Here is a 53721-nt window from a genome sequence, read left to right on the forward strand (position 1 = left end):
CCCCTCTCGCGCTCTCCCCTCCCAAAAACTTTTAACGGTGACGGGCTGTTATCGGGAAGAGTCTTTGGAAAGGGGGTCCGGGGGGAGAACCTTTCTGCAAGAAAGGTTTCCCCCCGGCTTCTTTCCTGCCTAACGCAAGCCCGCGCGCAACTGGTCGACGCTCCAGCCGGCAGCCTTGAGGTCCTGCGCGGCCAGGGGGCTGACCTCGCCGGTGATGATGAATTTCCGGCTTTTCACCTTGAGGGCGGCGGCCGTATCCCCGAACGCCCGGGATATGCCGGCGACGCTGGGGGCCCAGGCCAGATAGTCCAGGGGATAGGCCACCAGCAGGCCGCCGTTTTTGGTGACGGCGGCGAGAAACTTGCCGGCCCTGACGAAATGGTCGAGCTTGTCGGCCGTGGCGTTGATGTTGGCGTACAGCTCGGCCATGCGGGTGCGAAACCAGGCCAGATCGTCGCTGTCGGTCAGGATGCACTGGTTGATGAACAGATTGCGGTCGCCGACGCCGGTCATCTTGTCCAGGGCCAGCACCAGCCGCGTCTGCTCGATGGGCGTGAAGTGGGGATTTTCCACGAACAGGTTGGCCGTGTCGCTGGTCGCGCCCATGGCCTTGAGCCGTTCCCGGTTGGCGGTAAAAAGGTCCTGGGGCGGAACGCTCACGTCCACCGCGCTTTGGGGCGCGCCGGTATTGCCCAGCATGATCAGGGCCGCGCCGCCGGGGATGGCGGCCGAACCCGTAAACGACCCGAAGAACTGCGCCCCGGCCAAGCGCTTGAGGCTTTCGTGCAAAATGGGGTTGCGGGAATAGGGATCGACGCCGTACGCCTTGGAGCAGTCGCGCATGGCCTTGTTGTAGCCGAGCAGTTCGCCCACGGTGCCCTTGTCGTCGGTGGGCCGCTTCTCCTTGCTGGAAGCCTCCGCCCGCGTGAAGTTTTTGCCCACGCCGGAAAGCGTTTCGCCGGGTTTGGTGATCAGGTTGAAGACGCCCTTGACCGCGTTGACGCCGGACATGCCGAGGGACTTGCCGATTGCCGCACCTTTGTTGACGTCGTCCATGGCCGCCGCGGCCTGCAATTCGTGCAACCGGGTATAGAGCAACGATGTGGATTCCACCCGCAGATCGCCCTTTTTCGTATGCACGGTATAGACGTTCATGTAGCCGTCGTTTTTCACCTTGTCGTCGATGGTGTAATTGGGGCCGGAAAGAATCTTCGACGGCAACAGCTTCTTGGCGGAAAGCGTCGGGGGCGTTTCCGTCCGCGCATCGGCGGAGGTTCGGGCGGCGCAAACGGGCCCTGCCATCAGGCAGAACACCGCCGCCGCCGCAACATACAGGGCGCGACGACCGGTCATGGTTCTCTCCTTGAGATGAAATGGGGCGCGTGCCCCTCACTACGGTCCCCTACCCTCAAGCGGGACGAATGTCATGGCCGGCTTTACATGCCCCCGACCTTGGATTAGAGCCCGCACAACCGTATAGGGAGGTGTGCCTTGGATATCGTCTCCGATCCGGAAATCCTGCGCGCGCGCTGCCGGGACTGGCTGCGCCGGGACGTGGCCACGGGGCTCGTGCCCACCATGGGCTATCTGCACGCCGGCCATGAAAGCCTCATCCGGCTGGCCAGGGAAAAAGCCGACAAGGTCGTGGTCAGCGTCTTCGTCAATCCGACCCAGTTCGGCCCCGGCGAGGACTTGCAAGCCTACCCCCGGGACCTGGAACACGACGCGGCCGTGGCCGAGGCGGCCGGCGCGGATGTGCTCTTTACGCCCAGGCCCGAGGCCATGTACGCCCCCGGGGCGGCCACCTGGGTGGAGGTGCCGGAACTGGCCCGCCATCTGTGCGGGGCCTCGCGGCCGATCCACTTCCGGGGCGTGTGCACCGTGGTCTCCAAGCTGTTCCTGCTCGCCTTCCCGACCTTCGCCTTCTTCGGCCAGAAGGACTGGCAGCAGTTGGCCATCATCCGGCGCATGACGGCGGACCTGGGCTTTCCCGTCACCATCGTCGGCGCGCCCATCGTGCGCGAAGCCGACGGTCTGGCGCTCTCCTCGCGCAACGTCTACCTGACCCCGGCCGAACGCGCCGAGGCCCCATACATCCATAAAGGCCTCGCCCTGGCCGCGGACCTGGTCGCCGCCGGCGAACGTGACACGGCGGCCATCACTGGCAAGGTCCTGGAATATTGGGCTTCCCATATGCCTTCGGGAACGGTGGAATACCTGGAGTGCGTGCACCCCGACCGGGTGACGCCGCTTGCGCGCCTGGACGGCCCCGGACTGATCGCCACGGCGGTGCGCTTTTCCCGGGCCCGGCTGATCGACAACCGGCTGCTCGATGCCGCCGTGGCCCCACGGTCCTGAATATCCAGGCTTTGCGCACGGTTCTTCCTTCATGCCGGGTGGTTCCGTCCAGCGAATGCCGCGCCAGCGTCACGGCAATGTCGTGGCAATGCCGCTTGCACTTTTTTTTCAGCCAAGCTATATAGTTATATTTCAATTACACTTTATGCATTTTGACACTACGCCCGCCAGCCATAACGCGCGGCAGGCACAGGGAGGACACCGCATATGATCAACGCCAAGGGCCGGTATCTTTTCAGTTCCGAATCCGTGACCGAAGGGCACCCGGACAAAGTCGCGGACCAGATTTCCGACAGCATCCTGGATGCCATCCTGGCCCAGGACCCGAATGCGCACGTGGCCTGCGAAACGCTGGTCACCACCGGCCTGGCTTTCATTGCCGGGGAAATCACCACCAAGGCCTATGCCGACTTCCCCGCCATCGTGCGCGAGACGGTCAAGGAGATCGGCTACAACAGCTCGACCATGGGCTTTGACTGGGAAACCTGCGCCGTGGTCTCCTCCGTGGACAAGCAGTCGGCGGACATCGCCCAGGGCGTGTCCCGGGAAAAGCCCGAGGAGCAAGGCGCCGGCGACCAGGGCATGATGTTCGGATTTGCCTGCACCGAGACCGAAACCCTCATGCCCGCCCCCATCTACTGGGCCCACAAGCTTTCGCGCCGCCTCACCTACGTGCGCAAGAACAAGATCCTCGACTTCCTGCGTCCCGACGGCAAGACCCAGGTGGCTGTGGAGTACATCGACGAAAAGCCCGCGCGCATCGATAACGTGGTTGTGGCCTGCCAGCACGACGAGAACATCTCGTACCAGGATCTGGCCGACGCCGTGCGCCAGGAAGTCATCTTCCACACCCTGCCCGAGCAGATGGTGGACAAAAACACCAAGATCTACATCAACACCACCGGCCGGTTCGTCATCGGCGGCCCCATGGGCGACTGCGGCCTGACCGGGCGCAAGATCATCCAGGACACCTACGGCGGCATGGGCAACCACGGCGGCGGCGCCTTCTCGGGCAAGGACCCGTCCAAGGTGGACCGCTCCGGCGCCTACATGGCCCGGTACGTGGCCAAAAACGTGGTGGCCAGCGGCGCGGCCGAACGCTGCGAAGTCCAGATCGCCTACTGCATCGGCGTGGCCGAGCCGTTGTCGGTGCTCGTGACCTCGCTTGGCACCAGCGAGATTCCCGACGAGGAGCTCACCCGGGCCGTGCGCGAGGTCTTTGACCTGCGCCCCTACTTCATCTCCAAGCGCCTGGACCTCAAGCGGCCCATCTACAAGCCGACCTCCTGCTATGGCCATTTCGGCCGGGAGCGGCCCGAGTTCACCTGGGAACGCACCGACGCCGCGGCCGACATCAAGACGGCCCTAAAGCTGTAACAGTCACCAATCGGGGCGGTGCCACCGCGCCGCCCCGATCGATCCGTACACCATGCTGCACCGCCTGTCCGAAGCCATCGATCGGTTCGTGGCCGACAAGGAAGCGGCGCATCGGCGCGCGTTCGTGGAAACGTGCCGCCGCTGGGAGCGGATCGTCGGCCCGGAAACGGCGGAGCTGGTGCGCCCGCTGGGCCATCGCCGCCGGGAACTCCGGCTCGGTGCGACCGATCCGGTGGCCATGCAGGAAATGGTGTTCGCGGCCCCGGAAATTTTATCCCTGGTCAATGCCGCCTTGGGGCACGAAGCCTTTGACAAGGTGCGGTTCGACCTGCTAGGTAGCCAAATTTCCTTGGATGCGTTACGGGGAGTCCCCCCGCGTTTCTCCACGCCCCTGCCGACACGGCCGGAAGGCCTGGGCAGACTTTTGGGGACTTTTGATCCGGAAAGCCCCGTTGGGCGATGTTATGCCAAGTATGTTGCGTATTTCGAGGCCGGGCCGAAGCCGTCCGGCAAGACCCGTCATGGTGGCCGTACCAAGGCTGGCGGGACGGCATAAGACGGCGCGATACACTTTTTGTGGAGGCGAATGATGAGCGAAGGATTGCAGCTTGATCTGAAGAAGCCGCTGGACAAGATGACCGCCAAGGAACTGCGCGAGCTGGTCGTGAAGCAGATTCCTCAGATTACGGGTGCTTCCGGCCTTGGCAAGGAAGAGCTCCTGGTCCAGATCAAGGAAGTACTGGGTATTGGCGGCGAGGAAGGGGAAAAGGCTTCTCCGTACAAGACGAAGATTTTGTCCATGAAGGCCAAAATGCGGGAGCTGCGGAGCAAGCGGGCCGAGGTTTCCGGCGATGACTCGCGTCGTCAGAAGGAAATTCTGCGCCGCCAGGTCAACAAGCTGAAAAAGCGGACCCGTCGTCTGGCCAAGGCTTCTTAATCGGCGCACCCCAAAAAATGCTTGACGGGCGCACTGCGTTGCAGTAGATAGGTTCGCTCTTGAGCTTGCTGGGGGATCGTCTAGCGGCAGGACTATGGACTCTGACTCCATCAACCTAGGTTCGAATCCTAGTCCCCCAGCCAAAAACCATAATTGTGTCCCCATCGTCTAGCCTGGTCCAGGACATCGGCCTTTCACGCCGGTAACAGGGGTTCAAATCCCCTTGGGGACGCCAAGCATTTCAGCGGTTTACGTAATCCACGTAAGCCGCTTTTTCTTTGGTCCACATCTAGTCCACATCCCACCCTTTGTTGCTGCGTCAAATCGGCCGACGTCTTGTGATGCAAAGGGGGGCGTAAAGCCCCCCTTTGCTCGTCAGCGTAAGCCGCTGTCTATTCAATGTCATCTGCCTCCGGCTTGTTTTCTCCGTTGTCCAGCCAGGTGTGATTGGCCTTGTTGCGATTTGCGTTGACGCCGTATCCGAACAGGAGAACGCCGTCGTTCTTGGTGTAGGCGAAGTTGTCGCTACCATTTGACGCTTCTTCAAGCACGGACTTGAAAGATTCGATTTTGCATTTGTCGTTCAAGGACATGGACATGATGGACCTCCACGGTTATGGGTTCAAGAAAAGGATCGTCCTTAGGCTTCGGCGGCCTGCTTGATTGGTGTGACCTTGCCGGGGCCACGGTTGCCCATGACCGCCTCCATGGCCTCCTGGGTCTGCTTGAGGCCGAGGCTCTGGAGATAGCGCGTCGTGGTCTGGGGCGATTTGTGCCGCAGCACCGACTGGATGACAGAAACCGGCTGACCCTCGCGGTACATGATGCTGGCGGTCAGGTGGCGGATCGCGTGGAAGCCAAACTCACGGACGCCGGCCTTCTTGCACAGCCGCTCCATAAGGTGCTGTCGGTTGGTGAAGGGAAGTCCCAGGTACTGCTTGCAAAACGGCGTCTCGTCGAGGTTGACGAAGACGTACTCGGACTTGATCGGGCGGTGTTCCCACCACGCCAGCAAGATCTGCTTGAGCCGGCCAACCATGGGGACAGGATCGGCCTCCAGGTCGCCTCCGGCACGCTTTCTCGTCCAGAGGACCACGGTGTTTCCGGTGAAATCGATGTCCGTCCATTTGAGCCGGAAGATTTCACCCCGCCGGGCGGCCAGGAAAAGGAAAGTCAGGAGCATGACACGGTCCTGGCCCTCAGTGACACCGTAGACCGCCCAAAAGTCATCTTCCGGCGGCACATACCGAGGCTGGCGCTGCTCCGGGAACCGATCCACGACCTGGAAAGGGCATGGGCCGTCCGGGAAGCCGGGCATGTACTTCTTGCCCCAGCCCCAGGCCGTGACCAAGACCTTGCGTTCCTTGTTGGCGGCGTAGCCGGAGCGATTCCGGTTTTGATCGCTCAGAAACTTCAGGGCGTCGGCCACCTGGATGTCCGCGACTTCGGTGTCTCGACCAAACCGTTTGATGGTCCGTGTCATCACGGCCAACTTCTCGACGTACGTCTGGCGGCTCTGGCGTTCCTTGACGAAGTCCAGGAATGAGTTTGATAAGTTAAGCAATGTCGGCGAGTCCGTGACGATCGTCTCCGGCGTCTTGAGCTTCTTCCGCATGGCCTCTTCCCAACGCTCGGCGGCGCGGCGGCTCTTTTCGCTGCCGTCCGGGAGCTGCTTCTCCTTGTGCTTCCCGTTGACGGTCACGGCTGCTCGCCACCGGGGCGGGTTGAACTTCTTGATCAGTGCGGGCATGGAGAGCCTCCTTCACGCGGTTTTCAAAAAACCGGATTTTTCCCGGGGCGATCTGGACACCACCCCAGCGAGTGTAGTATTTGCGGACGGTATTAGTGCATACGCCAAGGATGCGGGCGAGCTCCTGTGGCGTGAGCGGGTTTCCAAGATTTTCAGCGAGTAGCATAGCGAGCCTCCGGGGAATTGTATCGACCTTGTCCCGCTTTTGGTTTGCCACACCCGAGAAAAATAGCAATTGTACATTGAAATATTTTTCTTTGTCGTATTTTTACTACGCTTATTTGCCTCGTTTCTTGCTCGATCATCCTCCTTCGTTTTTTTTGAGTGTAGAGTTACTGAATCAACGATGGTGACGGAAAAAGGGGGCGGAGCCCCCCTTGGCTTACAAGGTATTCATGAGCACCTGTTCCACCTCCTCGTCCTGGATGCCGAGATATCGGCGGGTGACGGATGGGCTGGAATGGTTCAGCCGCTTGGCCAGAACCTCCCAGGAGACGCCGAATTCACGACGCTGGTGGTAGGTCCAAGTCTTGCGCAGGGTATGCGCGCCAAAGTTGCCTTTGAGGTTGATGGTGGCGGCCCAGGCCTTCACCTTCTTGGTGACGGACAGGGTTGTCAGGGGCGAGTTCGAAGTCTTGCGGCTTTTAAACAGGAAGTGCCTGTCCTCGGGCTGGGCGATGGCGAGGTACTCCTCCAGGGCCGCCAGAATCTCCTTGTTTGCGATGAGCACGTTTGGCTTGCCGGTCTTCTTCTCCTGGATGGAGATGCGGTCACCGAGCTTCAGTCCGCGCATTTCAGAGACATGGAGAGCCAGCAGGTCCTGGACCCGCAAGCCGGAGTTGACGCCCATGACAAACAGGAGCTTGTCCCTCGGGCTGTCGACCAGAAGTCTCTTGATGCTTCGCACATGGCGCAAGTCGGTAATGGGCTGCACCTTCATGGATCAACCTCCTGGAAAGCATGATTTTCTTGGGGGAAGGATCAAACCGATCTTTGAAAATGGCACGGGGGCTCAGGCCGGTGGCTCAACCCCATGTATCTCCTTGAAGCTAAAAGCTTTTTGGGGAAATCCTGGGCCAATGCCGCTTCTTGGGGAGAAAGCGGCTTTGGGAATCCGCATCATTTGCACCGGGCTAGCCGGCAGCGGGTCTAGGTCACCAAAGAGATAAGGGGCCAAGCCTTGCGGCTGGACCCCTCGGTTGTGGGTTATCCTCGGGTGAGGACAATGCGGTCTTCCTCGATCTGGATTTGAAAGAGGTCGCCTTCGCGTACCTCCTGGCCAGCGATAATGATACCGCGCAGGTTCAACGTCAGCCTCCCCTTGGGATTGATCTTGGGGAGATTACTGCCACGCAGGAAGAGGCCTTCAATGTCGTAGAAGGTCTTGTCCTCGGCCATGAGTCGAAGCAAGTGCTTGCGCAAGGTCTGCTTGTGCAGGATGCCCAGCCGCTCCATCATGGAGTCTGCCGAGAGGTTTTCGGAGATGCATTGACGCAGCAGGCCGGGTTGATACCGAGATTCGATTCTTGTGGATTCAGTCTCGGTAGTTTCGGGCTTCTTTGCCATGGTGAACTCCTTTTGTGGTTGTTTTGCATTAAATATCTGTAATTATAGCGTAATTATGTCAAAATGCGCATTGATTGAGCGTTTTTCATGCAAAATCAGCAGGTTGGACCATGTGTCAGCGAACTTGTTCTCCCAGAAAAAGCGGCTTTGGGCCGAGGATGCGATTTCCGGGGCTTTTGGGTCTGGGGGACAGAAAACCCCGGGGAAGCCCCCAAAACCCCAGGAATGGGAAAGTATAGGGGGCTCCGGGGGCTTGGGAGTGGCGTCCCCAAATGGGATCAGGGAAGAGGGCACCCCCAAAGGGAGCCTGGCCCTCGCTATCATTTTGGAAATGGTGACCGCTGCCCTGTACAGGAGAAGACCCCCCCCATAGGACCAGTCGAATTAATCGTCGCCCGGCAGCATGATGGTCATGACCGGTTCGCCGTGATCACCAGGACCGACGACGGCGATGATCCGAACACCCTCGTGGCGACCGGGTGCCATCAGGAAAAGAACGTCAAGTTCGAGGTAATCCGTAGCGGATTTGCCGAGGATGGCCGTTCGCAGGACCATGAAGAGATCGTGGAGCCGCCCGGAACTGCTTTGCCCCTCGCCTTCCAGGCCAGCCGGCGGTTGGATGTAAGAATGGAAAAGGTTGTCGGTAACGACGGTGTGGAATTTGAATCCGGCTTCCTTCGCCTGGGTGGTCACGTCGATTAAAACGCCGTCTTCAATGGCCTGGGCACGGCTGTAGGAATAGATCAGATTGAATTCGTCCATGTTGGCATCCTCCAGTATTTAAAGGGTAAATACGGGGAGAATACCCTGGCTTGGCCGAAGTGGTCACGGTCCCTGACGCCGGCGTGCTACGAAAAAAGAAAAAGGGATTGCTCCAGCCGAAGCCGGAGAATCCCTGTGGAAACAGTCCCAGCCACATTGCCGAGGCCCCAGTAGGAGCGACGGCTATGAGGCCTTCCGATAGGCCAGGACTGTTGCCAGTTCCGACCCCCGTTTGCCACTGGACAGGCGGTTTTCCCGCATCCAGCGACGCCGGAGTGACGCATTTGAGGTGTACTTTTCCGTTGAAAGCACTAAAGATGATATATTGTCCGCGATTGCGGAGGTTTTTGAACTATTTTTTGACTATATAATTTGGTCAACAAGTTCGTAATTTGTTTTTGTTTGCAAGCTTTTAGCACTTCGAAGCGTCACTCCGGTGTATCCCTTACGGATACGCAGCCATCTCGATGTCTCAGGCCCTCACGCCTTTGCTTCCTCTTATTGGAGCAGGACAAAGAGACTTCCCTTGGTTATATCGACAGTCACGTCAGCGCCGTCCCGCACCTAATCGCCGCATACGTCAGAGGCGCGCACGATCCCCTTTCGGTGGCGTCCCTTGAGGCTTGTGAGCCACGGACTTCAAACGGCCGGGTTCTCGTCCGACGTATGGGCCAGCGGTCTAATCCGGTGGAAAACGGGCCAGTGCTTCGGCATCAGCAACTCCCCCGCCCGGATCGCTCCGTGACGAGTACGCACTTCTCCGGCATCCGCGTTCGATGAGGACGACGCAGTGTGATATTCACGGAGAAGGTGAGGTTTTTTTAGCCTTGGTTTTGCTTGGGTAGCAAATCCATCCGAACAATATCGGAACTGGACTGTCGAGACTTCAAGGCACACACGACCAACTTATGGACTGGTATTGCCAATGTTACAAAATAACTTGTCACGAATTTGTTGAAAATATAGCAAAATATTGTCGTTCATAAATATCTATCGGAAAGTTTGAATATGCATAGCATCGAATAGGTCGTTTTTCGACTGTCATGTAAGTAGAGATATGGTTTGAATAATGTTTGTGCATCGAAAGTTGCCCCGAACCTGCGGCGTGCTGAACCTACACTCCCGGGGGCCAGGATGCGATCGGCCCTGGGAGGGGTGGAAAAACGGAAAAACGGAAAAAGTTTGAGGAGCAAATTTTTGGACGGTGTCCTTCCCATGATACTCTTCCTCGGCCTGCCCCTGTGTCATCAATGACGATCAAGGAGCCGTCAACCTGGGACATCATCGTGTGGGGCGGCCTCCCCAAAAATCACCTCTGAAAATTCTTTCCGATTTTCCGTTTTTCCGGGGCCACCACGGCGGCGACCCCGGAGGCGCGACAATTAGTGTAAAGAATTCCATCCACCAGCAGGTCCAAACGGGGGTGAAGCCGGCGCGGCGGACTGCTTCAGACCGAGGCCAGACCAGATAATGTCGCCGATCTTGGCCTTGCGGAAACCGCGCTGAAGGAGCAGGTCGGCGAAGCGTTTTTTGCCCAAGACGAGCTCCCCTTCAGCCTCGCAGAAGTCACGGTAGGCCTTATAGAGGTCCTTGGCCTTGACCTTCTCGCCCAGGCCGAGGACGCACTTCTCGTCGAGGAATTCGGCGAGCATGTCCATTTCGCCCCGGTACTCGGACACGGCCGCCATGACCTCGGCCGGCGGATTAAGTCCTTGGCGCTGCCACTCGCGGCTGCCCTCCAACATCCAGTTTAAGATGCCGGGCGCTTCAGCCTTGAGCTTGCTGGGCAGGTCAGAGTCCTGCTGCTCGGGAGGGATCGTCACTGCGAAAGGTACGAGCTTGATGCGACGCCAGATGCCGTGGTCACCACCCTTGATGATCGGCTTGTGGTTGGAGGCCAGCCAGAGCGTGAACTGCGGGTAGAACTGGAAAAACTCCTTAAAGAGGAACCGGGCCACAATCGGCTCGCCGCCCGTCACCTGCTTGATGACCGCTTCGGCCAAGGGCTGACCGTACTCGGACTCCACGGCCGTCACGAAACGAGCGCCGACCAGCCGGGCAATATCGTTGCGGACGTTTTGCCCCTTGGTTGCCGTGAAGGTGGTGAAGTCCGCCTGCATGGCATATTCCCCAAGCACAAAGCGCAAAATCTCGAGGAAGACGCTTTTCCCGTTCGCCCCTGTTCCATAAAGCAGAATCAGACTTTGCTCGCTGACTTCACCGACCAGCGTATACCCGGCGAAGCGCTGGAGGAAGCCGATCAAGGCCTGATTCCCTGCCATGATCGTGACGAGAAATGCCAGCCACAGAGGGCAGGTCGCCGTCGGATCGTACGCGACACCGGCCACCTTGGTCAGCATGTCTTCCCGGGCATGCGAACGAAATGTCTGCTGCTTCAGGTCCATGGTCCCATTCGGCAAATTCAGTAGCCAGGGGTCGGCATCGAACATCTCCGGCACGGCAGCCAACGCGGGATGGGATTTGGCCAGAGCCAACATGTTTCCAAGGCTCGCACGGGATTCGCTGCTCAGAGTATGTTCGATGATGTAACCAGCTGTCTTGGGTGGCAGGAGCTGCTTGGCCTGATCGGCTAAATCCCGCAGGGTGGCAATCGCTTTCTGGTAGATGCTGCCCACCTTGTCTTCCTGCCAGCGCACGTCGTCAAAAAGAAACCAGAGCTGCCAGACCCAGACATACCGGGTATCAGCAGCGTTTGCTTTCGCGAAGACATCCATGTTGCCGGCGTCAGTCATGTTGAAGCCGGCTCCCTGCGCGATATTAGTCTTGATGAAGCCCAAGGTGATGGGGCTCGATCCATTCTGGAGGTGGGAACAGTTGGCGCAGTAGGCCGCAGCATTCAGGCTTCCGTGGATATTGGCACATGTCCGAGGGCCGCCAGCCTGTGCATGACGGATTTTTCCGTCAGTTTCAATGGCCGAGTAGCCAGGGTAGGACGAACTCAAGGCGTGGGCCTGCTGTTCCCCGTTGACGCAGCGTACAACAATGGAAAGTGCGGCGAACCACTCCGGCTCCGGCAGGGTCGCGGCATCGTCACGGCAATGACGAAGCCAAGGGCACCCGTCGATGATGGGCTGGAGCTCAACCGGTGGATACTGGACAAGTTCCTGGCAGCCAGAAGGCCCCGCAGCCGGAGTTGGGGGCATCGGCAGAACCGAAGTCGGGATTGGTGGTGTGGCAGGTGGGCAGCATGTGTCGAGATAGTCGAAGCTGTACCGCAAGCTGGCGTCATAGTGCACGACCGTCACCATGACAGGCTGACCGGACTTATGGTTAAAGGTGTGGGGCGGACGCAGGACGCGGGCAAGGTCCGAGGTGGTGTCGACCTTAAAGCCCTGCTGATGGAAAACGTGGGCTACGGCCTGCTGGAAGCGCCGGACCAAATCTTGTCCATGCTGTCGTTCGTCGTCCGTGGTGAAAACCAGGGGTGCGTCGAGCCACCAATGCGCATGGTAGCCGCCGCCGCTGTCCATGATAACCGTGGGAATGACGGGAAGCCCTTTCAGGATGCCGAGAGCCTGTTCCTTCGTAGGAAGATTCTCGGCCTTCTCCTTGTGGACGCCTTCCTGGCAGTCAATTTCGATCCAGACCCCGCAAATGGCCGCCGTGTTCGCCCCGGTGCCGCGCTTTCCAGGTTCGGGTTTCGTCTTCTGGAGAGCCATGCCCACGTAGACGTCGGTCTGCTGCTGCAACTCGCCAATCTTATGGGCCATGCCGGTGATGTCCGTGGCATGGAACGGGAAAATGCCTTGTGCCTTGGTCCAGAGGACGAACCAGCCATCCGGCGGATGGTCACCAATTTGAAGCGAGTAGTACCCGTAAACGGCCTCGTTGCGAGGCACTGCCTGACCGTTCATAAAAACTCCCGTGGCTCGCGGCGTGCGCGAACCTTCCATGTCTGCGGCTCCGGGATGCGCGTTAAGGGCGCAAGCGGAGACCAAATCCTGCGTGAAAAAGCCCTAGCCGACCGGGATGGCCTGCTTTTTGGGACTACTATGGAGGGTCAGGAACTGAGACAGATGGGAGTGGTGAAGATCAATGCAGGGTCAGTTACGGTGACAGTCTTCGTCCGGTTTTTAGCTTGGCCTACCTCCTTGGAAGTAATTTCATTTGAAACTAACTCACCCCCAACTGGAAGGCAAGGTCCTTGGGGCGGATTTTTTCGCTAGCCTGGTTTGCGGGCCGTCTCCTGCCGGTGGCTGTGAGCGGTCGGGAAAGCAGCCTGGTGTGGCGAAAAGGGCGGCGTCAGTCTTCACCCTGGCCATCGTGGCCGCGATTGTCGCCCCCGGCTCGACGTTGAGGGCGGTGCCCTTTTTCGATGTTCGTGACGGCATGGGGGCTAGGCTCGCTCATTCGCTCTGCTAGTGCCTGACTCGCCATCCCCTCTGCCGCGCCATGCGCGCGTCCAAAGCAGGGCCGCCGGATAAAAAAGGGCACCCTCCCGCAGTGGGAAAGTGCCCTTGGTTTGCCGCATCTTACGCGGAGGTTTCGGACGAGCAAGCCTCATAGAGGCGCATCAGGCGTTCAAGTTCAGTTTCAAGGTCCCAGCAACGGCGGCAGCCGTCATGGCCCTGCGGGGAGCAGCGAGGTTCACAGTCAGCTTTTATTTCATCAAGCGCCGCCTGCGTTTCGGCGGCCAGTTCGAGGAGCGTTTTCATTTTTTCTACCTAAGGTCTTATTGAGTCTCTGGGAGCCGGTTTGGTAAGCGTCGCTGGCGAGACCCCGCTCCCCACGTTTCGGCCTTTGGGCTATAACGTCACGTTGATGTTCAGCGCTTCATAGAGGTCGTAGAAGGACTCGACGTTGTGAAGGCAATGATGCCCTTCGCCGATCTTGGTCTCCATGCTGAGCGTAATCACCGAACCAGCCGGCATCATGCTAGCTGCAATGAAGCTGTGCAATGCCTCAGCCATGGCGTGCTTAAGCGCCGGTGCAAAAACAAGGTTACCGGTTTTCTTTGTGTTCATACCAACCTCCTGGTTGGGGTTAATAAATTGAGGTTTTCCCCGGTTACGATGGCGGGATGACTGATCCATCACATCTGCAGGTTGATATCCATCTCGGAGTGGAGTTCACTGAAGGCCTCATCGTTGTCTACGTCGTAATGGCCCTCATAGATCGGTGCCTCCATGCGGATGGTGAGAACTGAATTGACCGGGAGCTTCTTCTCGGCGATGTACAGATGCACGACTTCTGCCAAGGCAAATCCAAGGCCGAGGTCGAAGTCGAGTTCCAACACGTTTCCACGGTTTCCAATGTTGTTCGCAGTGTCCATAGTCAACCTCCCCTGTTAGGGTGTTAGAGTTTTTATACCGTTGCCTCTGCCAGTCGCGGGCTGGAGCGGCCGTCTCCGTCTCGCGAATACGTTCTAGCGATTGCTTTCGAGCCTGGCAACAACAAAGCAGTGTCATAACGGCATGTTAGGCTGTGTACTGTTGCTTGTTACATGTCTCGATCAAGCTATGCTTCACTGATACAGTCATCATACTTTTAGGGCTGCTGACAGTGCCGCGCCTAACATTACAAGCTTGTAATGTTCTCGGGACCCGTCGAAAATGTGGACGAAGTAGTTGTCGCGGTCAGGGCTATCAGGGAGAGGCAAGAAGGAACCCCGGGACAACGTCAGTCGTGGTAGGGTGGTTCAGATTGCCACGCACGCATTTCAGCGTTATTTAGTATGAAATCAGTGCGTTACAGTCGAAGCCGGCGATCGGCGAAGGTGACAAAATAAGTATGCCGGGGCGATCTCGAGCAACGTCAGGACTGGCGTGTCTCGGCCGTCAATTTTTCCAAAGCGGCATCGAGCTTGGTGCGAAAGCTCCGGGCCAGTTCTTGCCCGATTTCCGAGCAGAGCCGAGCCATCTCACCTCCCTCGTCCACGGAGGCACTGCCCATGACCGTGAACAAGTTCTCTATGGGGCGGAAGGCGTTCACAATCGCATCCTTCAACTCGAGTAACTGGTCATCTCTGAGGCTCATTGGGGCGACCCCCTGGTGGCATTGAGGAATTTGCCAGAAGGTTACCCTGGGCCAAGGGGTTGGTCACGGGGGTAAAAAGCGGTTTTTGGACCGGGAATGAAGAAGCTCCGCCCTTAGGATGGTGGAAGAAGGCTGGTTGAAGGCCCTACCGCGCAAATTTTGGCGGGGTGTCTTGAGGCCCTTTGTGTTCGGATTATGGTTGTAACCGGCGGCTACGTGGCCCACTGCGCCGACAACACCTCGGCCTGCTGAAGGACCGTCTGGATAGCAGCGTCCTGGAGGTCTGGCGGATAACCATACTTTCGAAGAATCCGCTTCACCAGCACGCGCATTCGGGCTCGGGCGCTCTCCCTATGTGCCCAATCAACGGTGATGCTCCCTTTCAGGCTGGCCAAGAGCTCGTGCGCGATTACGCGCAAGGAGGCGTCCCCCATGACCTCAACGGCGCTTTGGTTCTCGGCCAGAGCATCATAGAAGGCAATCTCGTCCTCGGATAGCCCGTTTTCTTCCCCCCGTCGCCGTGCCTCACGGATATCCTTGGCGAGGTTGATCAATTCCTGGATGACCTCGATGGTGCTGACGGCGTTAGTGTGATAGCGGGCAATGGCCTGTTCGAGGCGTTCCGAGAACTTCTTAATCTCCACTACGTTTGTTCGGGTGCGGGACCGGATTTCATCGTTAAGGAGCTTTTTGAGCGCTTCTAAGGCAAGATTTTTCTTTTCCATCTGTCGCACTTCGGCCAGGAACTCGTCTGACAGGATGGATATGTCCGGGGTCTCCAAGCCGGCTGCGGCGAGGATGTCCACGATCTCGGTGGAAGCCACGGCTCGGTCAATGAGTTGTTGCACGGCGAACTCACGTTCAGCCGAGTTTTTTCCTCTTCCGGTGCCGGTTTTAGTCAACACCGCACGGATGGTCTGGAAAAATGCCACTTCGTCCCGGATGGACCGCGCGTCATCACTGGCTGCCGCCAGGGCAAACGCTTTGGAGAGGGCCAGCACCGCATCCTGGAAGCGCCTGTGAGCCTGTTTCTTGGCCTCAATTGAGGCCTCCTTCGCGGCGGCCTTGTGCTGCTGCTCTAAAATCCAATCAAGAACTTCGGCCATAACCCGGAGGCGTTCATGGGCGGTACCGATGAGGCCCTGGCGGTAGTCGAAACCGTGGAACATCGATGTCACAATTTCAAATTTTTCCATCATGATGGCGACGGCTTCTGCCTCGTCAATGCCTGCCTGCCTCCTGTCAGAATCGGAATATTGCCCCAGGGCGTTTTTCAGGTTCTGGCCGATGCCGATGTAGTCGACAATGAGCCCAGCCGGCTTGTCCCGGAAGACCCGGTTGACGCGGGCGATGGCTTGCATGAGGCCATGGCCCCTCATGGGCTTGTCGACATACATGGTGTGCATGGACGGAGCGTCGAAGCCGGTCAACCACATGTCGCGCACGAGCACCAGCTTCAGTGGGTCATTCGGGTCTTTGGTTCGCTTGGCCAGCAGTTCTCGTCGGGCCTTGTTGCCGATATGCGGCTGCCATGGGACCGGATCGGAGGCGGAACCGGTCATGACCACCTTGATCACGCCGACCATGTCATCGTCGTTATGCCAAGACGGCCGCAGGTCCACGATTTCTTTATAGAGGGCAACACAGATGCGGCGGCTCATGCAGACCACCATGGCCTTGCCATCCATGGCCGCCACCCGGTCCTCGAAATGCCGGACAAGGTCCTGGGCAACTAGTTTGAGGCGATTTTCAGACCCCACTAGGGCTTCGACCGTGGACCATTTCCGTTTCAAGGCCTCTTGTTCCGTAGCGGCATCATCTTCGGTGAGGTCTTCGATTTCGGCGTCGATCCTGGGTTTTTCTTCCGGGGGGAGCTCGATGCGGGCCAGACGGCTCTCATAGTAGAGCGGCACTGTGGCCCCGTCCTCGACGGCACGGCTGATATCGTAGATGTCGATGTAATGGCCGAAGACCGCCGGGGTGTTCACGTCGTCCTGTTCAATTGGCGTCCCGGTGAAGCCGATGAAGGAGGCGTTGGGCAGGGCGTCCCGGAGGTATTTGGCGAAGCCATAAGCGATCTCGCCCGTCTTCTGGGTGATATGGGCCTTGAACCCGTATTGGCTGCGGTGGGCTTCGTCTGCGATGACCACCACGTTATGCCGGTTTGTGAGCAAGGGATATTCGGACTCGCCTTTCTCCGGCGAAAATTTCTGGATGGTCGTGAAGATTACGCCGCCAGCTGCCCGGTTAAGCGTCCTCTGTAAGTCCTCCCTACTAGTGGCCTGGATTGGCGTTTGCCTGATGAGGTCCCGGCACTGGGAGAAGGTGTTGAAAAGCTGGTCGTCCAGGTCATTGCGGTCGGTGATGACGACGATGGTGGGGTTTTCGAGTTCGGGGTGGCGCACGAGTTGCCCGGCATAGAAGGCCATAAGCAGGCTTTTCCCCGATCCCTGGGTGTGCCAGATGACACCGACTTTGTGATCCCCTTCAGGGGCGGCGGCCTCGACGGTTTTGGTCACGGCGTGGCGTACGGCATGGTACTGGTGGTAGCCGGCGATGATCTTGGCAATGCCTGATCCAGTGTCTCCGAAGACCGTGAAATCGCGGAGCAGGTCCAAGAACCGGCCTTTTTCGAAAACCCCCTCGATTAGGACGCTGAGTTCTGGCAAGCCCTTCTGTGCGACATCCTGGCCATCCGTGGTGCGCCAGGGCATGAACCGTTCCTGATTGGCCGTGAGCGACCCGATGCGGGCTTCGAGGCCATCGGAAGTGACGAGGACGCTGTTGGCGCGGAAAAGGGATGGGAGTTGGCTCTTGTAGGTCTGGAGTTGGTTAAATGCGCTTTCCAGGGTGGCGTCTTCAGTGCCGGGATTCTTGAGTTCGATGACACCGAGGGGGAGCCCATTCACAAAAACCACCATGTCTGGGCGGCGGTTGACCTTTCTTTCAATCACCGTGAATTGATTGACAGCCAGCCAGTCGTTGTTGTCAGGGTTGTCAAAGTCGATCAACCGGACCTTGTCGCCACGAATCGTACCGTCCTCGGCATAGAATTCAACATCCACACCTTCGACAAGCATTCGGTGGAGACGACGGTTTTCCTCCACAAGGGAGGGGAATTCCGTGGAGAGCAGCGCCCTAATAGCGTCGTGGCGCGCTTCTGCTGGAATGTTCGGATTAAGCTTGCCGACAGTCCGCGCCAGCCGCTTCATGAGCACGACATCGGAATAAGCTTCCCGTTCTGGTGATGAGCTGTCAGGGCTGATCTTATTGTCGGAGGTTATTGTGTAGCCGAGATTTCCAAACAATGCGAGCAACGCCTCTTCAACCATTGCTTCAGAAATAAAGACCATCAGGTTTCCTCCTCGTCTTTCATATCGGCGAGGGTCACATTGCGGCAGGCTTTCAAGGCCTCTTTGTATGCCTGGCGGTCTATACCGAAAAGCAGTTGGGAGGGTGGAATTTTCAAGGGTATCTCATCACCTCCTGGCAACAAAACGGTAACACTAAGCCAACTTTCATCGTCGACCTCGGCCCTGTCTAGTCCAGTAAGGCTGTCAATGAGATCGTTGGAGGCTACGAAACGTTCATATGGCTCCAGGGTCTGGGCTGGGTCTGGCTCACGTTCCAGGTAGGCTTCATGCAGGAAGGTGACGATCGCATCTGCAGCAAGCATGGCTGAACGGCGGTGGTGCATCGATAATCTGTGGATGAAGCCGTTTTTGCCGTGGCTGACTGTTCCGGCGGCATCTCGTAAGGTCCCAAGTGCTGTGGTTAGCTTATGATGCTGGGAAATGAGTTTTTTAAAACCTTCGTCACGTACCTCGCTTAGTCCAAGTACGCGAACAGCTGCGCTAACCCAGGAACCAAACGAGGGATGCTCATCTTTAGGTTTGAGGGGGTGACGTGGATCATCAAGATTGTTGATGATGACTTGGCAGGCGCATTCCACGATACCTTTGGCGGCATCTATGCAAGCATCGTTGTTGTCGGCGAACTCTCGCTCCAGAGTCTCAAACGTTTGCTGGAGTGTAGACGCATGGGACCAATGTGCGCAAAAATCTCGTATGCCTGGACACCAATCTGGAGTCATGAAGCCTCTCCAACGATTTTCTCGACGTCCTTTACTCGGATTTCGCCGGACATGAGTTTGGGGAGGAGGAAGTCGCGGGTCTGGGTAAGTGTCTCATTCTCTGCTTTGTTGGACTCGACCCTCATGAGCAGGGGGTCAACCAATCTTGAAAATTCTAAAAAAATCTGTGATGTCGACAGGATGAGTCCGGTTGATGCAACGATCTCCGGTCGAACCGCCGGATATGCCCCCCCGTCGGCCAAAAGCGTTAGTCTTTGAATGTTATCCGGTGATGTCACCGCACAGTATACGATGGACTTTTGCTGTTGGTTGTCCGGTCTGAGGACAGCAAATCCCGTACTGCCGGTAAGATCCGATCCGTTGATAAAGGAGTATGAGCCATTCCCCGGACGAACAGTGCCGACAATAGTGTCTCCTGGGCGAAGGATTCTTCGAGCACGACTTGGCGCATCGCACCATTCATACATGACTATATTTTCTATTGTGCCCCATTTTGTATTTGCCAAGTCAACGTAATTAATACGATCAGGGGCATTGCGTTCTGACCATGATTCTGGGTTGAGTGTTGAGATGTCGGCGAGAGTCCCCTTTCTCCACCCCGTCGGTTTCCCTTCGTCATCCAGTAGCGCCGGGAACAAATCCCAAATATCCTGAGCGAAGTAAGGGGCGCGACCTTCGATCTTGGCCTGCGTCGGGCCGAAATCCACAAACCAGTCTTTGAAGATCACCCGGGCTATGGCTTCAAGGGTTTCGTTCATGCGGCGGTTGAGGTCGATTTTGTCGTCAAGTGCGCCGAGGATGGAGGCTATGGCTCGTTGCTCCGCTAATGGCGGAATGTTGAGTTCCCGCACATAAACCGCTGACCTTGTGGTCGAGGGGATCGGTGATCCGTCATCAATTTTGCCAAGTTGGTAATAAATGATAGCGTAATATGCCCAGCGCATATCGAGTTCGCCCTTGAGCAGGATGTAATAAGCTGTATCAATTACAGAAAATGGGGCTTTTGAAAAGTTAACTCCTCGATAAGCACCTTTCCTGCCAAGTATAATTCCTGGGCCCGGTGCTAATGGCGTTGTCGTCCAGCCAACAGGGCCGTTTGCTCCATAGACTCTGACAGACCCCTCGGAGCTGGAGTATCCACGAAGGCCTTTGCCGTACTCCAGCGAGATTTCCTTCCCCCAGGTGCTCCTACGCCAATCACCCATTGACGCCGACCTCCGCCAGCTTCTCCAGGATCGTAGCAGTCAACAAATCCGATTCTGCGAACTGCTTCTGCAGTTTTTCTCTCAAGGCAGCAAGCCGTTCCTCGAATGGCGCATCATCGTCCTCCGTCGCCTCAGCACCGACGTAGCGGCTCGGAGTCAGAATATAGCCGTGCCCCCTGATCTCTTCCAAGGAAGCTGCCTTGCAAAAGCCAGGGACATCCCCGTATTCCCCTGCCTCCTTCTCCCCGCGCCATGCATGGTAGGTGCCGGCGATCTTCCCAATGTCATCATCCGAGAACTCTCGCCGGGTCCGGTCCACCATATAACCGAGCTTGCGGGTGTCGATGAAGAGCACCTCCCTCCGGCGATCACGTAACTTCGCATTCTTTGTAAAGCCATTTGACTTATCCCGCGCAAGAAACCACAGGCAGGCCGGAATTTGTGTCGAGTAGAAAAGCTGCCCTGGTAGGGCTATCATGCAGTCCACCACATCGGCTTCGAGCATGGCCTTACGGATGTCGCCCTCGCCGGACTGGTTCGAGGACATGGACCCGTTGGCCAGCACAACTCCGGCTGTTCCATGGGGGGCGAGGTGATGGATGATATGTTGCAACCAAGCAAAGTTGGCGTTGCTGGTAGGAGGGATGCCAAACTTCCAACGTGCATCCTCTCGTAACCGCTCACCGCCCCAGTCGGAAATGTTGAAGGGCGGATTGGCCAGGATGAAGTCGGCCCGGAGGTCCTTGAGCTCATCCTTGTGGAAGCTACCCTCGCTGTTCCAGCGGATATCAGCATCGATGCAGCGGACAGCTAGGTTCATCTTGCACAGCCGCCAAGTAGTGTAGTTCGACTCCTGACCATAGATTGCGATATCGCCGAATCGGCCTCCGTGCTCGGCCACGAACTTTTCGGACTGGACGAACATACCGCCAGAACCACAGCAGGGATCATAAACGCGTCCCTTGTAAGGCTCCAGCATCTCGACAAGCACCCGCACCACGGAACGGGGCGTGTAGAACTCCCCGCCGCGCTTGCCTTCCGATCCGGCGAACTGGCTGAGAAAATATTCATAGACCCGGCCCAGGACGTCCGCCGCCTGCCCGTCCTTGGTCCCCAGACCTATGCCTGAGATAAGGTCAATCAACTCTCCGAGCATGACCTTGTTGAGGGCGGGACGGGCATAATCCTTCGGTAGCACGCCTTTTAGACTTTCGTTTTTTGTCTCGATAGCCATCATGGCGTCGTCTACATCCTTGCCTATAGTGGGCTGCTTGGCGTTGGCCCTGAGATGCGACCAGCGGGCTTCCTTGGGCACCCAGAAGATGTTTTCGGCCAGGTATTCGTCCGGGTCTTCGGCGCAGACCGGATCATCAGCCATCAGGGCCGCGTGCTTGGCCTCGAAGCTATCCGAGATGTGCTTGAGAAAGATAAGCCCGAGAGCAACGTGTTTGTAGTCGGAGGGCTCCATGTTGCCGCGAAGTTTGTCGGCGGCCTTGAAAAGTTCGGCCTCAAGCCCAACGTTTGCCCCGTTCCCTTTACCATTGCCGTTGGCCGAAGCAACGGTCTTTCTGCTCCGCTCCTTGGACTTGGCCGTCTCACGTGGGGGGGTGTCCACCAATCTGGTTTGTGCCGCATCGGTTTTCAGCGCCCCATTTGCTAGGGAGACAGAACCTCCCCGGCCACGACCTTTGGTGATGTGGCCAGATGCTAGGAGTTCGTCGCGAACTTTCTCATAGGTCCTCTCGGACCAGCGGAGCTCCTCACGAAGTCGTATATTGCCGGCTCTCCCGCCAAGGGCGGTAAGCACTCGGGTAAATTTGTCATGCTGTTCTTGCGAGGCCATGTTCCTTGCCTTTATTATTGCGTCAGATGAGATGCGGCATCCATGCCCGTGGCGGAAACCGCCGCATGCACAGCCCCGCGGGCGGAGGATGTTTTCCGGGAAACGTGCCGGGACGGTACTGGCCGATCGTCGCGTTCGTCAATCGTAATGGCAGGCCGTGCAGGCTGGTAGCATCGGAGGGCGGGGTGTCGTTTCGCCGGTCAAAAGCTGGTCCACACGCTTGTCCACATCACGCCATGAAAGTGGTGAGTTTCTTGAGCGTCCTGAACGAAAAAAATCGAAGAATATGAAGATGTTTGAAAAAGTGTTTGAGTCTGCTCTGCCACTTTCACGCCGGTAACAGGGGTTCAAATCCCCTTGGGGACGCCAAACGATTCTAAGAGGTTAGGTTAAGACTGACCTGCTCCATACCCGCCGGGGTCAAGCGGCGGGGTCAAAATGCCTCTGAAGTGCCAGCTTCGGGGGCATTTTTCTTTGGGTCATGGGTCGGTTTGAACTCGATGACCTTGCCCGCTCCCTTTCGGGAGAAGACGTCCTCAACAGCGTCACGTAGCTTGCCCGGGTCGAGCCCCAGGCACTTGAGGTAGATTTCCGTGGTGCCCGCGTTCTCGTGACGAAGCATGGCCTGGATCGTCGCCACGGAGTAGCCGGCATGGTAAAGCATGATGGCGGCCAAATGGCGAATGGCATGGAAACCAAACGGCTCGACTTTGGCCTTATCGCATAACTTCCCAAGCCAGTGTTGCCGGCTCTTGAACGGTTTTCCGACATGCTGGTTCTCGAAGCCATGACCGAGATGTTCCCCCTCTACGAGGAAGACATGCCCCCCGGGCTCTTTCCTGTCTTGCCAGCGACTCCGCAGGGCCTCGCGTAACTCCATGGTCATCGGAAGCCAATCATCACGCCAGGAACCTGTGCGGGTCTTTCTGGTCCGCAGCCGAACGCGGTTTCCGGTGAAGTCTACGTCTGTCCACCGCAGCCGGAAGAGTTCGCCTCGCCTGGCCGCCAGATGCAGGGCCGCCAAAAGCAATGCCCTGTCTTGCCCATCTACAAGCGCCAGTACCTTGTCAAAGTCCTCTTCGGCCGGGACATAGCGCGGTTGGCGATTTTCCGGGTAGGGGTCCACCATCCGAAACGGATTGTCACCTTGGGGAAAACCTTGTTTGCGAAACCTTTTCTTGGCCCAATCCCAGGCCCACGACAGGTTCTTCCTGTCTTTATTGGCCGCGTTCCCGCTCCTCTCCTCTGCCTGAGTGTCGAGGTATGTTTCCGCGAAATCCACATCCACGGACTCAAGTAAGACATCCGGTCCAGCGGCTTTTACAAAACGCTTGAAGACGCTTTTTTTCTCGTCATGCGTCTTTTCAGAATCACGCGTTTTCGAGCACATAAGAGCCTCTGTCGAGAACCTAAGTGTCGTCCAGGAGTCCAAACGGATCATCTGCTCGGCGGCCTTGGCTGCTTCCGCTTGTTCCTTCTCCAACTGTTCCTTTGTTTCCATTTCCCAGGCTGCCGCCGCCCGTTCGCTCGCTTTCGAGTCGTCCTCGAACCACTTTTTTCGGGAGACGCCGGCTACCATTACGGCCCCACGCCAACGACGCTTGCCGTTTTTCATGCTGCAACTCGGCATGAATCCTCTCCTTTATGCACTTTTCAAAGAACCGCAGACGTCCGGGTAAGACCTCGACGCCGCCCCACATCGGGGCGTACTTTTTCATGGACCTGGGGTCAACGCCAAGGAATGCGGCCAAATCCTCCGGCAGAACTGGTCGGCCAAAAGCCTCCACCAGCTCATCCAGGGTCATCGGGTTGATGCGCATAACCTTATTCCTTCCTTACCGGATCGATTTCGAGAGCGATACACTCGTCGCCCATGCCTTGCGCGGTGAGGCCTTTGACGCTTCCGAGGATGGCACGGGGCGCGGGACGCCGCTGGTGCCGGTCTGCTTTGACACCACACAAATAACATCCCGGGTGAACCGGTCAAATCCCAAGGCCGGCGACCCTTGCCATTCTCTGGCGCGCGGAGCTCATCCGCCGGCTATCGCCTTCCCGGCCAGGCTGTCCGGAACGCAATGTGCCAGCGTCGAAAACCTTTGCCCCTCGCTCGGGGCAATCAATCCCACGGCCGTTGCTGTTTCCCTGCGCGGACGCAACGGCGGCGCCACGGCGGAACTGTCAGGAGACTGCTGCCCATCCATGAGGGCCAGCAAAGGCGGCGGAGATAAGCCCCATGTCCTGACGCATAAGGCCGTACGTCGACTCATGCCCGTGGAGTGCGAGAGGCTTATGGGCCTGGAGGACGGCTACACGGCCTGGGGCATCGACGACGATGGCCGACGTATCGAATTGGCTGACGGTCCCCGCTACAAGATTATCGGCAATGGCGTCGGGAAGCCCCATACTGTGTGGTTTGGTACCCGTGCCGCCGCTGATCTTCGGGAGAGTGGCCGCGCGAACAGCGCGGATATGGCCGTTTGCGAGGTCGCGTCATGACCAGCGCAGACGTCCGCACAGCTTTGCGCACCCGCTTCACTTCTCCCGAATGGGCGCTTTTCTTTGAGGTTGGAGACGGGACAGGTGCAAACCAGCGGCGGTGGGCCGACGCCGTGGCTATGAACCTGTGGCCGTCACGGGGCCTGGGCCTGCATGGGTTCGAGATCAAGGTCAGCCGGTCGGACTGGCGCGCGGAGATGAAGAACCCCGCCAAGGCGGAGGCGGTCTCCCAGTATTGCGATTACTGGTGGATTGTGGCCCCAGCCGGGATTGTCCCAAGGGAAGAGTTGCCCGACACGTGGGGACTCTTTGAGGTTGGCCAAACGGGAAAGCTCAAACAGGTGGTCTCCGCTCCCCAGCGGGAGGCCAAGCCTGTGGGCCGGCCGTTTATGGCCGCGCTCCTGCGCCGCGCCGGACAGGTGGACGAAGAGGGCATCCGCAAGGCCGTGATGATTGAGACTGCCAAGATCAGGGACCAGCATAAGAAAGAGGTTGATCGGCAGGTAGAACGGCAAGTTGAGCGATACAGCCGCGTGGTTGAGCGGGCGAACGAAATTAAGGACTTGTGCGGCATCGACCTCCTGCATTGGACGCCAACGGAAGAAATTTCGTCCGCCATAAAATTCGTTTTAACGGCTGGAGCCGCCAATTCCTATGGCGGAATCGACCGCATCAGGAACAGCTTACGCCGTGCTCTGGAACAGATGGATCAAGCTGTTGAAGAAGCGCAGGGCCAGAGGGAAGCTGTTGAAACCATGGGGGTGGCGGGTTGACCAGCCGCATCTACCAGGGCGATTCCCTGGAGGTCCTCCGCATGTTGCCGGCAGAGTCCGTGCACTGCGTGGTCACGTCGCCCCCGTATTGGGGCCTGCGGGACTACGGCGTGGATGGGCAACTCGGGCTGGAGGAGTGCGTGGACTGCGGCTGGCACGGCACGCCGGCCGCCTTCCGGTCGGTCCTGGCCACCCAGGGAGTCGGGCCCTGCGGGTCCTGTTTCGTTTGCCATATGGTCGCCGTGTTCTCCGAGGTGCGGCGGGTCTTGAGGTCGGACGGCACCCTCTGGCTCAACATGGGCGACGGCTACGCCGGCTCTTGGGGGGCCCAGGGCCGGCAGGGGAAGTCAGGCATCCTGGCCGGCCGCAACGCCTGTGCCGCTCGGCAGATAGCCGCGGCCGCCAAGCGCACGACTGGAACCGGCCAGGGCAAGACGCCCGGCCTCAAGCCGAAGGACATGATCGCCCAACCCTGGCGTCTTGCCCTGGCCCTGCAGGCCTCCGGCTGGTGGCTTCGGTCGGACATTATTTGGCACAAACTAAATCCGATGCCCGAGGCGGTCAAAGACAGGCCAACGTCTGCGCATGAGCATATTTTTCTATTCTCAAAATCTCAAAAATACCACTACGACGCCGACGCGGTAAAATATGACTGTACAAGGACAGCGCACGCTGGGCGGACTGACGGTAAAATTGGTCCGATGTATGAAGATGGAATAGGAAAAGGATTTAACAACAGGGCGGGAACGTGGCGAAACACCTATGTTGCGACAAAGGCTAACCTTAGGAACGTCTGGCCTGTCGTCGCAAGCGGCTTTAAAGAAGCCCATTTCGCCACTTTTCCCCCGGCCTTGGTCGAACCCTGCATCAAGGCCGGCTGTCCGCACGGCGGCACGGTCCTTGATCCGTTCTTCGGCTCGGGCACGGTTGGCCTGGTCGCCCGCCGTCTCGGCCGTCAGTTCGTCGGCATCGAGCTCTCACCGGAATACTGCCGCATGGCGGCCGCACGCATCGAACGGGAAACAGGCCTTTTCGGTCCGGTGGAGATTGTCCCTACACCGTGCGCAGGGCTCCAGATCACGACCCAGGAAGGAGCCGCATCATGACCTACGACCAATCTGCCCACATCACCGATCTGCAGACGCGAAACACGGAACTTGTCTCTAGGGTCCGCATCCTCGAACGCGCCCTAAGCGACAGGGGCCCGGGCCTCTCCGCTATTCTCCATGCCTACCACAAGGCCATCGCCAAGCACCCTGCCTTCCCAGCCAGTCCGGACGCCATCGGTGCGATCCTGGCCGAGGAACTGCTTGAGGTCTCCACGGCCGGGATGTTGGCCCTACAGGCCATCAACGACCACAGGGACGATGGGCGCAGCCTGGACGACGTCCGGCGCGAAATGGCCCATGTGGGGGTTGTGGTGCTGCGCGGCCTCGGGTGGCTGGCAGGGAGGATGGGATCATGATGGCCTGGACCCATGACGCACTCGCGGAGGACCTTGGATTATCCCTCGGCGTCCTGCCGTACCTCAATGTCGTACTTGGCTCTGCCTGGCTGTCGGCTCGGGATGAAAAAACGCCTCGCGCCGACGTGCTTGGCATCAAGCCGTCTTACACCCGGTTTTGCGTGGCCATCTACGAAATCAAGGTCACACGGCCTGACTTCCTTTCCGACATCCGGTCCGAAAAGTGGCGGTCCTACCTGCCTCATTGCCATCGCTTCTACTTCGCCACGCTCCCCGGCGTTTGCTCCAAAGACGACATCCCGGCCGAGGCCGGATGGATGGTCCGCACTGACAAGACCTGGACGACGCGCAAGGCGGCCAAGCCCCGGCCGATAGAAGTCCCGGTCGAGACCTTGCAGGCCCTTATTTTCGCGCGCCAGCGGCCGGGGTGCCGTGGGCGACGTCTGGAGGATGTGAAGCAGGTCCTCAAGGGAAACGACCATGATTGGTTTACCGGGCGTAGCAAGGCCTCTCGGGTCTTTGGGAAAGACGTCGCTAAACTGGTGTCCATGGTCGCTGCCTTGGGCGGCCCCAGACACGGTGGGTGGAAGAAGGGCTTCGAGCGCGCCATTGAACGTCTGAAAAAGCAAGGATGGGCCGCGTGACCATTCCCCGCTGCTCCGTCTGCGGCAAGCCCTGGACGGCCCACCTTAGCGTCGAGGGGACGTGCCGGCTCCATCTGGCCGCCGTTGACGCGCTCGTCAAAATCCTGGCCGTCTGTGACGCCTGGGGCGACGGCGGGCGCATGCACGAGGCCATCGTGCGGATCGGGGAGCGGGGATTGGACCGCGCCAGGATCCTGCAGGATGGGGAGTGGAGGTTGCCGTAAACATGAACACCGACATTCGCCTTTCCACAGAGTTTTGGGACCACCCTAAGACGGTCAAGCTTGAACGCAGACTTGGCCTTCAGGGACCAAAATCACTTCAGATCCTTTGGATGTGGACGGCCAAAAACCACCCCGACGGACGACTTGAAGGCGAAGATGTCGAGGGTATCGAGATCGCCGCGAAGTGGCCCGGTAACGAATCAACGTTCGTTGAAACGTTAGTTTCGTTGCGCTGGCTGGATCAGGACGGAGATACTTTTTGCCTACACGACTGGCGCGAACATAACGCCTGGGCCGCCGAAGCGGACAGCCGGAGCGACAAATCCAGGCTTTCGCGGATGGCGAAGACTCATCCAGATCTATACGCACGCCTCATTAAGGAAGGGAAACAAGGGGTTTCAAGGGATGAATACGAGTCGTTAACGACCGTTGAACGACCGTTGAACGGTCGTAAACGAACGCTTCAAGCCCAAGGCCCTTCTCCTTCTCCTGCCCCAATGGCTGAAGAAATAAAAAAGCCCCCCTACCCCCCGGAGGGGGGAGAAGCGGGAGTCGCTTTGCCTTCTTCCCGGGAGGATGACCCGGACGCCCAGCCAAACGCCAACGTTTCCGACCTCAACGAGTGCCTCATCGAATTTCAAGAAATTGCGGCCGTTTTCCAGGAGGCTGGCGGCTACGTGGACACCGTCCCCGCCTATAACGTGTTCCTGCCGATGCGATTCCGGTTTCCTCGGGACCGCGTCGTGGACGATATCACCGCTCGTGGCCAGTCCGACGCCTGGAAGCGCATGGACGTGCCCATGAACCTCTCGACGTACCTGGGCAAAAAGAAGTGGCTCGATCCAATCCCGAAGCCGAGGGAAAGAACCAGGGCCAGCCCCGCATCGACCAATCTCACCCCACGGCAGCAACAGACGGAAATGTTCAAGGGCATGGCCCGGGCACTGAAACAGGCGGATGGAGCAGAAAATGGCGAAAATTACGGTGGAAGACGTGTCGAAGGCGCTTTGCCGGCTGGCGCTGCATTACCGCGATCCTGATGTGAACCCGGAAACGCTACCGTTGCTTGCCGAGGACTACATCGAGGATCTTGGCGGGATGGAACAGGATATTTTCAAGCTGGCCGTTCCCGAGGCGCGCCGGTCTTGCCGTTTCTTCCCGAAGTCCTGCGACATCCTGGAAGCGTCGAAGCGGGTTGTGCCGACATATCGGGAACTTCCGGCCCTGCCAGCGCCATCGTTGAGTCCTGATGCCCAAGCCGAGAAAAATCGTGTCTGGGCCCGGAGGATCAAGGAGCTTTGCGCCGAGAAACGGTCACCGTGCATGGGGGTATCATGACCTCCCCTCTCCCCTGCTCTGTTTGCCCGTCCATCCCATGTGCGACCGGAGGCCAATGCAATGGCTCCGTGTATTGGGATGGCAAACGGAAGAAGGCTACGCCGCTGGTTGAGGTCGAGGACTGTAAATGGCGTGAAAAGTGCCGTAATTGGTACAGGAGGCAAAGATAATGGCCGGATCGTTGAACCGCGTTATGCTTATTGGGAGGCTTGGCCAGGACCCTAAATTGAGTTATACGCAGTCAGGACAAGCCGTGTGTTCTGCTTCGCTTGCGACTGACGAGGGATACAAAGACAAAGATGGCAACAAAGTCGAAAAAACGGAATGGCATAGGCTTCAATCCTGGGGGAGAACAGCCGAGTTGATGGCTAACAGCCTTAAGAAGGGGTCGCTCATTTACGTCGAGGGGAAGTTGCAGACAAGAAAATGGCAAGCCCAAGACGGAACAGATCGCTACACGACGGAAGTCGTCATACGCAACATGCAGTTTCTGGAATCTCGCGGCGCCGGTGGCGTGCCAGCCCCAAGGGACCAGGATGCGCCATCCGGCCGGCAGGCGTCGGGAGGCGGGAGGCAGGAGGAAGGTACGGGGCCGGCGTTCCCGAGCGAGGCCTCGGGAATGGACGACGTTCCGTTTTAGCAATAAAATCAACAAGTAAACCACAACCCGGCCTGACAGGGCCGGCAGGAGGACAAAATGGAAATAAACGAAGCGTTGCAGTCCGCGATTGAGATCGTTCGCGCCCAGGCGAGCGCCCGGCCTATGACCGAAGACGAAATCACCTCGATGATCAAGAACGTGGCCGCCGGCATCCAGGCTGCAGCCGCTGGCCACACGACGGGGAACGGTGACGGATACGAAGGCATGCTGCCGCCTGCCGTCGACCCCAAGAAGGCGATCACCGAAAGCGGCGTGGTCTGCCTGGAATGCGGCAAGAAATTCAAGATCCTCACCAAGAAGCATCTCGCCTCCCATGGCCTGACGCCCGAGTCCTACCGCGAGAAGTACGGCTACAAGAAGGGCACGGCCCTGGCCTGCAAGTCGCTGGTGCGGGAGCGGCGCAAGAAGATGAAGGGCATGAAGCTGTGGGAACGGCGCGGGAAGAAGGCCGAAGGCGAGAAGGCGTAGCCGATGCTCCAGGAGCGAATGTCCGCTCGGAGCTGACGCAGCAGTTCACCACCATGTCGGTCACGGTTGCGGCGCCCTCGATCACCGAGACCGTGGGCGCGCTGTCCGTGGCCGGACTGGCCAGGGGTGTGAACAACGTGGCGCTGTCGCCGGCACAACTCCGGACGTTCTTCCAGGAAACACCATTGGGCGGCCGGTTGATCCAGGAATGGGTGGACCGGAGCTTTGCCTGCAGCGTCCAGGGGCAGATTCGGCAGGCCATCAACGTGGGCGTGCTCCGGGGCGAGGGTTATCCCGGGCTGGTGCGGCGGGTCGAAGATGGCTTCGGGATGGCGCGGCAGGATGCGGTGACGTTGTGCAGGACGTTTGTGAGTTCGGCCAACAACCAAGCCCGGGACATGGTCTACCGGCAAAACGCCGACGTGGTCCGGGGCTGGAAGTGGATGACCGCAGGCGACAACCGCGTTTGCCCCATCTGTCTGGCTCTCCATGGCCGCGAGTTTAAGCTGGGGGAAGGCCCGGACACCCCGATTCACCCCCGTTGTCGCTGCATCCGCCTGCCGAAGACTATCACCTGGCGCGAGCTCGGCATTCCCATGGACGAGATGAAGCAGGAGCTTGACCGCTGGGTCATCCGGGGTCGGCGGGACTATGACGGCGAAATTCTGGTCAGGGGCGTGCATGAGGGTGGCAAGGACAAGACCTTGCGCGTGGGCCGCTATGCCACGGCCGACGACTGGTTTTCCGACCTCTCCGACACGGAGAAAGGGTCAACCAGCCTGGGCCCGGGGCGAGTGAAACTGCTTGAGGACGGCCGGATCAAGATGCAGGATCTTGTGGGGCCGGATTATCAGCCCAGAACTTTGAAGCAACTGGAGGCGCTTGCCAATGCCCACTCATGACGACCTCACCCGCAAACGTCTCGCCATCGCCGCGTTCCACAACGCCACGGCCGACCATCTGGAACGCCAAGCTGTGGGACTCTTCCGTCAGTCCGGCGCGTCCCGGGCGGCAGCGAACTATGCGGCGGTCATGCCGGCGGAAGAAGTCGAGAAGGTGTTTCCGCTGGTCATGGCCGCCATCGAGGAGACGAAGCGAGGGCAGCGGCTGGCGGGGATGGAGGTGGAGGGGAAGGTGTGTTGAGGGCTATTCAGCCTGGGGCGAACCAATGCTTCAGAACAAGGCCAATGCCGCCAAAGGCATTAAGGCTTGCCGCATAATAAAGCGCGCCGCTGACAATGCCTGCCAGCGCAAGAACCCACAAAAGTGCTTTCACTTCTCCATCCTCCTCATCCCCTCACAAATCCCCAACCCCGGAGCCGGCTCCATCCCCGCCGGCATATACTGCCGATATTGGTCCTTCGGCAAATCCTTCGGGCACTGGACGTTGTCGGTCGAAATGCCGGCCGCTGTCGCTTCTGGAATCGCCCCGGGCGGCATACTCGGGGTGACGACCACGTAGCCCATGTAGGCCCCGGAGGGGCCGTAGACGCTGGCGGATTGGGCGAAAGCCCACCCGCCCAACAGCGCCACCAGCAGCAACGCGCCCAGGATCGGCAGCAAGCACCCGACCGTCGTGCGGTTGTAGACCCGGTTGTACGCCGCTTTCTTCGGGTTCGTCAGCCAACCCCACCCACGCGGGGCCTTGAGGCCAAGGGAATGCCGAATGAACCGGGCCGGCGACGTGCGGGCAGCAATGCGCTTGCGAAGGGAGGGGGTGCGGAAGTCGAATTTCATGGTTATGACTTTTTGTCTTTTTTGTATGTTATCCTTATCGAATATTTAAAGTGGTTTGGGCATGAATCATAAGCATTACGCCCCTCATGCCCCATACATTGGCGCGTTTGGTCAACAAGCTCGGCTTTTTTAGAATCGGCCATAATGGAAATAATTTCTTCGATATTAAGGCCGCCATCATGGCACTTTTCATTGCAACATGGTATAATAGGTTGAATATCATGCACGCCAGTAAGTTTTTTTATGTCGCTTTCCCCCGGCTTTTGCACATAAACAAACCATGTTTGTTTATACTCAACTTCAACATTTTCGATGTCTGGATGGGCATTAGCAAAGGACGTCATTCTTCCTACTAATGGTGTCTTCATAGAGATCCTTTGGTAAAATACCTGCTAGGATAATTTACAACCTCAACTGTTCAGGCTCGATCCCAAACGCCTCGGCCAACCGCTGCCGCGTTGCATACCGAAGCCCGCCCTTACGCCGCTCCATCTGGCCATAAGCCGACTGCGTGATGCCCAGGCGCTTGGCCGCCTCTTCCTGAGTCAGGCCGAGGTGTTCGCGCCAGGCCCGGACAATCCCCTTGTCCTCGACAACGGCCAGTTCCACGACCTCGTGAGGGAGGATGACCTTCTCGTCGGGCTTCTCGCAGGCGGCCATGTACTGGTCATAGGGAACGAGCACATACATGGGGCTCCCGTCCGGGCCCATTATGATTTGATGCTCAGTAGGTGTGCTCATCACGCTTCTTTACCTCTTCGATCTGCACGATCACCGGAGCCTTGTTGGTGTCCACGGTGAATACCACCCGGTAGCGCCCCACGCGCAAGCGGTAATCGCTCCGGTTCGTCAGGGCCTTCACATTATGGCAATCCGGCCACATGGCCAGCCCTTTCACCGCCACGTTTACGGCTTGCTGATCGGGCTTCGCTAGCTTCTTGAATTGGCGGGCGGCCCGCATGGTCCATGTCACCGTTGCCATGGGTGTAAAGTATATAAAAGCATGTTTAGAGTCAAATAAAAAATTCTAAAAACTACTTACAATCCTTCTTGCCACCGCCCGCCGGTATCGGCCCAAGGAATGTCGTCCCGAGGAAAGACACCCCGGCAAATGTCCGCAACTCCCCTCTTGGCCTCCCCGCCTTGACCGGCTTCCACCGCTCGACCTCGCCCAGCGGTACGAAGTGCGTTTTGCCGACCTTGACCGCGTGAATGTAGTCCCGGGCAATCTGCTGCTGCACCGCCTGCCGGGTCAGGTCGAGAATCACGGCCACCCGGGTCACGGGGAGCATGCCGCCTTGGGGGCCTTCCGGCCAAGAAGCCAGGTAGTCCCGGCAGGTCCGGGCGTCGGCCAGCGTGGCGCACTCGTTGGCCTGCCATTCGGCGACCTTGTAGGCGGCCGGGCGTCCGTCTGGGCCGGGGGCGTCCGGCGCGATGCCGGAGCCCCCGAGAATCTTGGTGATAAGGTCGTGCATGCTAAAGGAACCCGTTTTGCTTCGCGTATTCAGAAAGGCTTTCGGCGGTCGGGAGGCATCCGAGAAACTCCCCGAGTTTGACCATGTTCCAACCGAAATATTCCGGGGGAGTATTCCCCGCCATAACCCAAGCCCAGGCGCCCAAACCATCGGCGCAAGCCAAAGCCTTGTCATGCTCGATATTGCCAGTTTTTTTAAACACTGGAGAGTCGGACAAAAGGATTGTCGGTGTGTAGAAAATTGACTTTTCCATTTCCATAACAAAATCCTTACAGCTTAAACTCGTTCATTTCTCTATGCCATCGGTCCGATTCGCTCTTATTCCCGATAAGCGCCGACTGGACTCGACACAAGGCGTCGATTGTGTCCACATGGTGCATTTCTACGCTTTGCAGGAACCGGACAACCTCTTCCGTCTTGCTATCATCTCCGCCCAGGGCGGCTATTGCCTTATACGCCCTGGCGTATTGCTTGCCAATGGCCTGCTTACTGTCGGCGTTGTGTGTGTGCATGGCCTATTTCTCCCTGGCCAGGGAGAGGTCGCCCCCTCCCCGGCCTTTTGGGTCGCTACGCGGCCTTGATCCGGCGCATTTCCTCGGCCAGGGTCCACAGGGCCTTGTTCAGCTTGCGGTCACCGTCCACCGAGTTCACGGCCGCCGCCCGGCGCGGTTTGCCATCGGCCCCTCGCACCTTAACGCCGCCCTTGAGAATGTTTTCCTGGGCCCGGTTGAGCACGTTCCACAGGTCGTTGCCCTTGTCGTCCCAGCGGCGCGGGCGCAGCAGGCTTTCCGGTTCCACGCGGGCTGTCGCCGCTTCCTCGGTCGGCCAGCGGAGTTCCCGGGCCGCTGTGGCGAAAGCCGCCTGCTCGCCCGGGGTCAGGGCCAGGGCGCGCATTTCGCGGGCAGCGTCCAGGGCGGCCGGCGCGTGTTCGATCACCTCGAAAGCGGCGTCGATCACGTCGTCCGGTCGGCCCGAGTGGCGAATGGAGACGGGCGGGCACAGATGGTCGCCAACCACCATGCCGTTGGTGCAAACCAGGCGGAAAATCCCCAGGTCAACCTTGAACGCGCTCCCCCGGTCGTGGCTGTTGGTCACGACGATTTCCGGGATGAGCGTCCCCAGGTCGTCCGGGGTCAGGCTACGCTCGAGCATGTCGCGGTGCCGGAACCGGAGCAGGTGCTTCGTGAAACCCTGCTTGCCCTCGATGCGGGTCCGGGACTGCATTGCGCGCACGGGCTCGAAGCCTTCCTGGCGCAACATCTCCACCACGGCCGAGGTCGGAACAAACACGTACCGCTCGGATACTTCGTCCCATGGGGTTTCCGCGAAAATCGCCGGGGCCATCCGCTCAAGTTGTTCGTTGCTCAGAGGGTAGGTCATTTCGTTCACCTCTTGCCTTTCGGCGGTTGCGGGCCTACCCTCTTCTTTGCTCGAGATCGGGGTAAGCCCTGGTTTCACTTTCAGCCCCTACCGGTTGCCGCCGGTGGGGGCTTTTGCTTTCCTTGGTCTGTTCATCATTGCAATGATTGCGTAATCCCCCCAAGCCGGCACACGCTCCCTAACTCGGCGCTCCGGGGCGGGCACCCCAGTCATGCGCCTCGCCTTGGCAATAGTCACAAACCCGTGCCCCTTGATCCAAAACCCGCCTTTGCCATGTAGAACCGGCATCCCGGTTGCCTTTTCTAGCGCGTCCATCAACACCCTGGTCGAATCGCGCATTCTCTTTCTCCTTTGCTTGTCCGGCGGGCCATTCCCGCCCCGTTGGTAATACAATATCAATGTAAAAACTTTTGTCAATAGTTTTTTATTACCCACCAAAGAAAATTTCATTTCCGCCCCTTCCTTCCCTCGCTTTTTCGCATCCCCATGATGGCCCATGCGCGGCCCGGCCCCTAGCATTGGACAAGAAATCGCCAAGCCCGAGCAAATTTTCTCACGCAGGGGGCGGCGCGTGTCCATGGCGGCTCATAGCGTGGGTCGCATCTGCAAAGCAGCCGCGCGGCGTGATGCCCGCGACTTGATCCGGGAGGGATCGAAAAATGGCGTTAAAACTCGTGCTGGATACCCTGGACGGCCTCGAAGAGGGCCAAAAGGCGCTTTACGTCGAGAAAGACGGGAAGTTTCACCTCGACGTGGACGGCCTGGAGGACACCTCCGGCCTCAAGTCGGCCCTGCAAAAGGAGCGCGACCGCGCCCGCGACTTCGAGAAGAAGCTGGCAGGGCTCAAAGACCTGGACCCCGAGGAATACGCCCGGCTGAAGAAGGAAGCCGAAGAACGGGCCACCAAGCAGATGGAGGAAAAGGGCGAGTTCGACAAACTCCGCGAGAAGTGGCGCGCCGACCAGGAAAAGAAAGAGGCCGAGTTCAAGGGCAAGCTGGCCGAAAAGGACGCCCTGCTTCGCAAGCTCCATCTTGACCGCGAGGTTCGTGACGCTGCTCTCAAGTCCGGCGTCCTGTCTGACGAGATCGAGGACGTCATGGTCGTCACTGCTCCTCGTTTCCGCATGGAAGAAGACGGGGGAATCACCGTACTGGGAAAGGACGGCCAGCCATCCCCCGACGATCTGAGCACCTTCTTTGCCAAGACCTATAAGGAAGAGCGCCCGAAGCGCTATGCGCCCACCGGCGCTTCCGGGGGCGGCGCGCAGCCGCCCAAGGGCCCCGGGGCCACAAACACCGAAAACATGTCGAGCGTGGACAAGATCGCCGCCGGCCTCAAGGCGGCCGGGATGGCGTAGCCCGCTCGCGCTAAGGAGATCGCCACATGGCCACCCAGACGCTTGCCGAAGCGAAAAAGCTCATCAACAACCAGATCGTGGTGGGCGTGGTCGAGGACATCATCTCGATCAACCCGTGGTTTTCCCTGCTCCCCTTCACCGGCTACGACGGGCAGGCCATCATCGTGAACCGCGAGGATGCCCTCGGGGATGCCGGGTTTTACGCCGTTGGCGCGGACATCACCAACAAGGCCGCCGCGACGTTCAACCAGGCCGTTTTTTCCGCCACCAAGATCATTGGTGACGCCGAGATGGACGGCCTCGTCCAAGCGCAGTCGCAGTCGGCCGGCGTCAACCAGGTCGCCCTCGAAATCAGCTCCAAGGGCAAAAGCATCGGCCGTCTGTTTCAGACCGGCATGGCCACCGGCACCGGCGTTTCCCCGGCCATGAACTCCCTGCATTCCATGTGCGACTCCGAGCAGTACACCACGGCCAGCACTGGCCAAGCCATCGCTTTCGCCCTGCTGGACGAGCTCCTTGACCTCGTGAAGTCCAAGGACGGCCAAGTGGACTGGATCATGATGGCCCCGCGCACCATGCGCAGTTACAAGACCCTGCTCCGCTCCTTGGGGGGCACCGCCGCTGACTGGGTCGTGACGCTGCCGGACGGCCGCACCACCATCGGCTACGAAGGCATTCCGATCTTCAAGAACGAGTACCTGTCCGTCGCGGAGACCGCCAACGGCGCGGCCCTGACCGGCGGCGCGCTGACCTCCGTGTGGGCCGGGAACTTCGACGACGGCACCCAGAAGATCGGCGTGTCTGGCATCCATCCGAACGGCGTTCCCGCCGGCATCCAGGTCGAGCCCATCGGCGCGCAGGAGACGAAGGACTCCAAGATCTTCCGCGTGAAGCAGTACGCCAACTTCGCCAGCTTCAACCGGCGCGGCCTTGCCCGCCTCACCTCGATCAACGACTAGACCGCCTGGGCCGCTTCGGCGGCCCCTTCCCGGGGGAATTATGAAAGTCACGATGAACGGCCGCAAGTCCAACGCCGACGTCGGCACCACCGTGAGCCATTTTGGCCACACGTTCGTCGTCCAGGAAGACAAGACCCTGGTCGCCGAGATTGACGAAAAGATGGCCGAAATCGAAGTGGCGTCCGGCCGCTTGTCCAAAGTTGAGGGAGCCGAGCCCACGTCCAAGGTCTTGACCGACATGAAGTTGGACGAGCTCCGGGCCTACGCCAAGGAGCGCGGCATCACCATCGGAGCCGACAACACCACCAAGGACGCCATCCTGGCCGTGATCCAGGCCGCCGAGGCCAAGGCATAACCCATGGCTCTGGTTGTCGAGACAGGCGCAGGGGTGACGGGGGCGCAGACGTTGGCCGACACGGCCTACGCCGACGCCTATTTCACGCTCCGCGCAATATCGGACTGGACGGGAGAGGATGCCGCCAAAGAGGCCGCCCTGGTTCGCGCCATGGGCTACCTCTGGGGGCTCTCCTGGCTTGGTGCGCCTGTCAAATACAACCAGCCGCTTTGCTGGCCCCGGGTTGGCGTTCCGATCAACCAGGGATGCACCCGCAGCTATTACCAAGATGGCTTTCTCATGGGTCAGACCTACACCGGTTACTGGCCTTCCAACGAAATCCCCGACGCCATCCTCCAGGCCCAATGCGAGGCCGCCCTGCGCTACCTCGCCGGCACGGACATGCTGCCGGACCTGGCCCGGGGCGGGCAGATCGTCATGAAGCGCGTGGACATCATCACCACACAGTACGCCAGTGGCGCACCGGCCGGGACGCGGTTTCAGGCGGTCGAGGCGTTGCTGCGGCCATTCCTAAAGTCGAGCGCCAGCGTGGATCTGGTGAGGGGATGAACATGACCACATACAAACCGGTCGCCCTCAAGTCCTACCACGGCTTCGAGAACAAATTCCGAAGCGGGAGCAGGGTGTGGCTTGTCTCCATTCTGATCGACCGGACCAAGACGCTCAAACCTTTCGATCTCCCGCTTGTGGCGCTTTTCGTCGGCCAGCACGTTTGGAACCCGATCGAGTCGGCCGTTGATCTTGCCGCGCACATGAAGCGGGTCATGGCCGCCGACATGAATTGCCCCATCATCCTCGACGCCGAGGGCTTTGTCATGGATGGCTGGCACCGGATCACCCGGGCACTTGTCGAGGGACGCGCCACCATCAAGGCCGTGCGGTTCGATGAGACGCCGCCGTGCGACTTCGTGGAGTCGGAGTAGGCCATGGACTACGCAGCCGAAGCCGCCGCCATCCTCCCCGACTTCGCCGAAAACGGCCAAGCCATCACCATCCGCCGGCCCGTGGTCGAGCGCTACAACCCTGTGAGCGGCGAGAACGAAACGCCGTCCGCTGCCCTGGCCGCTTCGGTCACGGCCGCCGACACGTCCATTCCCTTGGCGAACCTGTCCGGCACATGGGCCGTCACCAACGGCGTCGTCACCCTCGGCGATGAAACCATCTTTTATGCGGCCCTGGATGGAACGACGCTGACCGGATGTACCCGCGGCTATCGTGGCACCATGCCAGCCGACGCCGAATCAGGGGCGGCGGCCTCGCTCGTCGCCCAGGACTTCCCGGGCTACGCCATGGCCAGCGGCTACCGCGCCGCCCTTGTGGATGGCACGCGCATTAAGTCCGGCGACCAGCAATTCACCGTCGCCGCGTCCGGCCTCGGCGTCTCGCCGGGCACCACGGACAAACTGCTCGATGCCGCCGGCGTCGAATGGAGCATCGTGACCAGCCAGGCCGTGGCCCCGGGCGGCGTGCCCCTGCTCTACCGTGTCCAGGGGAGGCAGTAGCCATGGGCATGGGCTTTGACAACGTTTCCCGGAACGCGGCCGAGTTTTCCACCTGGCTGAACGCCGTAGGCGAGGAATACGAGCAGAATTTCGACAAGCTGGTCCGCAAGGTCCTGTTCGACCTCTGGCGCATGGTGGCCGAGGGCACGCCGGTAGATACCGGCCGGGCCCGCGCTTCCTGGGCTCTCGATACCGACTGGAGCGCGTGGCAACTGCCCGAGGGGGATTACCGGGAAGCTATCCAGGCGAACATTGGCGCGGCCATCTCCAAGCTTCCGCAGTCGGACCTGTACGTCCTCTACAACAACCTCGAATACATCGAGGCGCTTGAAGAAGGCCATTCGCAGCAGGCCCCCAGCGGATTCGTGGCCCTGGCCCTGGCCGCGATCACGGACAAGCTGCGCGAGGCCGCCAAGGCATTGGGGTTTGACGGATGAGGTTCTTTTCCTGGTTGCTTCCCTTGCTGGTCGTCCTCGCGGCAATGCGCTGGGGGTTTTGTGTTGGCGTCGATGTCGTTTTTTGGAAAATCTTTGATGAACAATTGACCTTTTTCCGAATCACTCGCCATGCTCTGGTCTTTTTATTTTTGATTTTTACAGCCGTTGCATGGCTCAAGGGGAAAGAATGACCCCTGACGCCATCTCCCAGGCCATTGAGGTCTACTTCGACGCCAACTGGACGGCCACGCCATTCACCTTCGGCAACTTGGACCCGGCGAACACCGTCCGGCCGTGGGTGTGCCTGTACGTTCTTCCTGGTCCGACAAGCGAGATGGAGCAGGGCGAAGACGGCGTCGACAAACGCGTTGGTGTGGTCAAGGTCCAGATTTTTACCCCGGCCGCCAAGGGTACACGGGCTGGGGATCGGATCGGCGGTCAGGTCGAAGCGCTTTTCCGAAAAAAGAACATCGGTGGTGTCATTTTTGAGAGGCCCTACACCAACACCAACGACGTGCGGGGCGCGGACCAGCAACACACAACCACCTGCCCATTCTGGGCGTTGGTCGGGGAGTGAGGCGATGGCGATGCCCCCGGGGTTCATCCGGCCAGGGCCCTTGCAGTACGGCCCAGGCAGAAAGGTTTCCGTGCCGATCATCGTGGATACGGAACACCCCGACTTCGCACTGCTTTTGGCGGAAACAATCCTGCAACTGATTATCGACCGCGAAAACGGAAAATAGAGGAGGCTCCCATGGCCTACGATTTTAACGACATCAACCTGTCCAGACGCGTCCGCTGTTTCGTGACGAAGGAGACGGTGCCGGGGACGCCGGAGTTTCCGGTTGCCGCCGATTTCGTCTGCCCGGCCGGCGATCCGAGTATCAACCAGTCCCCGAAGACGACCGACTCCCAGGAAATGGCCGATACCCTGGACAAGCTGGACAAGCTCCCGGGAGGTTATGATCCGGCCGAATGGACGCTCCCCATGTACTTGCGCTTGGGAGGCGTCGGCGTCCTGCCCCAGGGGCATGCCCTCCTCCGGGCCCTCCAGGGAAAGTTCGTTACCGGCCTGACCGCGACGGTCAACGGGGACATCACCGATGCCGTCACGAGCATCCCCTACGAGGCGGCGGACGGCACGTTCCCGCCGGTCGGCGTGATCCGCATCGGCACCGAAACCATCCGCTACACCGGCAACACCGGAGTCGCGTTCACCGGCTGCACCCGAGCCTACAACTCGACCGTGGCCGCCGCGGCTGTGGATGGCGCCGCAATCACCCTGCTCACCCAGGTCTACCAGCAAGACCCCTCTGCGGAAAAGTTCACGTACTGGCAGATGACCGACTGGTTCCTCCAGTTCGTGGCCGGGGCGACCATCAACGCCTGTACGGTGGATATCAAAAACGAAGACGGCGTGCTGTTCTCGTTCAAGGGCCAGGGAACACGCATGGGGTTTGCCGCCATCGGGCAGCTTGCCGTAGCCGCCGCCGAGGGCGCAACCGCCATCAAGGTCGAGCTCCCGGATGGCCGGGCATTCGCCAAGGCCTACTCCAGGGGCGCAAGGATACAGAACAAGACCAAGGGGGCCACGAACGGCACCAGCGGTTTTACCATCACCGACATCGACACCAGCACCAACACCATCACCATCAGCCCGGGCGTGCCGGCCGGCGGCTGGGAAGTCGGGGATTCCATCATGGGGTTCCTGCCCCCGGCCACGCCCATTGGCGACATCGTGCTCAACCGCGACACCAAGGTGCTGATCGACGGCGTGAAAGGAAACATCCGCACCACGTCGCTCTCCATCGGCGTTCCCAAGGACTATAAGACCGACGAGCTCGGAACCGTCTACCCCGAAACGGTCGTCCCCGGAACCCGCGACATCAACATGGACTTCAACTCCTACTTCCGGACCGCCGACACCCTGCGTTTCGGGGAGGCCTTCGACGGGGACGAGTTGGCCCTCGAAATCCAATTCGGTTCGGCCCCCGGTTATCGGGCCAGTCTCTACATGGCCCGCGCGCCCATCGAGTCTCCGTCCCTGAGCCGTGACAGCGCGACCATGGCCATCAAGGCCAAGATCTCGGCTCTCGGCTCCAGGACTACGGACAGTATCGGCGAAAATTCCCTGGTCATCGGCCTGGAATAACCTTTTGCGAGTCGGATAGGGCGCGCGCCCGACAAGCGGAATCCCCGGCCGCTTCCGACTCGCAAAATACGGGGGAAGGGGATCAAGAATCATGGCCATCATCTTCTCGCTGGAGAAAAATCCCGAACGTTTCATCCGCGTCCCGGAAGCGCCGGGCGCGATCTTTCACGTCCGCCCCATGGCGTCCGATGAGGAACTGGCGTTCGACAAGACCTACATTTCCTACGACCGCCAGACGAAGCGCAACATCATCGCGGACCCCATCAAGCATCTCGAAGATAAGTGCGTGCGCGTCGTCCTGGGCTGGGAAAAGCTGCCCGGGCGCAATGGCTACATCCCCTATTCCACCGAAAACATGGTGGCTCTTTGCCACACCACCGCCGGTGCGGCCCTCATGTTTTCCGTGCTGGCCGATGCCGGCGCGGCCGACGCCGTCGAAGCCGAGGTGGCCGAAAAAAACTCGTAGACTGGTGCAGGGCCCACGAGCCGGGGGCGTCGATCGTCTCGCGCGAAGAGTGTGAAAAGCTCTTTGCCGAGGCGAACGAGGCCCCGCCCTGCGATACCTGCCTGCGGCAGTGTGACGTCGAGTTGCACGTTGACAATGTGCTTGCCTGGGAGGTGTGGTCTGCGCTTGACGAGTTTGATCGGCCCGTCGCTGCGGGGATGATGGCAGTGCCATTGCACATACCATCCCTCTCCATGGTCGAGTTGACAACGGCGATGGGAGGATGCCGAAGGGACTACGAGAAGGTCAAGCGGATCGAACGTGCGATGTTCCCGGCGATCCAGAAGCAGTTCGAGCAGAAGAGGAAGAAATAACGGGGGCCGGCGGGAGTCGGCCCTTTGTATTTGGTCCAGCACAGAGGGCGTTTTTGCCGTGGCACCCCCGCATAAGCGGGGAACATAATTGGCTTAAATTTTGGCGCTGTGTGTACAAACGGGACATCCCCGCAATTGCGGGGAACGAGAGGTCATTTTCCTGCGCGGGCCTGTAGCGTCTCGTTAATCAGTTTTTGCAATTCGCGCAACCGCTCCGACGTCATGCGCGGAATCTGTTGCTCGATCACGACGCCGTTGCCAACCGGAAACGGCTCGACACTGTTGCGGTTGCGCATGTCGCGTACGGCCTCAGAGCTGCGGCCAATCTGCCGGCCGACGCGGGCGTCGGTGTCTGTGCCGAGCAGCGCGATTTCGTGCTGCGTCCACTCGCTGTATGCCTCGCGCTCGGCCGGGGTGATGTGGCCGATTGAGGCGGCCGGGACGCACCAGTGCCCACGCACGTCTTTGAAGGCTCCCGGGATTTTTCCTGTCTCGCACAAGCGACGCACGCGCATGGCTGTCGTGCCGGCCTGCGTGGCGGCGGCACGGGGAGAGAAGGTAACGTCAGGCATTGATGCGCCTCCAGGTTTCCTCCCGAAAATTACGCCCCTGGCCAGTCGGGAGGCTCCAGCCGGCCAGAGTGGATCCATGCTCGTCGTCCGCTGTAAATGCGAACGCGTCGAGGAGCGTTTCGCGCAACCAGAATTGTGGCCGGTTGTCGGGATAGTATCTGCCGCCCCAATCCCGGCGCAAATGCGCGTCGAGGGGGTAGGCGCGCAGGGCTGCCACGGGGGTATCGTGTTCCTCGATCCGTGGCGCGAGGGGCACGGCCAGGGCGCAGGATTTGCGGCCGAAAAACGGAATCCAGCGAGGCCGGCGCATGGCGTTGGCTAGGTCCTCGAGGCCGGGCGTGGCCGGGCCCGTGGGCCAGACGGCCACTACAAACGGCGCGTTTTGCACGTATCCGCGGCGCGACGTGATGGGATAGGGGCGCATACTCGGTGGGCGACGGCGATTTTGCCGCGTGTAGGCCGCCAGCTCGTCCGCGCGGGTGAAAAGCGGTGTCAAATCCTTGCCCTCGGCCGGAATCTGGATGGTGTGGTAGTCGAGCATGGGCGGCGCGGCCGGGTTAACGGCCATGACGCACAGGCCCATGGCGTCGGCCATGGCCGCCAGATCCTGCCGGCGGTCGCGACCAATGCCCAGGCAACAGCCGAACAGGCCGACGAGCTGGGAGGTGCGTGGGATTTTGGCGCTCGGCCGGATTTCGCCGCAGGCCTCGCGCCCCATGGCGGCCAGGGGCGCGAACAGTTGGAACGTCAGAAACTGCATGGCGCGCCTCCGTCAGTTGGCGAGGTCGAGGGCACCGTCGTCGTTGATTTCGTAGGCCACGTCGCCGCCGTGGTCGCGCACGGCCTGGGCCAAGCGCGCCGTGCAGGGGCGCACGTACATGATGCCGATGGTTTCGCCGCCGATGCGGGCGCGGGGCGTCTCGACATTGGCCTCGCCGTCGATCCATTGTCGAGCATCCGCGATGGCGGCCTGCATGCTGTTGCCGGTCCCGTAAACGTTGTAGCCGCTCTGGTACACTGCGTACATGGTCGCTTTCTCCGGGGTTTGTGCGTGGGTCACTCATGGCCTTACCCTCTCTTGAGCAGCGCATGCACTGCGATCAGTCCGTCTAGGGCCTCGTAGACGCACCGATATGCCGTGCGCATGTGTTCGTCCGCGATGGCGAACATGGCCCTGTGCGGCCCCATGACCCCGTCGAAGAAGGTTGCCACGCCGGAACGGCGGTGCTCCCGGAAGACCCGGAAGGCTTCGGCCTTGATGGTGTCCAGTTCCTTGCCAAGCCGTTCAAAGGCGTCTGCCGCCCGAAAGGAAAGCCGGCGCCACATGTCGGGCGTCTCGGGCAGGCTGGGGTAGAACCAAGCGTACTCTTGAATCGTGCCGGCCTTGGGCGATTCGGGAAGCGCCTTAGGCGCTTCGGCCGCAGGAAGTGCCAGCTTCATCTCCATGGCCAGGATGTAGCTCACCACGTCCGGGTACGTCGCCTCGGGAATCTCCTCGTACTTGGCCACCTGAAACTTGTTCTTCACCCGGCTCCAGGCTTCCTTGAACGCCTTGGGGCGCAACTCCGAGGGGTAGTGCGAAACCTTGGCCGCGATCAGGTTTTGGATCGAGAGGCGGGAAGAGGTGGAGAGGGTGGAGGGGGGGGTGGGCTCTCCGAGAGCGGGCCGGCGGCTGAAGTAGTTCTCCTCCAGGAGTTCGAACACGTCCCAGGCCTTGTCCGTATCCAACATCTTGGCGTGGCGAGCAGCACCCCGGGCTGTCCAAAGGGTGAGTTCGCCGCCGGTCTTAGGAAGAATAGATGCGTCAGAATTCCTGACGCATTCGCGCAATTTCCTAAGTTCCTGGCCTGTTACCTTAAAGAAGTGCTTCCCATCCAAAAAGCGTTCGCGGTTTGCCCGGAAGTTCTCGCGGAGGCAGCCTTGGGTTGTCCCGTAAACGCCGGAGAGCAACGCCGTTGTCAGAACGGGAACGTCCTTATAGAGAATGGGGGTCAGGGATTCGACGGGGATCACGGGATTGCCCGCGACGACGGGTTCGGATAAAATAGCCTGAGCCATGGTGCACCTCCGCGTAAGGTGTGCTGGGGTTAGGCCCTGGTTGGGTGGTGGTACACCCGGCCGGGGCCGCTTTTGTTACTGGATTTCTTTGGAACGCTCCAATTTCTCCTTGACAGCCTCAATTATCCAGTCCTGAAGGGTCTTCCCCTCCTTTGCCGCCTGGGCTTTCGCTTCCCGATGAACATCATCAGGGAAAACCTTTATGTTGATAGCTTTCACCCTTTGCGCCCTCCTTTCTAGCTTTCTAAGCTTTCCTAGATAACTTGTCAAGCCCGGCCCGCGAAAATTTCCCCAAGTCAAGAAAAAACTTTCCGCCAGGGCTTGCCCTGCCCCGCTGGCGGTTGGTATCGGTTTGGCGAAGAATGGAAGGAGGTTGGCTAATGGCGTTGGTGAAATGCCCTGAATGCGGGCACGAAATTTCGGATAAGGCGGAAGCGTGTCCGCATTGCGGGTATGAAGTTGTTCAGGAATCGTGGGCCATACGAAAAAGCATATGCGCCAACGTGTCCTGGTATGTCTTTGTTGGTGAAATTCTTGTAGGGGCGTCCATTCTTCTGTGGCTTTCAAAAGAATCTAGTGGCAACACACAAAGCATCATTATCGTGCTTACCCTGTTTACTAAAACTTTCGGCTGGATTTTCAAAGTAACATCGCTGATTGGGATTCTGTTTGCTGTTGCCTCCCTCGCGAGGAAAGAGCCCAAAAAAGTATTGGCCTGGGTTTGCGTCGTGTTGCACGGGGCTGGATTGATAGGATAACTGTAGAGTAGGTCATCCCGCCCGCTCACAATTCCACGCCGTGGCAAGAAAAAGCCCCCGCACAGGCAAGGCAGTACATAAACAAGGCGCGGGGATACTGAGGAATTGGCGCGGGCCGACAGCTATAACCCGGCCCGCGCCAATTTCTCCCGGTGTCAAGAAAAAAGAAGGCCCCAGCCGAAGCCGGGGCCGAAATGTCGGGGCAAGTGCGAGTCAGCAGCCGCCGGGGCGCTTGGGCTTGTCCCCATGATTCCCGTAGTACAGCCCGACCAAGAACACGCCGAGGGCGACCAGGGCCGCCAGAATCCAAACGAGGTTGCCGTTCATTTGAGCCTCCGGGTGAGGTACATGCAGCCAGCCAAGCAGGCCGCCCCGATGAAGACCCCCAAGACTTTCTCCTGAAATACGCCCACGGCCATGGCGGCTACGCTGAATTTTTCGAGCCAATCGGCCGCGCGCTTAACCATACCCTTCACTTGCCCACTCGTCGGCTGAAGTCAACCCCACTCCACAAAAAAGCCTTCCGGTTCGCCGGAGAGCTTAGGATCGTGACGGGCCGGGAGCTACTTGGCGAACTTCAGCAACGCGGCCAAGTTCGGGCTGAACATGGCGATGGCGACCAGGGCGAGGAGGATGAGCAGCCGAATCTGCATCTCCAGGCGGCGGATATCACCACGGACACGGGCGAAATCCTCGCGGGTTTCACCCCGCAGTTTTTCCACGTCCGCCTTGGTTGCGGCTTCACCCCTGGAGGATTCCACGATATTGAGGATCGCCCGGGTGGCCTCCTCGCCCAGGGCCTTTTCCAGCTTCTTGGTATCGTCGAAAAGGAGCGTCATAGGGTTCCCTTGGGGCAGAGGGTCGAGGATGTCAAGAGCCCAACCCATTCTCGATTTTGGCGGCTTGCTGCTTTGCCAAGTTGACACGGGCCTTCGGGAGGCGCTTTCGCATGTCGGCAACGCGGGGGCCTTGGGAAATATCGAGGCAATCTTTACCGAGGGTCTTTCCATCCGCCGTCATTTCGGAACAGTATCTATCTACAAACTCCAAATAACTTTCACACACCTTTACTTCTATATCGTATCTCTTTGCCTTTTTTGAAAGAACCGCACAACGCCAGAAATAATGCGGAGCCGGGGTTGTTTTAGAAGTGCAAGACTCTTTTAGTACTGCAATGCAACATCTGTACATAATTTCAAAGTCGTGTTTGTGGGTTTCGGCATATTCGTAAACAGGTATCCCGTCTACCGTTGGAATCCTTGGGATAGTTTTTTGTTTACTACCGCTCAAGCTGTCCCATACTTCGTCGAATGTAAGGTTGTCCACTTTTTTAAAATATTCTTGAATCGTAATTGATGGAAGGTCACCTTTCTTCAGCCGTTCATATGTCTCTAGAGCGTTTGACAATGATACAGCATAATCCCTTTCCGTTTGGAAACAGGCACAAATTTTAAACAGTGCATCTATACAGAACTCACACCTCCTCAATCTTTCGTTCATGCACTCCGACGTCTCTATTATTCTATCGCTTTCATTTATTAATTTAGCCAAACGCCTAAGTTCGGAATTTTGCATTGAACAATGAGAATACGGATTATTTTGAAGGAAAGTAAATTCATTTTTTAAACATTCAACCCTATTGTTATGCCAAGTTATCGCATAATTTTCCTGATTTGCACCCGTCACAGCAAGTTTTTTAATAAAATCAACAATCCACATTACTAGCTCACTTTACTATTTTACTTTACCACCAGATATCCTACCGTTAGCAACACTTTGCATGGCTGCCGAGAATCTTCCCCGATCAGGGATACCTGATCCGTACCAGTTCATTGCAGCAAGCTTGAATTGCCAAAATGCAAGACAAAACCAGTTGTTTGACTTTTTACCTTGCTCCATAGTCTCGCAAATACCTTTTGACCTTGTGTTTGCGTCAGCTAGCAACTCAAGGAACTTGTTGTGACTAACTCCAACTTCAACAGCATCGGAAATTTTTTCAACGGACGCATCAAACTGCTCCCAACTTCCGGCCCACGCCAATTGTCCCCACGCCAGGATGACGACGAGAAAAGTCAAGATAATTTTCACGATTTTCCCCTTTCTCGCGCCCGATACCAGGAATCCTTTCTGGATGGCAATAAAAACCAGCGTACTCCTTTTCGCAGGCCCCATTTTCGCACCTTCATGATGGCCCATGCGTGGGCTGGCCGCCATGGTCTCCCAAAGCAGGAGCGACCATGGGCCTTCGTATCGACGTCGACGCCTCCAGGGGCATTTCCTCCGTCAAGGATTTTCGTAAAAGCCTTGAGGCCACCGGTGTTGCCGCGCAACTCACCGAACGCGAGATCAAGTCCCTTGAGGATCGTTTCGAGCGGAAGCTAGGGGCGGACAATGCCGCCGCAGCCTTAAATAAGACCAAGCGCCAAATCGAAGAGATCGGGAAAGCCGCGGGGCTGACCCAGCGCGAAATCATGGCGCTTGGGCAAAAGGCCGGAGTGTCTGCGGTCGAGTTTGCCAAGCTCGGGAATGGGCTCGATCAGGTCAAAAGCTCCGCCTCGACAGCAACGTCCGCAATCTCCAGCCTCGAAAGCATCGTCCTGAAGCTCGGGGCCGCCTTTGCTGCCTACAAGGTCGCGGACTACATCAAAGGTTCGGTCATGCTCGCCGCGCGCTACGAGACGCTCGGCGTGGTCATGGAGACCGTCGGAGCAAATGCCGGGTACACGGCCGGCGAGATGAACGCGACGGCCGCCGCGCTCCAGAAAACCGGCATCTCTATGGTGGAGTCGCGCCAGCAAGCGACCAAACTCGTCCAGGCGCACCTTGATCTTTCCAAGGCAACCGATCTTGCCCGCCTGGCCCAGGATGCCGCCGGCATTGCTGGGGAAAACTCCTCCGCCACCTTCGCCCGTCTTGTGGACGCCATCCAGACAGCACAGCCGGAGATGCTGCGCACGGTCGGGCTCAACGTCAATTTCGAGTCATCCTACAAAAAGTTGGCCGATCAGCTCGGCACGACGGCCAACGCTCTGACGGAAAACGAGAAAATACAGGCGCGGTTCAATGCGGTCATGGAACGTGGCCCTGACATCGCCAACGTTTATTCGAGGTCGATGGATACTGCGGGGAAAGCCCTGCTCTCTTTCGAACGGTACTCTCAAAACTTACAAGTTACACTTGGCGAGGCCTTTGGCCCTGCCCTTCAGCAGTTCGTGGACCAAGCCACAATTTCCATGAAGGCATTCCAGGACGAAATCAGCCGGCCGGAAGCTCAATACGCCTTGGGCGCAATGGCTTCCGGCGCTGCGAACCTGGGGACAAATCTCATGCGTAGCGCCGTGCCAGCGCTCCAGGCGGCCATCACGGCCATCAACGACTTTGTCACCGCCTGGCAGAAAATCCCCGCTCCGCTCCAGGGTGCCATTTTGGGTGGCGGTGTCGGTGCCATGGTTTCGCGTGGCAACCCATGGGCCATCGGGGCCGGAGCGCTCTATGGAATGAGCGTTTTTGGCGATGCTGAAAATGAAAAGTCCGTCCAGGAAGGGCTTGCCAGGGCTCAAAACCTTGCCTCCAGCGGGACAAACCAGATTCGGATGAGGGTGGCCGTCGTCGGCCCGGATGGGAAACCCCTTGGCCAGACCGTCAAGAAGCAGATCGAGGAAGCCGGCTACTCCGCCTCGGATAGTTCCAAGCTTTTGAGTGGGTCTGGAACGGCGGAGTACCAACTTGGCGAAACGTGGAAGAAGAATCTGGGGGTCGCCAACCAACTCCAACGGAAAATAGATTCAGGGCGGTTGTCCCAGGAAGACCTTACGCGGGCCATCAACGACCAGCGTGAGGCATGGGGCAGGATCGGAGACGCGCAGGAATCCTACGAAAAGAAAATGAACCGCGGCTCCAAGGCCGCAAAGAATGCGGGGCTGGCCGCTGAACGTTTTGGCTCCCAGGCCGCCGCCGCCCTGGAGCAAGCCCAAAATCAACAGGAGATTCTTCTTTCCCAGCTTGATGGGGACTCTTTGGGTGCGAAGCTGTCCGCCATAGACAAGAAGTATGACGCTTCTGTCGCCTCCATCCGGCGCTCTACGATCGGGGCGAAGGGCGACGTGTCAGACATTAATGAAGCGCTTTCAGTGATCGGCCAGAACAGGTCTCTTGAAAAACAGATCGTCAAAATTGACGCCTGGGCCAAATCCATGCAGAGCGCCGCCAGCATACTAACCGAGCTTGGCCAGCTTTCTGGTGATCCTGGCGCTATTTATGGCGGCATCATGACGTCAGCCCAAGCATGGGAGGCGGATCAGAAGAAGCGGATCGGTGCCATCGCGGACCTAGATGAGCGCGCCAATCCTCCCGCCAACTTAACAGGGACAGACCCGGCATGGAGTGACCGGGGCGCGACGAACGCCTATTTGTGCGTTGATGAATATACAAACACGCAGACTGAAAACGATTACCTCATTGACAATACCTTCGATGTTTCGCGGTGTGATTCGATAGTTATATTTGGAGTTGAAGGCTACACACTAACAATCGACCAAATAGTTTCCGAAACAATAATTAAGACCTCAACGCATCAGATTCTACAGCCTACATACACCATGTCCGAGTATTGTTTTGGTGAGCGGGTGTTCAAGGGCGACGTCTTCGAGACACTCCTTTTGCGCGGTGCGACACAGGCGAGAATCCGCATTGATGCAGGCGAAGGAAAAGCAAAAGTAGGGAATATCATAGCCGGCCTTTCGGCCCCTCTTGGGAAAACCCAGTGGGGCGCAAAGATTAATGGCCTAAGCTACTCCAAAAAAACCACGGACAGCTTCGGACGTACGTCTTTACTCAAAGGCTCAAACGCCAGCACCGTAAAGTTTACAGCGGACATATCGTTAAATGATGTTGACTTCGTCAAGAAACGGCTTGCAGACATTGATGGCATTGCGGCTTTGTTTGTTATCCACAACGAAAACGGCATCGAGCCGCAGTCGCTGACCGTTTATGGATGGGCTGGAGAGTTTGAGATCCCCATAGAGGGCTTGAGCCAGTGCACAGTTTCGTTTGATGTTACCGGATTAATATAGGAGGAACCATGCCTATTCCTAAAATTTCCGTCAGAATAGACGCTCCTGGTCGAATGTTGACCGATTTTGATGACGCGATGAGCACGTCGCTCGGGAATCTTGATACCATGACCGGCCAAGTTAACGACACTGTCGATGGTATCAACGCAATTCTTCCTGACCTCGAGAGCGTCCCTACTGTGCTTTCTGAAGTTGAAGCTGTCGCCGCAACCGTCGCAAGCAATACTAGCTTGGCAAGCTCTGCCGCAGCCACGGTCACGACCAAGGCTGCCGAGGCCGCCGCGTCGGCGGTTCTGGCCGGCGAGGCCCAGGCCGGCTCGGAGGCGGCGAGGGATGTGGCTGGCGGTTATGCCGCCGCAGCCGCAGGATATGCCGCCGGCCTTAACATGCCGACGGTCACAACAAGCAACGCAGGGCAGATACCCGCCGTAAAATTGGATGGCTCTGGCTATGAGCTTAAAGACCCCTCTGAAATAGGTGACGGCTCCGGCCCTTGGTCCGCCGCCATCCCCGCAACCTACTTGTCCAATGCCTCCCTTACGGCGTCTATCGACCTCACAGAAAAATTGTCTCCCGGCGTCCGCGTCCAGGCCGATTGCGGCGCGGATGGGCTCCAATATGGCACTACCGCATCGTCATCCTACTCTGATCCGACGACCACCGTCACGCTGGAGATGGACGACGGAGACGCGCTGACCAGTAATCTTGTCAGCATCATGCACGGCAATGACGACAAAAAGAGCCTTGTCAACCATGCCGACCAGCACGCTACGGGGGGGCGTGATCCGATCATCACCGTTATCGCCTCCACCCCGGCCCACTATGCGCGCTCGGCCCTGGCCACGGTCGCCAGCACCACCGATGCCGAGGGTCGTAGGACATGGTGTAGCCCGGATCGTGTCACGCTAAATGTCAACGATTCTGGCTACTACATTGCCGGATTACAGGCGAAAGACCTTAACGATGCGGCGAATTATGACTCGGATTCGCAGATCTTGGCGGACCCGACAAAACGTGCGGGCAAGGATCTCAATGTTTATGCGTGCCAAGACACTGGGGGTATCAGGCTACTTTTTTCGGCAAATTCCACCTATCCAACCGGATACACGGCGAGTAATTCCCGAAAAATCGGTGGTTTCCACTGTCTTTGTGTCGCCGCTGGCGTTATCAGCGGGCACCCTGGATCAGGGTATTTGGCCGGGGACATAGTCCCACCATCTATCTGGGATTTACAGTGGAGGCCTCGGTGCGCACCGGAGGGAATGCGGTATGTCGCCGGCGTCTGGCAGGATATCTATATGCCGTCAGTTATCGGAGGAGCATTGCGTCCCGCTTATGGCGGCACGATGGCCGATGGCGCAAGCGCACCAGTGTTCGACTGGTACGATTTCACCGAATGGTTGGCGCGTGAGGGCAAACGCCTGGCCATGCCGCACAGGTACCGTAACCAGTGCTGGCGGGTGGTGTACTTCTGCCCTCTCTTCCTCGTGAACACGAACACGCTGTTCGCATCCTGGCGATGACGCCGCAAGGCAGCACCCAACTCCTTGGTCATGGGAATCCAATCGAATTCCCTGGAGCCCCCCTGGCGTTTCTTGGTCCAGAGGCGCAGGCGGGAATCCTCGAAGTCGATGTCGTCCCAACGCAGGTTCAGGATTTCAGATTTCCTCGCTCCAGTGTGCAGGTAGGTCAAGAGCATGATCCGGTCTTGCTCGTTCTCCGCCACGTGGTAGACCTTCCAGAAGTCCTCCTCACTGGGAACATACTTGGGTTTCTTGTCCTCTCCGAACCGCTCCACTTCCTTGAAGGGGTTCTTTTCGGGCAGGCCCATGTACTTCACCCCCCATGCCCAAGCTGCTGACAGGTTTTTCCTGTCCTTGTTTGCTGCGTGGCCGGAAACGGTCTTCGCCCGTTTCCGAAGCACGGCATAGGCGTGGGCCACGGTGATGGCCGTAACCTCCCCTGTCTTGGGGTAGACGGCGAATAAACGCTTGAACGCGGTCTTCTTCTCGTCGTAGGTCTTGTTCGTCATGGCCCGGTCCGTGACAGCGTCCAGGTAACTATTCATCCACATCAAGACCGTGACGGTTGCTGTCGCCATCACTGGCTCCTGGACCTCCCAGGTAGGGGACTTTCTCATGGCCGATTCCCAGTCCAGGGCCTCGGCCTTGGTCTCGAACAGTTTCTGCCTTATGCCCCCGTCTCTCTGGACGCGGGCTTTCCATCGGGCTCGGCCGTTCTTGACAATCTTGGATGCCATTGGTGATTGCCTCCAACACCTTGTTTTCAAAGAACAGCGTCCTTCCGCCTAGGCGCAAGGCCCCGAGACGAGAAGCATGCCTCATGACCGTGTTGGGAGCAACCCCCAACACTTTGGCGACTTCCTTCGCGGTCATGGGCTTGCCCAGGTCTTCCAGTTTCATCACGGGGCCTTTTTTCGCCTGACGGATATGCCGCTAAACCAGCTAAAGCTGCCAATGTCTTGGCCGGACTCGTTGTTGCAGGCGCTAAAGCCATGCTACGCCGTGCTAAATGTCGTCCCGGACAACCCGCCAGACCTTCTGGCGCTTTTTGCTGTCGATGAACGCCCCACCGGGGACCGGGATAAACCAGCCGTGATCTTCAAGAATTTTCGCAGTTCGTATGGCAACGCCCTTGCTGCGGATCGAGTTTGGTCCCCTTTGATATATGTCCACGAGCGCCACGTGTTCACCTTGCCCTTGCGCCCATGTCAGCAGGCGTTCCGCCAAATCAAGGTCGGGATCGTGTTCGAAGGAGCCGTGGATGCGTAGGGCCTCATGAAGATAGAAACGCATCAGTTCAACGCCCGCCTGCATCTTCCCAAGGGCGATTTCCGGCGCTTCGAGGTCGTCGACGAGGGTAAGGACTGCGGCAAGACGGGCAGCGTGTTCGGCGGACTTGTTTGCAAAACCACGAATCCATGCCAAGGCTCCGCCATCCCTCATTTGGTATTCGGTTTCATCGTAAAATTGGCGGTATGCATCCATTGCTTCTGCGGAAGGTTTGATTGCCCTTGGAGCCAATTCCTTCGGATTTTTTTCCTTCGTAGGGAGAGGAACTGAAAGTATCGCCAGTATCCGCTCGTGGTAGGCTTTCATCTCAGGCACTC

At 58.8% G+C, this 53721-nt stretch carries 66 protein-coding genes, 2 tRNA genes and 1 pseudogene (1 of these 69 only partly in view); 32 read left to right on the top strand and 37 right to left on the bottom strand.

Going from position 1 to position 53721, the window contains the following annotated elements; translation table 11 throughout:
• Positions 1–129: 129 nt before the first annotated feature.
• Positions 130–1353 (bottom strand): hypothetical protein, encoded by a 1224-nt coding sequence (locus ACMZ6R_RS00630; protein ID WP_416108721.1) that lies wholly within the window; start codon positions 1351–1353, stop codon positions 130–132.
• Positions 1354–1491: 138 nt separating this feature from the next.
• Here ACMZ6R_RS00630 and panC point away from each other — a divergent pair, with 138 nt between their 5' ends.
• From panC to ACMZ6R_RS00660, 6 genes are all read left to right on the top strand, one after another.
• Positions 1492–2358, top strand: a complete 867-nt coding sequence (gene panC, locus ACMZ6R_RS00635; RefSeq protein ID WP_416108722.1) for a pantoate--beta-alanine ligase — start codon at positions 1492–1494, stop codon at positions 2356–2358.
• A gap of 207 nt (positions 2359–2565) precedes the next feature.
• A complete protein-coding gene (gene metK, locus ACMZ6R_RS00640; protein WP_416108724.1) occupies positions 2566–3735 on the top strand; it encodes a methionine adenosyltransferase in 1170 nt (389 codons plus the stop codon).
• Between the two features lie 52 nt (positions 3736–3787).
• The gene (locus ACMZ6R_RS00645) at positions 3788–4291 is read left to right on the top strand and encodes a DUF721 domain-containing protein (protein ID WP_416108725.1); all 504 of its coding nucleotides are present in this window, start codon (positions 3788–3790) and stop codon (positions 4289–4291) included.
• 33 nt (positions 4292–4324) lie between these two features.
• Entirely contained in the window at positions 4325–4672 is a 348-nt protein-coding gene (locus ACMZ6R_RS00650; RefSeq protein WP_416108726.1) for a hypothetical protein, read from the top strand.
• A gap of 69 nt (positions 4673–4741) precedes the next feature.
• Positions 4742–4815 (top strand) — tRNA-Gln (locus tag ACMZ6R_RS00655).
• A gap of 14 nt (positions 4816–4829) precedes the next feature.
• Positions 4830–4907, top strand: a tRNA-Glu gene (locus ACMZ6R_RS00660).
• Positions 4908–5064: 157 nt separating this feature from the next.
• Here ACMZ6R_RS00660 and ACMZ6R_RS00665 read toward each other — a convergent pair.
• From ACMZ6R_RS00665 to ACMZ6R_RS00735, 15 genes are all read right to left on the bottom strand, one after another.
• Positions 5065–5271 carry a hypothetical protein gene (locus tag ACMZ6R_RS00665; protein ID WP_416108727.1) on the bottom strand — a complete coding sequence of 69 codons (207 nt, stop codon included), beginning with the start codon at positions 5269–5271 and terminating at the stop codon, positions 5065–5067.
• Between the two features lie 41 nt (positions 5272–5312).
• Entirely contained in the window at positions 5313–6422 is a 1110-nt protein-coding gene (locus ACMZ6R_RS00670; protein ID WP_416108729.1) for a tyrosine-type recombinase/integrase, read from the bottom strand.
• A 382-nt stretch (positions 6423–6804) separates the two neighbouring features.
• A complete protein-coding gene (locus ACMZ6R_RS00675) occupies positions 6805–7362 on the bottom strand; it encodes a tyrosine-type recombinase/integrase (protein WP_416108730.1) in 558 nt (185 codons plus the stop codon).
• Between the two features lie 266 nt (positions 7363–7628).
• Positions 7629–7988 carry a hypothetical protein gene (locus ACMZ6R_RS00680; protein WP_416108732.1) on the bottom strand — a complete coding sequence of 120 codons (360 nt, stop codon included), beginning with the start codon at positions 7986–7988 and terminating at the stop codon, positions 7629–7631.
• A gap of 384 nt (positions 7989–8372) precedes the next feature.
• Entirely contained in the window at positions 8373–8750 is a 378-nt protein-coding gene (locus ACMZ6R_RS00685) for a DUF6573 family protein (RefSeq protein WP_416108734.1), read from the bottom strand.
• Positions 8751–10132: 1382 nt separating this feature from the next.
• Positions 10133–12664, bottom strand: coding sequence for a DNA primase family protein (locus ACMZ6R_RS00690; protein WP_416108736.1), 2532 nt, complete (start codon positions 12662–12664; stop codon positions 10133–10135).
• Positions 12665–13243: 579 nt separating this feature from the next.
• Positions 13244–13426, bottom strand: coding sequence for a hypothetical protein (locus ACMZ6R_RS00695; RefSeq protein WP_416108737.1), 183 nt, complete (start codon positions 13424–13426; stop codon positions 13244–13246).
• A 90-nt stretch (positions 13427–13516) separates the two neighbouring features.
• Positions 13517–13735 carry a hypothetical protein gene (locus ACMZ6R_RS00700; protein WP_416108738.1) on the bottom strand — a complete coding sequence of 73 codons (219 nt, stop codon included), beginning with the start codon at positions 13733–13735 and terminating at the stop codon, positions 13517–13519.
• A gap of 68 nt (positions 13736–13803) precedes the next feature.
• Positions 13804–14043, bottom strand: coding sequence for a hypothetical protein (locus tag ACMZ6R_RS00705; RefSeq protein ID WP_416108739.1), 240 nt, complete (start codon positions 14041–14043; stop codon positions 13804–13806).
• A 482-nt stretch (positions 14044–14525) separates the two neighbouring features.
• A complete protein-coding gene (locus ACMZ6R_RS00710; protein WP_416108741.1) occupies positions 14526–14747 on the bottom strand; it encodes a hypothetical protein in 222 nt (73 codons plus the stop codon).
• Positions 14748–14959: 212 nt separating this feature from the next.
• The gene (locus ACMZ6R_RS00715; RefSeq protein ID WP_416108742.1) at positions 14960–18100 is read right to left on the bottom strand and encodes a type I restriction endonuclease subunit R; all 3141 of its coding nucleotides are present in this window, start codon (positions 18098–18100) and stop codon (positions 14960–14962) included.
• Positions 18100–18840, bottom strand: a complete 741-nt coding sequence (locus tag ACMZ6R_RS00720) for an abortive infection family protein (protein WP_416108744.1) — start codon at positions 18838–18840, stop codon at positions 18100–18102. The genes ACMZ6R_RS00715 and ACMZ6R_RS00720 overlap by 1 nt, the downstream gene beginning before the upstream one ends.
• Positions 18837–20045 carry a restriction endonuclease subunit S gene (locus ACMZ6R_RS00725; protein ID WP_416108745.1) on the bottom strand — a complete coding sequence of 403 codons (1209 nt, stop codon included), beginning with the start codon at positions 20043–20045 and terminating at the stop codon, positions 18837–18839. The genes ACMZ6R_RS00720 and ACMZ6R_RS00725 overlap by 4 nt, the downstream gene beginning before the upstream one ends.
• Positions 20038–21888, bottom strand: coding sequence for a type I restriction-modification system subunit M (locus ACMZ6R_RS00730; protein ID WP_416108746.1), 1851 nt, complete (start codon positions 21886–21888; stop codon positions 20038–20040). The genes ACMZ6R_RS00725 and ACMZ6R_RS00730 overlap by 8 nt, the downstream gene beginning before the upstream one ends.
• A 433-nt stretch (positions 21889–22321) precedes the next feature.
• A complete protein-coding gene (locus ACMZ6R_RS00735; protein ID WP_416108747.1) occupies positions 22322–23503 on the bottom strand; it encodes a tyrosine-type recombinase/integrase in 1182 nt (393 codons plus the stop codon).
• A gap of 194 nt (positions 23504–23697) precedes the next feature.
• Between ACMZ6R_RS00735 and ACMZ6R_RS00740 the strand changes: the two genes are divergently transcribed.
• The 12 genes from ACMZ6R_RS00740 (at position 23698) to ACMZ6R_RS00795 (ending at position 31100) form a co-directional block, all read left to right on the top strand.
• A complete protein-coding gene (locus ACMZ6R_RS00740; RefSeq protein ID WP_416108749.1) occupies positions 23698–24384 on the top strand; it encodes a hypothetical protein in 687 nt (228 codons plus the stop codon).
• Positions 24381–25157, top strand: coding sequence for a hypothetical protein (locus ACMZ6R_RS00745; protein WP_416108750.1), 777 nt, complete (start codon positions 24381–24383; stop codon positions 25155–25157). Before ACMZ6R_RS00740 ends, ACMZ6R_RS00745 begins: the two co-directional genes overlap by 4 nt.
• A gap of 41 nt (positions 25158–25198) precedes the next feature.
• Positions 25199–26263, top strand: coding sequence for a DNA-methyltransferase (locus tag ACMZ6R_RS00750; RefSeq protein ID WP_416108936.1), 1065 nt, complete (start codon positions 25199–25201; stop codon positions 26261–26263).
• The gene (locus ACMZ6R_RS00755; RefSeq protein WP_416108751.1) at positions 26218–26622 is read left to right on the top strand and encodes a hypothetical protein; all 405 of its coding nucleotides are present in this window, start codon (positions 26218–26220) and stop codon (positions 26620–26622) included. The genes ACMZ6R_RS00750 and ACMZ6R_RS00755 overlap by 46 nt, the downstream gene beginning before the upstream one ends.
• Entirely contained in the window at positions 26619–27266 is a 648-nt protein-coding gene (locus ACMZ6R_RS00760) for an MmcB family DNA repair protein (protein WP_416108753.1), read from the top strand. The genes ACMZ6R_RS00755 and ACMZ6R_RS00760 overlap by 4 nt, the downstream gene beginning before the upstream one ends.
• Positions 27263–27490, top strand: a complete 228-nt coding sequence (locus ACMZ6R_RS00765; protein WP_416108754.1) for a hypothetical protein — start codon at positions 27263–27265, stop codon at positions 27488–27490. The genes ACMZ6R_RS00760 and ACMZ6R_RS00765 overlap by 4 nt, the downstream gene beginning before the upstream one ends.
• Before the next feature lie 2 nt (positions 27491–27492).
• Positions 27493–28530: a hypothetical protein gene (locus ACMZ6R_RS00770; RefSeq protein ID WP_416108755.1), complete on the top strand. Its 1038-nt coding sequence runs from the start codon at positions 27493–27495 to the stop codon at positions 28528–28530.
• Positions 28460–28828, top strand: a complete 369-nt coding sequence (locus ACMZ6R_RS00775; protein ID WP_416108757.1) for a hypothetical protein — start codon at positions 28460–28462, stop codon at positions 28826–28828. Before ACMZ6R_RS00770 ends, ACMZ6R_RS00775 begins: the two co-directional genes overlap by 71 nt.
• A 169-nt stretch (positions 28829–28997) precedes the next feature.
• Positions 28998–29468, top strand: coding sequence for a single-stranded DNA-binding protein (locus ACMZ6R_RS00780; RefSeq protein ID WP_416108759.1), 471 nt, complete (start codon positions 28998–29000; stop codon positions 29466–29468).
• Positions 29469–29531: 63 nt separating this feature from the next.
• Positions 29532–29957, top strand: coding sequence for a MucR family transcriptional regulator (locus tag ACMZ6R_RS00785; protein WP_416108938.1), 426 nt, complete (start codon positions 29532–29534; stop codon positions 29955–29957).
• A gap of 53 nt (positions 29958–30010) precedes the next feature.
• Positions 30011–30859 (top strand): minor capsid protein, encoded by an 849-nt coding sequence (locus tag ACMZ6R_RS00790; RefSeq protein WP_416108761.1) that lies wholly within the window; start codon positions 30011–30013, stop codon positions 30857–30859.
• Positions 30846–31100 (top strand): hypothetical protein, encoded by a 255-nt coding sequence (locus ACMZ6R_RS00795; protein ID WP_416108763.1) that lies wholly within the window; start codon positions 30846–30848, stop codon positions 31098–31100. Before ACMZ6R_RS00790 ends, ACMZ6R_RS00795 begins: the two co-directional genes overlap by 14 nt.
• Before the next feature lie 7 nt (positions 31101–31107).
• Here the strand turns inward: ACMZ6R_RS00795 and ACMZ6R_RS00800 are convergent, their stop codons facing one another.
• From ACMZ6R_RS00800 to ACMZ6R_RS00845, 10 genes are all read right to left on the bottom strand, one after another.
• Positions 31108–31233: a hypothetical protein gene (locus ACMZ6R_RS00800; protein ID WP_416108765.1), complete on the bottom strand. Its 126-nt coding sequence runs from the start codon at positions 31231–31233 to the stop codon at positions 31108–31110.
• Positions 31230–31694 (bottom strand): hypothetical protein, encoded by a 465-nt coding sequence (locus ACMZ6R_RS00805; protein WP_416108767.1) that lies wholly within the window; start codon positions 31692–31694, stop codon positions 31230–31232. Before ACMZ6R_RS00805 ends, ACMZ6R_RS00800 begins: the two co-directional genes overlap by 4 nt.
• A gap of 2 nt (positions 31695–31696) precedes the next feature.
• On the bottom strand, positions 31697–32062 hold the full coding sequence (locus ACMZ6R_RS00810; protein ID WP_416108769.1) for a hypothetical protein: 366 nt from the start codon (positions 32060–32062) through the stop codon (positions 31697–31699).
• Positions 32063–32096: 34 nt separating this feature from the next.
• Positions 32097–32384 (bottom strand): helix-turn-helix domain-containing protein, encoded by a 288-nt coding sequence (locus tag ACMZ6R_RS00815; RefSeq protein WP_416108770.1) that lies wholly within the window; start codon positions 32382–32384, stop codon positions 32097–32099.
• 34 nt (positions 32385–32418) lie between these two features.
• Complete coding sequence (locus tag ACMZ6R_RS00820; RefSeq protein WP_416108771.1) at positions 32419–32655, bottom strand: type II toxin-antitoxin system RelE family toxin; 237 nt, start codon at positions 32653–32655, stop codon at positions 32419–32421.
• A gap of 73 nt (positions 32656–32728) precedes the next feature.
• A complete protein-coding gene (locus tag ACMZ6R_RS00825) occupies positions 32729–33169 on the bottom strand; it encodes a hypothetical protein (RefSeq protein WP_416108772.1) in 441 nt (146 codons plus the stop codon).
• Between the two features lies 1 nt (position 33170).
• The gene (locus ACMZ6R_RS00830; protein ID WP_416108774.1) at positions 33171–33428 is read right to left on the bottom strand and encodes a hypothetical protein; all 258 of its coding nucleotides are present in this window, start codon (positions 33426–33428) and stop codon (positions 33171–33173) included.
• Positions 33429–33438: 10 nt separating this feature from the next.
• On the bottom strand, positions 33439–33681 hold the full coding sequence (locus tag ACMZ6R_RS00835) for a hypothetical protein (protein ID WP_416108775.1): 243 nt from the start codon (positions 33679–33681) through the stop codon (positions 33439–33441).
• A 55-nt stretch (positions 33682–33736) separates the two neighbouring features.
• Positions 33737–34549, bottom strand: coding sequence for a DUF932 domain-containing protein (locus ACMZ6R_RS00840; protein WP_156955658.1), 813 nt, complete (start codon positions 34547–34549; stop codon positions 33737–33739).
• An 87-nt stretch (positions 34550–34636) separates the two neighbouring features.
• The gene (locus tag ACMZ6R_RS00845) at positions 34637–35128 is read right to left on the bottom strand and encodes a hypothetical protein (RefSeq protein WP_416108776.1); all 492 of its coding nucleotides are present in this window, start codon (positions 35126–35128) and stop codon (positions 34637–34639) included.
• Between the two features lie 80 nt (positions 35129–35208).
• On the opposite strand from ACMZ6R_RS00845, the gene ACMZ6R_RS00850 reads away from it, so the two are divergent.
• The 11 genes from ACMZ6R_RS00850 (at position 35209) to ACMZ6R_RS00900 (ending at position 41778) form a co-directional block, all read left to right on the top strand.
• Positions 35209–35907 (top strand): hypothetical protein, encoded by a 699-nt coding sequence (locus ACMZ6R_RS00850; protein ID WP_416108778.1) that lies wholly within the window; start codon positions 35209–35211, stop codon positions 35905–35907.
• A gap of 26 nt (positions 35908–35933) precedes the next feature.
• Positions 35934–36866, top strand: a complete 933-nt coding sequence (locus ACMZ6R_RS00855) for a hypothetical protein (protein ID WP_416108780.1) — start codon at positions 35934–35936, stop codon at positions 36864–36866.
• Between the two features lie 40 nt (positions 36867–36906).
• Positions 36907–37221 carry a hypothetical protein gene (locus ACMZ6R_RS00860; RefSeq protein ID WP_416108782.1) on the top strand — a complete coding sequence of 105 codons (315 nt, stop codon included), beginning with the start codon at positions 36907–36909 and terminating at the stop codon, positions 37219–37221.
• A gap of 3 nt (positions 37222–37224) precedes the next feature.
• Entirely contained in the window at positions 37225–37770 is a 546-nt protein-coding gene (locus ACMZ6R_RS00865; RefSeq protein ID WP_416108784.1) for a DnaT-like ssDNA-binding protein, read from the top strand.
• A gap of 2 nt (positions 37771–37772) precedes the next feature.
• Entirely contained in the window at positions 37773–38144 is a 372-nt protein-coding gene (locus ACMZ6R_RS00870) for a hypothetical protein (protein WP_416108786.1), read from the top strand.
• A gap of 3 nt (positions 38145–38147) precedes the next feature.
• A complete protein-coding gene (locus tag ACMZ6R_RS00875) occupies positions 38148–38723 on the top strand; it encodes a hypothetical protein (protein WP_416108787.1) in 576 nt (191 codons plus the stop codon).
• 2 nt (positions 38724–38725) lie between these two features.
• The gene (locus ACMZ6R_RS00880; protein ID WP_416108789.1) at positions 38726–39160 is read left to right on the top strand and encodes a hypothetical protein; all 435 of its coding nucleotides are present in this window, start codon (positions 38726–38728) and stop codon (positions 39158–39160) included.
• Between the two features lie 23 nt (positions 39161–39183).
• Entirely contained in the window at positions 39184–39351 is a 168-nt protein-coding gene (locus ACMZ6R_RS00885; protein WP_416108791.1) for a hypothetical protein, read from the top strand.
• The gene (locus ACMZ6R_RS00890; RefSeq protein WP_416108792.1) at positions 39348–39737 is read left to right on the top strand and encodes a phage tail terminator-like protein; all 390 of its coding nucleotides are present in this window, start codon (positions 39348–39350) and stop codon (positions 39735–39737) included. Before ACMZ6R_RS00885 ends, ACMZ6R_RS00890 begins: the two co-directional genes overlap by 4 nt.
• A 177-nt stretch (positions 39738–39914) precedes the next feature.
• Positions 39915–41312, top strand: a complete 1398-nt coding sequence (locus ACMZ6R_RS00895) for a hypothetical protein (RefSeq protein ID WP_416108794.1) — start codon at positions 39915–39917, stop codon at positions 41310–41312.
• A gap of 91 nt (positions 41313–41403) precedes the next feature.
• Positions 41404–41778 (top strand): hypothetical protein, encoded by a 375-nt coding sequence (locus ACMZ6R_RS00900; RefSeq protein ID WP_416108796.1) that lies wholly within the window; start codon positions 41404–41406, stop codon positions 41776–41778.
• 505 nt (positions 41779–42283) lie between these two features.
• Here ACMZ6R_RS00900 and ACMZ6R_RS00905 read toward each other — a convergent pair.
• From ACMZ6R_RS00905 to ACMZ6R_RS00925, 5 genes are all read right to left on the bottom strand, one after another.
• Positions 42284–42703 (bottom strand): hypothetical protein, encoded by a 420-nt coding sequence (locus ACMZ6R_RS00905; protein WP_416108798.1) that lies wholly within the window; start codon positions 42701–42703, stop codon positions 42284–42286.
• A complete protein-coding gene (gene cas5e / locus ACMZ6R_RS00910; protein WP_416108799.1) occupies positions 42696–43463 on the bottom strand; it encodes a type I-E CRISPR-associated protein Cas5/CasD in 768 nt (255 codons plus the stop codon). Before cas5e ends, ACMZ6R_RS00905 begins: the two co-directional genes overlap by 8 nt.
• A 12-nt stretch (positions 43464–43475) precedes the next feature.
• Positions 43476–43730 (bottom strand): hypothetical protein, encoded by a 255-nt coding sequence (locus ACMZ6R_RS00915; protein ID WP_416108801.1) that lies wholly within the window; start codon positions 43728–43730, stop codon positions 43476–43478.
• A gap of 41 nt (positions 43731–43771) precedes the next feature.
• A complete protein-coding gene (locus ACMZ6R_RS00920) occupies positions 43772–44761 on the bottom strand; it encodes an ORF6N domain-containing protein (protein ID WP_416108803.1) in 990 nt (329 codons plus the stop codon).
• A 75-nt stretch (positions 44762–44836) separates the two neighbouring features.
• Positions 44837–44980 carry a 3-hydroxyacyl-CoA dehydrogenase gene (locus tag ACMZ6R_RS00925; protein ID WP_416108805.1) on the bottom strand — a complete coding sequence of 48 codons (144 nt, stop codon included), beginning with the start codon at positions 44978–44980 and terminating at the stop codon, positions 44837–44839.
• Positions 44981–45141: 161 nt separating this feature from the next.
• Between ACMZ6R_RS00925 and ACMZ6R_RS00930 the strand changes: the two genes are divergently transcribed.
• The gene (locus ACMZ6R_RS00930; protein ID WP_416108806.1) at positions 45142–45519 is read left to right on the top strand and encodes a zinc ribbon domain-containing protein; all 378 of its coding nucleotides are present in this window, start codon (positions 45142–45144) and stop codon (positions 45517–45519) included.
• Positions 45520–45842: 323 nt separating this feature from the next.
• On the opposite strand, the gene ACMZ6R_RS00935 is transcribed toward ACMZ6R_RS00930, so the two are convergent.
• The 4 genes from ACMZ6R_RS00935 to ACMZ6R_RS00950 form a co-directional block, all read right to left on the bottom strand.
• Complete coding sequence (locus tag ACMZ6R_RS00935) at positions 45843–45986, bottom strand: hypothetical protein (RefSeq protein WP_416108807.1); 144 nt, start codon at positions 45984–45986, stop codon at positions 45843–45845.
• A gap of 96 nt (positions 45987–46082) precedes the next feature.
• Positions 46083–46358: a hypothetical protein gene (locus ACMZ6R_RS00940; RefSeq protein ID WP_416108808.1), complete on the bottom strand. Its 276-nt coding sequence runs from the start codon at positions 46356–46358 to the stop codon at positions 46083–46085.
• 31 nt (positions 46359–46389) lie between these two features.
• Entirely contained in the window at positions 46390–47238 is an 849-nt protein-coding gene (locus tag ACMZ6R_RS00945) for a hypothetical protein (RefSeq protein WP_416108810.1), read from the bottom strand.
• 15 nt (positions 47239–47253) lie between these two features.
• Entirely contained in the window at positions 47254–47733 is a 480-nt protein-coding gene (locus ACMZ6R_RS00950; RefSeq protein WP_416108811.1) for a hypothetical protein, read from the bottom strand.
• Positions 47734–47756: 23 nt separating this feature from the next.
• Between ACMZ6R_RS00950 and ACMZ6R_RS00955 the strand changes: the two genes are divergently transcribed.
• Together ACMZ6R_RS00955 and ACMZ6R_RS00960 are read left to right on the top strand one after the other, a co-directional pair.
• The gene (locus tag ACMZ6R_RS00955) at positions 47757–50591 is read left to right on the top strand and encodes a hypothetical protein (protein WP_416108812.1); all 2835 of its coding nucleotides are present in this window, start codon (positions 47757–47759) and stop codon (positions 50589–50591) included.
• Between the two features lie 716 nt (positions 50592–51307).
• Positions 51308–51808 (top strand): annotated as a pseudogene (locus tag ACMZ6R_RS00960) (hypothetical protein); the annotation flags it as partial.
• Between the two features lie 116 nt (positions 51809–51924).
• Here ACMZ6R_RS00960 and ACMZ6R_RS00965 read toward each other — a convergent pair.
• A complete protein-coding gene (locus tag ACMZ6R_RS00965; protein ID WP_416108813.1) occupies positions 51925–52851 on the bottom strand; it encodes a site-specific integrase in 927 nt (308 codons plus the stop codon).
• Positions 52852–53119: 268 nt separating this feature from the next.
• Positions 53120–53721: the 3' end of a YfjI family protein gene (locus ACMZ6R_RS00970; RefSeq protein ID WP_416108814.1), read on the bottom strand. 1960 nt of this gene lie beyond the right edge of the window; 602 of the gene's 2562 nt are visible here — the last part of the coding sequence; the start codon falls outside the window, past its right edge; the stop codon is at positions 53120–53122.

The sequence above is a fragment of the Solidesulfovibrio sp. C21 genome, assembly GCF_047785625.1.
Taxonomy (GTDB): Bacteria; Desulfobacterota; Desulfovibrionia; order Desulfovibrionales; family Desulfovibrionaceae; genus Solidesulfovibrio.

Bases quoted from the DNA above. Each gene is read 5' to 3' on its own strand.
- ACMZ6R_RS00770 (WP_416108755.1), top strand. From the start codon at position 27,493: ATGAACACCGACATTCGCCTTTCCACAGAGTTTTGGGACCACCCTAAG.
- ACMZ6R_RS00760 (WP_416108753.1), top strand. From the start codon at position 26,619: ATGATGGCCTGGACCCATGACGCACTCGCGGAGGACCTTGGATTATCC.
- ACMZ6R_RS00670 (WP_416108729.1), bottom strand. From the start codon at position 6,422: ATGCCCGCACTGATCAAGAAGTTCAACCCGCCCCGGTGGCGAGCAGCC.
- ACMZ6R_RS00945 (WP_416108810.1), bottom strand. From the start codon at position 47,238: ATGTGGATTGTTGATTTTATTAAAAAACTTGCTGTGACGGGTGCAAAT.
- ACMZ6R_RS00705 (WP_416108739.1), bottom strand. From the start codon at position 14,043: ATGGACACTGCGAACAACATTGGAAACCGTGGAAACGTGTTGGAACTC.
- ACMZ6R_RS00695 (WP_416108737.1), bottom strand. From the start codon at position 13,426: ATGAAAACGCTCCTCGAACTGGCCGCCGAAACGCAGGCGGCGCTTGAT.
- ACMZ6R_RS00815 (WP_416108770.1), bottom strand. From the start codon at position 32,384: ATGTATGTGCTCGTTCCCTATGACCAGTACATGGCCGCCTGCGAGAAG.
- ACMZ6R_RS00715 (WP_416108742.1), bottom strand. From the start codon at position 18,100: ATGGTCTTTATTTCTGAAGCAATGGTTGAAGAGGCGTTGCTCGCATTG.
- ACMZ6R_RS00645 (WP_416108725.1), top strand. From the start codon at position 3,788: ATGCTGCACCGCCTGTCCGAAGCCATCGATCGGTTCGTGGCCGACAAG.
- ACMZ6R_RS00675 (WP_416108730.1), bottom strand. From the start codon at position 7,362: ATGAAGGTGCAGCCCATTACCGACTTGCGCCATGTGCGAAGCATCAAG.
- ACMZ6R_RS00830 (WP_416108774.1), bottom strand. From the start codon at position 33,428: ATGGAAATGGAAAAGTCAATTTTCTACACACCGACAATCCTTTTGTCC.
- ACMZ6R_RS00680 (WP_416108732.1), bottom strand. From the start codon at position 7,988: ATGGCAAAGAAGCCCGAAACTACCGAGACTGAATCCACAAGAATCGAA.
- ACMZ6R_RS00865 (WP_416108784.1), top strand. From the start codon at position 37,225: ATGGCTCTGGTTGTCGAGACAGGCGCAGGGGTGACGGGGGCGCAGACG.
- ACMZ6R_RS00730 (WP_416108746.1), bottom strand. From the start codon at position 21,888: ATGGCCTCGCAAGAACAGCATGACAAATTTACCCGAGTGCTTACCGCC.
- ACMZ6R_RS00920 (WP_416108803.1), bottom strand. From the start codon at position 44,761: ATGGCTCAGGCTATTTTATCCGAACCCGTCGTCGCGGGCAATCCCGTG.
- ACMZ6R_RS00745 (WP_416108750.1), top strand. From the start codon at position 24,381: ATGACCAGCGCAGACGTCCGCACAGCTTTGCGCACCCGCTTCACTTCT.
- ACMZ6R_RS00845 (WP_416108776.1), bottom strand. From the start codon at position 35,128: ATGGACACGCGCCGCCCCCTGCGTGAGAAAATTTGCTCGGGCTTGGCG.
- ACMZ6R_RS00860 (WP_416108782.1), top strand. From the start codon at position 36,907: ATGAAAGTCACGATGAACGGCCGCAAGTCCAACGCCGACGTCGGCACC.
- ACMZ6R_RS00790 (WP_416108761.1), top strand. From the start codon at position 30,011: ATGTCGGTCACGGTTGCGGCGCCCTCGATCACCGAGACCGTGGGCGCG.
- ACMZ6R_RS00850 (WP_416108778.1), top strand. From the start codon at position 35,209: ATGGCGTTAAAACTCGTGCTGGATACCCTGGACGGCCTCGAAGAGGGC.
- ACMZ6R_RS00875 (WP_416108787.1), top strand. From the start codon at position 38,148: ATGGACTACGCAGCCGAAGCCGCCGCCATCCTCCCCGACTTCGCCGAA.
- ACMZ6R_RS00880 (WP_416108789.1), top strand. From the start codon at position 38,726: ATGGGCATGGGCTTTGACAACGTTTCCCGGAACGCGGCCGAGTTTTCC.
- ACMZ6R_RS00890 (WP_416108792.1), top strand. From the start codon at position 39,348: ATGACCCCTGACGCCATCTCCCAGGCCATTGAGGTCTACTTCGACGCC.
- ACMZ6R_RS00935 (WP_416108807.1), bottom strand. From the start codon at position 45,986: ATGGTTAAGCGCGCGGCCGATTGGCTCGAAAAATTCAGCGTAGCCGCC.
- ACMZ6R_RS00950 (WP_416108811.1), bottom strand. From the start codon at position 47,733: ATGGCGGCCAGCCCACGCATGGGCCATCATGAAGGTGCGAAAATGGGG.
- ACMZ6R_RS00915 (WP_416108801.1), bottom strand. From the start codon at position 43,730: ATGTACGCAGTGTACCAGAGCGGCTACAACGTTTACGGGACCGGCAAC.
- ACMZ6R_RS00965 (WP_416108813.1), bottom strand. From the start codon at position 52,851: ATGGCATCCAAGATTGTCAAGAACGGCCGAGCCCGATGGAAAGCCCGC.
- ACMZ6R_RS00905 (WP_416108798.1), bottom strand. From the start codon at position 42,703: ATGCCTGACGTTACCTTCTCTCCCCGTGCCGCCGCCACGCAGGCCGGC.
- ACMZ6R_RS00775 (WP_416108757.1), top strand. From the start codon at position 28,460: ATGGCGAAAATTACGGTGGAAGACGTGTCGAAGGCGCTTTGCCGGCTG.
- ACMZ6R_RS00690 (WP_416108736.1), bottom strand. From the start codon at position 12,664: ATGGAAGGTTCGCGCACGCCGCGAGCCACGGGAGTTTTTATGAACGGT.
- ACMZ6R_RS00665 (WP_416108727.1), bottom strand. From the start codon at position 5,271: ATGTCCATGTCCTTGAACGACAAATGCAAAATCGAATCTTTCAAGTCC.
- ACMZ6R_RS00735 (WP_416108747.1), bottom strand. From the start codon at position 23,503: ATGAAAAACGGCAAGCGTCGTTGGCGTGGGGCCGTAATGGTAGCCGGC.
- ACMZ6R_RS00930 (WP_416108806.1), top strand. From the start codon at position 45,142: ATGGCGTTGGTGAAATGCCCTGAATGCGGGCACGAAATTTCGGATAAG.
- ACMZ6R_RS00855 (WP_416108780.1), top strand. From the start codon at position 35,934: ATGGCCACCCAGACGCTTGCCGAAGCGAAAAAGCTCATCAACAACCAG.
- ACMZ6R_RS00805 (WP_416108767.1), bottom strand. From the start codon at position 31,694: ATGAAATTCGACTTCCGCACCCCCTCCCTTCGCAAGCGCATTGCTGCC.
- ACMZ6R_RS00810 (WP_416108769.1), bottom strand. From the start codon at position 32,062: ATGAAGACACCATTAGTAGGAAGAATGACGTCCTTTGCTAATGCCCAT.
- ACMZ6R_RS00795 (WP_416108763.1), top strand. From the start codon at position 30,846: ATGCCCACTCATGACGACCTCACCCGCAAACGTCTCGCCATCGCCGCG.
- ACMZ6R_RS00700 (WP_416108738.1), bottom strand. From the start codon at position 13,735: ATGAACACAAAGAAAACCGGTAACCTTGTTTTTGCACCGGCGCTTAAG.
- ACMZ6R_RS00820 (WP_416108771.1), bottom strand. From the start codon at position 32,655: ATGCGGGCCGCCCGCCAATTCAAGAAGCTAGCGAAGCCCGATCAGCAA.
- ACMZ6R_RS00630 (WP_416108721.1), bottom strand. From the start codon at position 1,353: ATGACCGGTCGTCGCGCCCTGTATGTTGCGGCGGCGGCGGTGTTCTGC.
- metK (WP_416108724.1), top strand. From the start codon at position 2,566: ATGATCAACGCCAAGGGCCGGTATCTTTTCAGTTCCGAATCCGTGACC.
- ACMZ6R_RS00750 (WP_416108936.1), top strand. From the start codon at position 25,199: ATGTTGCCGGCAGAGTCCGTGCACTGCGTGGTCACGTCGCCCCCGTAT.
- ACMZ6R_RS00835 (WP_416108775.1), bottom strand. From the start codon at position 33,681: ATGCACACACACAACGCCGACAGTAAGCAGGCCATTGGCAAGCAATAC.
- ACMZ6R_RS00940 (WP_416108808.1), bottom strand. From the start codon at position 46,358: ATGACGCTCCTTTTCGACGATACCAAGAAGCTGGAAAAGGCCCTGGGC.
- ACMZ6R_RS00650 (WP_416108726.1), top strand. From the start codon at position 4,325: ATGAGCGAAGGATTGCAGCTTGATCTGAAGAAGCCGCTGGACAAGATG.
- ACMZ6R_RS00900 (WP_416108796.1), top strand. From the start codon at position 41,404: ATGGCCATCATCTTCTCGCTGGAGAAAAATCCCGAACGTTTCATCCGC.
- cas5e (WP_416108799.1), bottom strand. From the start codon at position 43,463: ATGCAGTTTCTGACGTTCCAACTGTTCGCGCCCCTGGCCGCCATGGGG.
- ACMZ6R_RS00725 (WP_416108745.1), bottom strand. From the start codon at position 20,045: ATGGGTGATTGGCGTAGGAGCACCTGGGGGAAGGAAATCTCGCTGGAG.
- ACMZ6R_RS00955 (WP_416108812.1), top strand. From the start codon at position 47,757: ATGGGCCTTCGTATCGACGTCGACGCCTCCAGGGGCATTTCCTCCGTC.
- ACMZ6R_RS00840 (WP_156955658.1), bottom strand. From the start codon at position 34,549: ATGACCTACCCTCTGAGCAACGAACAACTTGAGCGGATGGCCCCGGCG.
- ACMZ6R_RS00895 (WP_416108794.1), top strand. From the start codon at position 39,915: ATGGCCTACGATTTTAACGACATCAACCTGTCCAGACGCGTCCGCTGT.
- ACMZ6R_RS00710 (WP_416108741.1), bottom strand. From the start codon at position 14,747: ATGAGCCTCAGAGATGACCAGTTACTCGAGTTGAAGGATGCGATTGTG.
- ACMZ6R_RS00825 (WP_416108772.1), bottom strand. From the start codon at position 33,169: ATGCACGACCTTATCACCAAGATTCTCGGGGGCTCCGGCATCGCGCCG.
- ACMZ6R_RS00720 (WP_416108744.1), bottom strand. From the start codon at position 18,840: ATGACTCCAGATTGGTGTCCAGGCATACGAGATTTTTGCGCACATTGG.
- ACMZ6R_RS00780 (WP_416108759.1), top strand. From the start codon at position 28,998: ATGGCCGGATCGTTGAACCGCGTTATGCTTATTGGGAGGCTTGGCCAG.
- ACMZ6R_RS00685 (WP_416108734.1), bottom strand. From the start codon at position 8,750: ATGGACGAATTCAATCTGATCTATTCCTACAGCCGTGCCCAGGCCATT.
- ACMZ6R_RS00870 (WP_416108786.1), top strand. From the start codon at position 37,773: ATGACCACATACAAACCGGTCGCCCTCAAGTCCTACCACGGCTTCGAG.